The organism is uncultured Parabacteroides sp. (assembly GCF_905196875.1).
Classification (GTDB): domain Bacteria; phylum Bacteroidota; class Bacteroidia; order Bacteroidales; family Tannerellaceae; genus Parabacteroides.
In genome coordinates this window covers 57,672-115,342 of record NZ_CAJJWO010000005.1, presented here as the reverse complement: position 1 = coordinate 115,342, position 57,671 = coordinate 57,672, and the positions used below count along the sequence as shown (strand labels likewise).

The window sequence follows — 57,671 nt, the reverse complement described above, 5'->3', positions numbered from 1 at the left end:
AGTATCGTAATGATCGAACCGGAGACGGGAGAAGTACTTTGTATGGTCTCTTCTCCTAATTATGATCCGAGCTTGTTGGTCGGACGCCAGAGAGGAAAGAATCATAAAATTTTGGAAGAAGACCCTCGAACACCGCTTATCGACCGTTCCATAACCGGGTTTTATCCTCCCGGTTCAACATTTAAACCTACACAGGGATTGATTTTTCTGCAGGAAGGAGTCATTACCCCTGAAACAATGTATACCTGTGCTCATGGATATACTTATCGGGGAGGAAAGCCGGCCTGTCACGGGCATCCTTCTCCTTTGAGCTTGGTTCCGGCTTTGGCGACTTCTTGTAACTCTTATTTTTGCTGGGGCTTGCATGATATGTTGGATAGCCGTCGCCGGTATCCGACTGTTCAGGAAGCATTTGAGGTTTGGAAGAATCACTTGGTTTCGATGGGATACGGTTATCCGCTCGGTATCGACTTACCGGGGGAGAAAAGAGGATATATACCGAATAGCAAAGTATACGATAAGGTATATAAAGGCCGTTGGAATTCAAGCACTGTTATTTCTATAGCGATCGGTCAGGGGGAAGTTTCAGCGACTCCTTTACAGATATGTAATCTGGCTGCTACGATTGCTAACCGCGGATATTTTATTACGCCTCATGTCGTAAAGGAAGTACAGGATACTCCTTTGGATACGCTTTATACGAACAGGCGTTACCCGACAGTAGACTCAAAATATTATGATGTAATAGCAGAGGGTATGCGTAATGCCGTACTGGGGGGGACTTGTTGGAGAGCTGCTATACCTGGCATAGAAGTATGCGGTAAGACTGGAACTGCAGAGAATCCTCATGGAAAGGATCACTCGGCTTTTATCGGTTTTGCACCTTATAAAAATCCGAAAGTAGCGATTTGTGTTTATGTACAAAACGGAGGTTTTGGGGCCGCTTTCGGTGTGCCGATCGGGAAACTGATGATGGAACTTTATCTGAAAGGAGAAATATCTCAGGAAGACAAAGCGTTGGAAGAACAAATAAGTAATATGGTAGTAGCATCCGATAGGATATATTCTTTAATGGAACGTGGGTTATAGAAAAACAGAAATATGGAAAACAGTCGACTGGTTCACCATCTTGCTTTATATATTGATGGTTATTGCCGGTTGGTTCACTATTTGCGGTGCGAGCTTTGAGTTCGACAGTGTCGGATTGTTTGATATAAGTGGCCGTCCAGGCTCCCAGTTGATGTGGATCGGGATATGTATGGCTGTTGTTTTTATCATACTCATGCTGGAAAGCGACTTTTTTGATGTCTTTGCTTACCTGATCTATGCAGCCATTATTGTATTGTTGATAGCGACGATATTTTTGGCACCTGATATCAAGGGGTCTCATTCCTGGCTGAAATTCGGGAGCTTCCGTATACAGCCTGCTGAATTTGCAAAATTCGCTACAGCACTGGCTGTGGCCAAGTTTATGAATTCCTATGGTTTTAAATTGACGACTCCGAAGAATTTCGGAATAACTCTTTTAATCATCTTCTTACCGATGATCTGTATTATTTTGCAGAAGGAGACAGGTTCCGCCCTGGTGTATCTGGCCTTTTTCCTGATGCTGTATCGTGAAGGAATGTCCGGATATATATTATTATCGGGAGTCTGTGCAGTGATCTTCTTTGTTACAACCATGAAGTTCTCGGAAGTTGTCCTCGGAGCTACGCAGATGGGAGAGCTGATCGTGTCATCCATCATCCTGTTTATTACATATATTTTGGTGACGGTAGTTCGCCGGGACAGGACGGCCTTGCTCGTGATGTTGAGCGGTACGGCGATAGCCTATCTGGGAGGATATATCGTGTCGTTATTCGTTCCTGTCAATTTTGCCTGGATAGCTATGGGCCTGGTAGGGCTGGTAGTTATCTATCTTATCTATTTGTCTGTGAGGAACTGGGTATGGCATTATGCTTTGATAGCTAGCTTTGCCTTGGGATCATTGGCCTTTATGTACTCGGTAGATTATGTTTTCGATAATATACTGGAACCGCATCAACAGATACGTATAAAAGTCTCTTTGGGGCTGGAAGATGATCCGAGCGGTGCCGGATATAATGTCAATCAATCGAAGATCGCTATCGGTTCGGGGGGATTGACCGGCAAAGGATTCCTTAATGGGACGCAGACAAAATTAAAGTATGTGCCGGAACAGGATACTGACTTTATCTTTTGTACAGTCGGAGAGGAGCAGGGCTTTATTGGTTCTACAGCCGTATTGATCTTGTTCGGTATATTTATTATCCGGTTAATTATGCTTTCCGAAAGACAGAATAGTACATTTAACCGGGTCTATGGATACAGCGTAGCCTCCATCTTTATTTTTCACCTGGCTATTAATGTGGGCATGGTGACCGGGTTGACTCCGGTAATAGGTATTCCACTGCCATTCTTCAGCTATGGAGGTTCTTCTTTGCTTGGGTTTACGATTCTGTTATTTATCTTTCTCCGTCTGGATGCTTCCCGGAGAGAACGATGATTATTTAGCCTTCTCTACACGGAAACCTATTTCCTGGATTCCTGTCAATGTATTATCGCGCATTCCCTGGCGGAAGCTGAAGGTGTACATTCCCGGATGTTCGAATGTATAGTTCTCCCGTATGGGAAAACTGGACTGAAATAAAGAAATACCATGTCCGTACCACTTCCCGAACTCGTCAGCCAATACGCATTCTATAGTGTCTTGTTTAAGCGGGCCGATTGGTTGTTCTTCGTTACAGAATAACCAAAGGTTCTGATAAGGATACATATTATTATTACGAACCTCGAGCGTTAGATTGTAGGGGCTGGAAATGTCGTCTACCTGAAAAGAAAAATAGTATTCCTTATCCTTCTCCCACGCTGTATTGTCAATGGCCTGGTACTGGTCGTACAAGGCCTGTTGATCGCAGGAGAAGCATAAGAATGTAAATAGAACGACAATGAGTCCTTTAAGCTTCGGGCTTGTTTTCCGGTTTATTTGCCGGTTTAGCTGGTTGCTGAGGTCTGTCATTATTCGCAGGCTTGTCATTATTACCTTTAGGCTTTTGTTTGTTTCTGTTATTCCGGTTGTTATTATTGTTGTTGCGGTTGTTGTTTCCGTTATTGTTGTTGTTACCAGAATTCCTGTTGTTGTCGTTGCCGGGTTGCTTTTCTCCATTTCCAGGACGATTGTTTGCCGGCCGGGCATTTACTATCGGTTTGTTATTTCCGTTTTCATTATTGGCTGGGGCATTGTTATTGGCCGGAGCGTTGTTATTGCTGCCACCTCCGTTATTTCCCGACGGACGTTTTTTCTTCTTTTTCTTAACAGAATCGAAACGGGTAACACTATCCTGACCGAGAATATCCTGTGCATCGCGTTTAGGCGGTTGCGGTTTCGTGTCGGCTTCCAATGTAACGGGCTTACTTCCTTTCTTATTCATGTTGATCACATCGAATGCACGGTCGGCTGATATGGTAATCAGGTTTGCTGCAAACGACTTATCTGTAGAATATGTGATCTCACGTTTAAAAATATCTGTTTTGAAATGATAGTAGTTGTTGTCTTTCGTTTCCAGAACGATCTCTCTGGAGGGTAAACGTTTCTGTGCTTCCACGTAAGCATCCACTTCATAGTTGATGCAACATTTCAATTTGGCACATTGGCCGGCCAATTTTTGAGGGTTCATGGATATATCCTGATAGCGGGCAGCCCCGGTTGCAACGGATACGAAACTTGTCATCCAGCTGGAACAGCATAGTTCACGTCCGCACGGGCCGATACCTCCAATACGTCCGGCTTCCTGGCGGGCTCCGATCTGCTTCATTTCAATACGGACGCGGAAAGCTTCTGCCAGTACTTTGATCAGTTGGCGGAAGTCAACACGTTCGTCGGCAATATAATAGAAGATCGCTTTGTTACCGTCTCCCTGGTATTCTACGTCGCCGATCTTCATATTTAATCCCAAGTCGGCAGCGATCTGGCGCGAACGGATCATAGTGGCATGCTCCTTGCCTTTTGCCTCTTCGTATTTTTCTATATCGGTCGGTTTAGCTTTGCGATAGACTTTTTTAGGCTCATAACCTTCGCCGGTACGTACATTGTTCTTTTTCATTTGAAGAAGGACAAGTTTTCCGGTAAGGGTAACTGTTCCTATGTCATGTCCGGGACTGGCCTCGACAGCTACCATATCTCCTTTTTCCAAAGGTATTTTAGAACTGTTCAGGAAATATCCTTTACGGGTATTCTTGAATTGTACTTCTACGTAATCGGTCGCATTCTCCGCATCGGGTACATCGCAAAGCCAATCGTAGGTATTCAGTTTATTATTTTGTATTTTGCTGCATCCTTTTTTCCCCATGCAGCAACCACCTGTATTTAGTTTGAAATCCATTGTCTGGTAATATATATGTATTTATAGTGTCTACAATTACGCAAAAATAGTCAAATATTCTCAGAGAATGAATAAGGTATAGTGAAAAAACAAGAATAGCGGAAATGTAAAAAGCCCCCAAACTGTATTACTACCGTTTGAAGGCCTTTAATTATAGATATAGTAACAGTTTATTTTACTAAGCCGTGACTTTTAAATACTCTGTGGATCGCTTCGAGTGCCTTATCCAGTTGCTCTTTTGTATGAGTGGCCATCAAAGAGAAGCGGATTAGTGTATCTTCCGGGGCAACAGCCGGTGAAACAACCGGGTTTACGAAGATACCGGCTTCGAATAATTCCTTAACGATAAGGAATGTCAGGTCGTTGTTACGAATGAACAACGGGATGATCGGAGTTGACGTATGTCCGATTTCACAACCCATATTCCGGAAACCGTCTAACGCGTAATGCGTCAGGTCCCAAAGATGTTCGATACGTTCCGGTTCGCTCAACATAATATCAAGTGCGGCACCTGCTGCAGCTGTAGCGGCCGGCGTGTTACTGGCACTGAAAATGTATGAACGTGAATTGTGACGGAGGTAGTTGATTGTATCTTTATCTGAAGCGATAAATCCACCGATAGAAGCCAGTGATTTACTGAATGTGCCCATGATCAGGTCTACGTCGTCGGTAACACCGAAGTGGTTACATGTTCCGCGTCCGTGATCTCCCAGAACTCCTAAACCGTGTGCTTCGTCTACCATGATGCTGGCATTATACTTTTTAGCTAAAGCGACGATTTCAGGAAGCTTGGCTACATCACCTTCCATACTGAATACACCATCGATAACGATCAGTTTCACTTTATCCGGTTCGCACTTTTGAAGTTGCTTTTCCAGTGAATCCATATCGTTATGTTTATATTTCAACTTGGTTGAGAAGGAAAGACGATGGCCTTCGATAATAGAGGCATGGTCTAATTCATCCCATAGGATGTAATCTTCACGTCCTGTCAGACAGGATACTACTCCCAGGTTGACCTGGAAACCTGTAGAATACACAATTGCGTCTTCTTTTCCGACAAATTCAGCCAGACGTTTCTCTAATTGAATATGGATGTCGAGTGTACCATTCAGGAAACGCGAACCTGCGCAACCTGTGCCATATTTCTTGATCGCTTCAATTGCAGCTTCTTTTACTTTAGGATGGTTGGTTAATCCTAAATAAGCGTTAGAGCCAAACATCAAGACTTTTTTGCCGCTGATCATTACCTCAGTGTCCTGATCGCTTTCGATCATTCTGAAATAAGGGTAAATTCCTGCAGCCATTGCTTTTTGAGGAGCATCGTACTTTGCTAGTTTCTCTTGTAAAAGTTTCATATTATTATTGAAGAGAATGATTTTCTCGCTTATTAAAATTCTATTCAAAGAATTGCCGGTTTGTCGCATACATATTCACCTATGTTTCGGCAAATCCAGCCGCAAAAGTAGTAAAAAAATAACTTATAGTTGCCTTAATGCTTTAAAAGTTTTACAAAAGCATTATTTTTGTCCCTTCAATCTTTATAAACAGTTAGGATGGACGGGAAAAGAATAAAGTTGCAGGCTATAATAAATCCTATATCCGGAGTAGGTTCGAAGAGAAAGATACCCAGAATGATAGAGCAGATGTGCGAGAAAGGCAACTGTTTGCTGGATATCTCATTTACCGAATACCGGGGGCATGCAAGTGAGTTGACGAAAAAAGCGATCGATGAGGGGGCAAATTGCATTATAGCAGTAGGTGGCGATGGAACGGTGAATGAAATAGCCCGTTCTATGATCCATTCTGATGCAGTGTTAGGGATTGTTCCGAAAGGATCAGGTAACGGACTGGCTCGCGAGTTACATATACCGATGGATGCTAAACGGGCACTAGACCTGATTATCAAAGGACATGTTTCTACAATCGATTGTTGCAAAGCCAACAACCAGGTATTCTTCTGTACTTGCGGAGTCGGTTTTGATGCCGCTGTAAGCCAGAAGTTTGCAGAAGAAAAACGTCGTGGATCTCTGACCTATATAAAGAATACTGTAGAAGAATATCTAAGCTATAAACCGGAGCCTTATGAATTACTGGTGGATAACCAAACGATCAAAGAAAAGGCTTTTCTGGTGGCATGTGCCAATGCATCTCAGTACGGGAACAACGCATTTATTGCTCCTCATGCCAATATTCAGGACGGAAGAATGGATTTGACCATTCTGTCTCCCTTTACACCATTGGATATAGCGCCCTTGGCAATTCAGCTTTTCACAAAGCAGATCGACCGCAACAGTAAGATCAAGACGTTGAAAGCTCAGCAAGTTACAATTATCCGGCAGAATCCGGGGGTTATGCATTTGGATGGTGAACCGGTGATGGCCGATAGCCGCATCGATATTTCTGTCATTCCACAATCCTTGCATGTTATAACTCCCGAAGTGGTTTCTTTTACGAAGGAAGTACATAACTTGTTTGGTGAGGTGACCCGTTTCTTTGATAAAAGATTACCTTACATTTTCAGATAGAACTCTTTGGTGAGTGCAATATATTCCGGGGTATACTGATGGCGGGCTTCTTCAATAATCAGTGTATCCCGTTTTTTTATGTTTTCTTCTGTCGCTGACAATTCTATCAGCAATCGCTTGGGTTGTGCTCCGGGAACAGGGATTACATCTGTTTGCCTGTAAATATATAAATGGTTTATGGATGCGAGTTCCCTGACTTCATCCAGTTGTTCATGGGGTAATACCAATGAGATTCGTCCTGTAGGAGATAACAAGGTCCGAACTTCCCGGATCAGGTCCGGAAGTTGTAATGTATCGGTATGCCGGGCAACCGTACGTTTATTATCCGGACATTTTAGTGAATTTATAAAGTAAGGAGGGTTGGATACGATCAAATCATATCTCATCTCTGGATTTGACATTATAAAATCAGTACATGAAGAATGCATCACTTTTATTCTTTCGGCAAAAGGAGAGGCTATTATATTTTCCGTCGCTTGTATGTATGCATCTTTATCGATATCGATCGCATCGATTTGTGCCGAACTCCGTTGGGCCAGCATTAAAGCGATAATTCCGGTTCCGGTTCCTATATCCAGTATGCTTTTGCATTGGGTGGTTTCAGCCCAGGCTCCCAGCAATACGGCATCGGTTCCGACCTTCATTGCGCATTTATCATGATAAATTGTAAATTTTTTGAATCGGAAATAAGGATTTGCCATATAATATTTATAATGTGAAGTGCAAAAGTAGTTAGAATTGACTGAAAAAGCTGTAACTTTGGCACGTTTATTGTATTAATACATACAATTGATAGGGAAGTAAATATGATGAAAGAAAGAATGAAGAGGTTTACTGAAGAGTCGTACGACGATTTAGATGATAATATTGGTATTGTAATGCCTATCCTGACAGAATGTGATGTGGATGAGGATTTTACAGAGGGTATAGAAAAAGTCGGCAATGAAATACCTATTCTTCCGTTGAGGAATATGGTTCTTTTTCCCGGAGTGGCTATGCCGGTTATTGTTGGTCGTCCGAAATCTATGCGTCTGATAAAAGAGGCTGTTCATAAGAAAGCGCTGATCGGTGTGGTATGTCAGAAAGAGATGAATACGGAAGATCCTGGTTTTGAGGATCTGTATACTACTGGTGTGATTGCTGATATCGTGCGCGTTCTGGAAATGCCGGATGGTACGACAACCGTGATCCTGCAGGGGAAAAAACGTTTCGCCTTGGAATCTTTAAAAGAGACAGAACCTTATCTGAAAGGTAAAATATCTTTGTTGGAGGATAAAATGCCGAAAAAGTCAGATCGTGAGTTCGAAGCTCTGATCTCCACAATTAAAGATCTTACCATAAAAATGCTGGGGGCTTTGAATGAGCCGCCACGTGATCTGATATTTTCCATAAAGAATAATAAGAATGTTCTTTACCTGATTAATTTTTCATGTAGTAATATTCCCAGTGGATCGGCTGAGAAACAGGAACTCCTGTTGATCGGTGACTTGAAAGATCGTGCATATCGTTTGTTGTTTATCCTGAATCGTGAATATCAGCTGGTAGAACTTAAAGCATCTATCCAGATGAAGACGCATGAAGATATCAATCAGCAGCAGAAGGAATATTTCCTCCAGCAACAGATCAAGACGATCCAGGAAGAACTGGGTGGAAATATAAACGATCTCGAAATAAAAGAATTGCGTGAAAAGGCTGCCCGTAAAAAATGGCCGGCAGCTGTAGCTGAAATATTTGAAAAGGAAGTTCGTAAGCTGGAACGCCTGCATCCGCAGTCTCCTGATTTTTCTATACAGACACAATATGTACAGACAATAATCAACCTGCCGTGGAATGAATACAGCAAGGATAACTTTAATCTGGCTCATGCCCAGAAAGTTCTTGATCGCGATCATTACGGTTTGGAAAAGGTGAAAGAGCGTATTATAGAACATTTGGCTGTCTTGAAGTTGAAAGGGGATATGAAATCGCCTATTATCTGTTTATACGGACCTCCGGGAGTTGGTAAAACTTCTTTAGGTAAATCTGTTGCAGAAGCTTTACATCGTAAATATGTGCGTATTTCGTTGGGCGGCTTGCATGATGAAGCTGAAATACGTGGTCATCGCCGTACTTATATCGGTGCGATGGGCGGGCGTATTATCCAGAATATTCAGAAGGCGGGAAGTTCGAATCCTGTGTTTATCCTGGATGAAATAGATAAGGTGACGAATGACTTTAAAGGCGATCCAGCATCTGCATTGCTAGAGGTGCTCGACCCGGAACAGAATTCAGCTTTTCACGACAACTATCTGGATATTGACTATGATCTGAGTAAGGTTATGTTTATCGCTACTGCCAATAACCTGAATACGATTTCCCAGCCCTTGCTGGATCGTATGGAATTGATCGAAGTAAGCGGTTATATTCTGGAGGAGAAAGTGGAAATTGCTGCCCGTCACCTGGTGCCTAAGCAGCTGGAAGCTCATGGTCTGAGTAAAGGAAAGGTGAAGTTGCCTAAAAAGACTTTACAGGTCATTATCGAATCGTATACCCGCGAGAGTGGTGTGCGTGAACTGGATAAGAAAATAGCTAAGATCATGCGTAAGCTAGCTCGTAAAGTGGCTTCCGACGAGGCGATCCCGTCACAGATCAAACCGGAAGATCTCCATGAATATCTGGGACAAATCGAATATAGCCGGGATAAATATCAAGGTAACGAATATGCCGGTGTTGTTACAGGATTAGCCTGGACTGCAGTAGGAGGGGAGATTCTGTTTGTGGAATCGAGCCTGAGCCGTGGTAAAGGTTCTAAGTTAACTTTGACAGGTAATTTGGGAGAGGTAATGAAAGAATCTGCCATGTTGGCACTTGAATTTATTCATGCTCATGCCTCTTTATTTGATATTAACGAAGAATTATTTGAAAATTGGAATGTACATATTCATGTACCTGAAGGGGCTATACCGAAGGACGGACCTAGTGCAGGTGTGACGATGGTGACTTCTCTTGTGTCTGCATTTACCCAGCGTAAAGTGAAAAAGAACCTGGCAATGACAGGGGAAATAACGCTTCGTGGCAAAGTTCTTCCGGTAGGTGGTATCAAAGAAAAGATTCTGGCTGCTAAACGGGCTGGTATCAAAGAATTGATCTTATGTAAAGAGAATCAGAAAGATATCAATGAGATCAAAGCGGAATATGTGAAAGGTCTGACTTTTCACTATGTGGAGGATATTCGTCAGGTAATAGATCTTGCCTTGTTGAAAGAAAAGGTGGATAATCCGTTGTTTTGATAATACATTATGATATAAAAAAAGCGATGCATTTAATTAAGCATCGCTTTTTTTATGCTGATTTATTTTTATTCGGCTTTTTCTTCAGCGCTTGTTTCTTCTTCCACTTTCACGTCTTCTGCTGTAGGTTCTTCTTCTGGAGTGAAGTCGGTAATCTCGGCTCCGATCAGTATATTATACCATGTCAGCAATTTCTTAATATCGCTTGGATATACTCTTTCGCGGTCGAAATCAGGCAATACTTCAGCAAAATAGTTACGCAGTTCTTTGGTATCGGAAGGAACTGTTACTTTTGCTCCGTTTTCTTTATTTTTTACGCTGGTGAGTACTTCGTGTAAAGGAACTTCCGTCTCGGTTGTATAAATAGCAATATCACCTAACGAGATTACTTTATCTTTTGCATACGCAGGTACTCTTTTCTTATCTGTCAGCGATTCGACAATCAGCATGTTCTTTCCGTGGGAAACCAATTTAAATAATCCCGGTTTTCCCGAAATAGACAAAATAGTCTTCAACATAATACTTCGTTTTCTAATAGTGTTAAACTTTAAAGCTGCAAATGTAGCATAACTATACGATTTAACCGTTACAATCGGAAAGAAAAATATGAAAGAGAATGTGAATTAAATCACTTATTGGGTTGCAGAAGTTCGGAGAGAGCTCAGAAATTTCTCGATCTGAGGCAATAATGCTTGTCGGTTGTCATTATGGATGACATAATCAGACCATTCCTTTTTTGTTTCATCGGGTAATTGGCTATTGATACGGTTTACGATATCTTCTCGGGAGGTGTTGTCGCGTTGTAAAGCTCGTTCGATACGAAGTCCCTGTGGCGCATATACCATTATACTTTTATCTACCATTTTATTAAAGCCGGATTCAAAAAGAATTGCAGATTCTATTGCACAGAGTTCAGACGACTGGCTTTTTGCCCATTCCGTAAAATGACGGTTTACTTCCGGATGTATTATGGCATTAACTTGCTTGAGACGTTCAGGATTTCCGAATATATGTGAAGCTAATAGCTTTTTATTCAATCCTTGTTCTGTATAAAGATCCTCACCGAACAGGTCTATCAACTGTTTTTTGATGATAGGGGATGTGGCTGTAAGTTTCTTACTTTCAGTATCTGCCACGTAGACAGGTATTCCGTATAAGTTGAATAAGGATGCTACAACCGATTTGCCGCTTCCAATTCCTCCGGTTATTCCAATTTTAATCATGAAGATTGTTTTGCTCCAGAATGAATTCTATTTTATCAGGAACAAGTGTCGCGGAATTTACCCAATCCGGTTTTTTTGTCAGGTGAATGGGAAGTGTTCCCAATGCGTTTTGTTCCAGATCTTTAAATGAAAATTTGATCTCAAATGCATTCTCCGATAAATCCTTGAAACGGGATAGCGGGATACTGCATGTTACTTTTGCAATAGCTGGGAAAGTACGCAAGGTGTAATGTGGAGGTAAATCAGTACAGAGTACAGGTATCTCCAGTGTTTTTTCCGTGAATTCTTCGATTGGGATCGTTACAGTAACACTTGTCGGATCATAAGTCGCTTCATCTACTTTTTGTAACTGTATAGTCTTAGTGATCGTTTTATTTCCTTTTTTTATCTCTGTAAATACAGTTTTTGCCTGATTCAATGTGTCCAATACTACATCACTGGCATATACGCTGATATTTGCTGGGGTAATTGTAATATTCCCTGATATGTGAAACCCTGGATTAGTTTGTATTGCTCCATCGAAGATAACAGGTATCTCTTTTTTTATACGTTTACTATAAGATGCATCGATATGTTGCGGTTCGAACCCTGTTAAGGAAGTTGTCGCTAACAGTTGCTTTTGGATATCGCTTTGTATTGTCTTTTTAGCGATAGATAAAGAACCACTCTTCTCCGTTTGGTTTTTCATATTCGCTTCGATCGGGGCAAATGAACGACCGAAGGAATAGTTAAGCAAAACACTTCCTTTATCTTTTACTCTTGCAACAACCTCTTGTGGAGGTGTTTCAGTGAAGGAAACATCCGGAGGAATATTTTTGTATCTGACCGGAATACTGATTTCTATTTCATATTCCTGTTGCAGGCTTTGTAGTAACCAAAAGCCAAAAGCCAGTAGTACGAAAGAGAAAAAGATTAATGCTTCTTTCCATCTTTGACGACGCAGAAAAGCATTAATCTTCATCCGGGCAGACTTGAATGAGTTATTTATTCTATCAAGCTGCGACATATTTATTGTTTCTTATTTTTGCTGTGCGTCTTCTGAAGAAGCAAAGATAGAAGTTTTATCTACACGTATACGAACACCATCTGAAATTTCGATTAGCATATAGGTGTCACCGATTTCTTTGATCTTACCATAGATACCTCCCGCTGTGATTACTTTATCACCTGTTTTTAAAGCTTCACGTGATTTCTGGATCTCTTTTTGCTTTTTTTGTTGCGGACGGATCATGAAAAAATAGAAGATTGCAACAATAACAACCATCATAAGGATACCTGACCACTGTGACTGGCCTCCGGCAGCCTGTAGGAAAATACTAACTAAGTTCATATACTATATTCGTTTATAAGTTTATACCTATTTGACTAGGTACAAATGTAAGTATAATAATTAATCTTTGAGCAATACCTTTTCTTTTTTTAACTCCGATACGATAGAATCTAAAATTCCGTTGATGAAGTTACCACTTTTAGGTGTGCTATAGTATTTTGCAGTATCGATGTATTCGTTTAGTGTTACATTAATAGGAATTGATGGAAAAGTCATAATTTCAGCCAGAGCAACCTGCATGATGATCAGATCCATATTGGCAATACGCTCTGTTTCCCAGTTTTTCATATGTTTGTTGATGCGTTCGCGATATTCGTCACCTTTCAATAATGTCTGACGGAATAGTTTGATAGCAAAAGAATGATCTTCCAGGTCTTTGAACATTGGTAATAATTCCTGCTTGCTTCCGTTCTTTTCCTCAAATTTTTTGATTGTTTTTAAAGTGAACGTCTCAACGATTTCGATATCATCATTCCAGTAGATACTTTTATCTTCCAGGAAATCTTCGATAACTTCGTTTCCACAAATCAGTTTTTTGAATACGCAACGCCAGAATTCCTTATCTGTTTCATAAGAATCATTCTCGTTGTCAATATATTCACTGTATAAATCAGAAGTCAGAATGATGTCGAGTACATTTTTAATGAACTCTTCATCGTTTGCCCAAGATATACCTTGCTCTGCCACATACTTCTGAAGCGCTGTGTTTTCGGCAACCTGAGCCGCGAAGCGATTATCTATCAGACGAGTGTTGGGATTCAACTCCGCATGAGTCGGCATGTACTTGCTTTTTTTAGCGTCAAGTGTCCGCTTCTGTAAATTGGTGACTTCAATAATTAGGAGGAGGAAATAATGATACAAATCATACGATTTCCGTAAGCTGAAAAGCAATTCATTTTCCGCAACTTTGAGGTCACTGTTTCCATTTTGATAGAATGAGTATACTATCTGTAAAACTTTAATGCGGATTAAAATTCTGTTGATCATCGTTTGAAGGAACTACTTGTTATAAATTTAGGCTGCAAAGGTAGTCATTCTTTTGATAAATGAGTTCGGGTTTACTTAATTTTATGTGTGTTAGTTGTTATTTTACAATTTGAAACGTAAAATCATACATTTTGATGCGTTAAAATAGTTGTTGTTTAAAAAAAAATGCACATATTTGAAGCAAGTTATGATAAATGGGTCGGTATTTAACAAAAGTTGGCTATATGGATGAGTCGGTGAAGAAAACACAGGTTGAAGGTGGCGATAAAGAGATTCTGTACTCTAAAGCTATAAAGGCAGGTAAGCGGATTTATTACCTGGATGTGAAGAAGAACTTAAAAGACGATTTGTTTCTGGCTGTAACCGAAAGTAAGAAGGTACAGCCGAAGAATGGAACACAAGTGTCTTTTGAGAAGCATAAGATTTTCCTTTATAAGGAGGATTTTGAAAAGTTTATGGAGGGAATGAATGATGTGATCAATTACATCAAACAGCGTAACTCTGATGGGTTGGACGCTAAGACCCCGGATATGGAGACGAAGGCAGATGATGATTCGGATGATGAAATAAAACTGAATATTGATTTTTGAAGGGGGAAAAAATAATAACGGGCAGTTTCTTAAATAAGAAAAACTGCCCGTTATCTTTTATAGGTATCCTTATCGGTTGCCTATTTTACTTCGGTTTATGCAACCGGATGAATTGCTTCAGTTGGACAAGCGTCTGCACAAGTACCACAATCAGTACACATTTCAGGATCGATATGGTAGATATCGCCTTCTGAGATAGCTCCTACCGGACACTCGTCGATGCAAGTACCGCAAGCAATACAATCTTCACTAATTAAATAAGCCATTTTCTTAAACGTTTAAATTGATAACTATTAGTTGGTGCAAAAATAGAGTTTTATTTGTATTTCTGCAATAAGTTCCTATCTTTTTCGTTATAATTCAAAATTGATTGAGAGTTGAGACGTCTATTATTTCTATTATTGGTCTGTAGCCTTACCTTACCGAGTGTAATGGCGCAAAAAGAGAAGGTTAAGAATCAGCCGTATGCCGATTTGAAATGGCTCCATCTGGGGTTTCATGTCGGATTACATGCGCAGGATTTGTTGTTGACAAATACAGGTGTTACAACTGACGGTGAAACGTGGTTCGCTGAAATACCCAGTTATTCGCCGGGATTTAGTGTCGGAGTAATCGGGGATATGTATCTGAATCCCTATTTTAACCTGCGTTTTGTTCCTACTGTCCATTTTGGGGATAAGAAGTTTCTTTTCCGGGAACAGACGACAGGGGAGGAGTTTACGACTTCCGTTCGCTCTACCATACTAAGTTTTCCGTTGGATGTGAAGTATTCGGCTCTCCGGTTAAATAATTATCGCCCTTACCTGATTGGTGGAGTCTATGGGGCCATGGATCTCGGACGTAAGAAAGGAATGCCGATTTTACTTAAAGGTGCCGATTTCGGGCTGGAGTTCGGTGTCGGGTGCGATATCTATCTGCCATTCTTTAAACTTTGTCCAGAATTGAAGTTTTGCTTCGGATTAGTGGATCTGTTGGCTAAAAACCGTAACGACCTGACTGATCAGGAACTGATCAAATACCCCAATTCATTATCGAAAGCAACCTCCCGTATGGTTGTATTGACGTTTAATTTCGAATAAAGAGTTCTATATAAATGTAGGCTGCAGGAGCTGCCAGCATCAAGCTGTCGAACCGGTCAAGCATACCGCCGTGACCGGGGAGGAGATTACCGGAATCTTTTACTCCTAATGTTCTTTTTAACAGCGACTCGGTCAAATCGCCCCAAGTTCCGAATATAACCACTGTGGCCGATAGTCCTAACCAATTATACCAGCTAATTTCAGGTGCATACCAGGCCAACGCCTGCGATGCCCCCAGTACAACAGCTAATCCGCCAAAGAAGCCTTCCCATGATTTTTTAGGTGATATGCGTTCAAATAATCTCCTTTTACCAATTAGAGAGCCGACCAAGTAAGCTCCTGTGTCGTTCAGCCAAATAAAAATAAAGATAGCCATGACGAACAGTGGAGAGTAAACAATCGTTCTCGCAGTATCGGGCATGGCCGCAATGAAGTTCAACATAGAGAATGTTCCTGCACAATAGATCTGTGCAAAAAAAGTAAAAGCCCAGTTATTGATTGGATTCGGCGCTTTATAATACAGTTCGGCAACTAATGTGTATATAAGGAATAATAGGTAGGGGAGAAAAATGAGTCCATCTGTCAACTGGTTGGTATAAATGAAGGTGGCAGCAAATAAATAGACTCCCCCCAGCGAACCAATAAATCGTTTGATAGAAGCATCCTCATAATGTTTTACAAGACCATAAAACTCCCATAACGTTAATCCGGTGATCAAACTGAATATAACAAGGAAAGAGATTGAATGGTAGCATATAGCTCCGACAAGGATTGTGACGAAGATTATACCCGTAAGTGCTCGTATGATCAGATTTTTCAAAGCCGTATTATTTAGTTCGTTTGTTGATTTATTTTTCGTGCAAAGATAAAGAATAAATCCAAATATAAACAGAGAGGCCAGATAGTATCTTCAATAAAGAACTATCTGGCCTCATTTTATTCCTCAGAGACGAACGGGTCAGGCCATTTTTTCTGCCGTATTGTCACCTGCAGGTGAAACCTGGGTGTTATCTTTGTTGGCAGCAGTCTGTTCCTGTTTGCTGTTGTTCGCTTTTTCCTGTAATTCCAGAATTTCCTGCGAACGGGAAACCCAGGCACGTTTACCGAAGATATGTTCTACATCTTCTGTGTAGATCACTTCCCGTTCGAGTAAAACCTGTGCCAATGCGTGATGTCCTTCCTTGTTTTCAAACAGGATTTTCTTGGCACGTTCATACTGTTCGCTGATGATCTTTTGTACTTCCTGGTCGATCATCCGGGATGTCTCTTCACTGTACGGTTTGGTGAATCCCCAGTCCTGACCGGTTGAATCATAATAATTCAAGTTAGGCAGTTTTTCGCTCATACCGAAGTAAACGACCATTGCATAAGCTTGCTTGGTTACACGTTCCAGGTCGTTGGAAGCTCCGGTTGTTATTTTACCGAGGAAAAATTCATCTGCCGCACGACCGCCCAAAGTTGCGCACATTTCATCCAGCATCTGTTCGCGGGTGGTGATCTGACGTTCTTCCGGCATATACCAAGCTGCTCCCAGAGCTTTGCCTCTGGGGACGATGGTCACTTTTACCAATGGATTGGCATGTTCGAGGAACCAGCTTAATGTAGCATGACCGGCTTCGTGGAAAGCAATACTCTTTCGTTCATCCGCCGTCGTTATCATAGAGCGTTTTTCCAAACCGCCGACGATACGGTCGATAGCGTTCATGAAGTCCTCTTTTTGAACGAACTTCTTGTCGCTACGGGCTGCGATCAATGCAGCTTCATTACAAACATTAGCAATGTCAGCGCCGGAGAATCCCGGAGTCTGGCGGGCCATGAATTCCGCATCCACGCTTTCGTCTATCTTGATCGGGCGTAAATGTACGCCGAATATTTCCTTACGCTCGTTCAGGTCGGGCAATTCCACACTGATCTGACGGTCGAAACGTCCAGCACGAAGTAAGGCTTTATCCAGAATGTCGGCACGGTTGGTTGCTGCCAGGATGATCACCCCACTGTTGGAACCGAAGCCATCCATTTCTGTCAACAACTGGTTTAATGTGTTTTCGCGTTCGTCATTACTGTTCATATTGGCGTTTTTGCCACGGGCACGGCCAACAGCATCGATCTCGTCGATAAATACGATACACGGAGATTTCTCTTTTGCCTGGCGGAATAGGTCGCGAACACGTGATGCACCAACACCGACAAACATCTCAACGAAGTCGGAACCTGAAAGGGAAAAGAACGGAACATCCGCTTCTCCTGCTACAGCTTTGGCTAGTAATGTTTTACCTGTTCCTGGAGGGCCTACCAACAAGGCACCCTTAGGTATTTTACCTCCCAGTTCCGTATATCTTTCCGGGCTTTTAAGAAAGGATACGATTTCTTCTACCTCTTGTTTGGCCTCCGACAATCCTGCTACATCCTTAAATGTTACTTTCCGGTCATTATCTTTGTCGAATAATTGTGCTTTAGCTTTACCTACACTGAAAACTCCACCGGGACCTCCACCTGCACCTCCGGACATTCTCCGCATCAGGAAAATCCATACGGCAATAATGAGGATGATCGGTCCGAATGAAACAAGGAAGTTCCATATAGCATCATCTCCTTCTTCAAAGCGTACCTGGGTGTCAATGTGGTTATCGGTAACCGCTTTGTCGTAAAAATCGGAAAATTTGTCTGCCGATGGTATTTTTACGTATACCTTCGGGTTTGTTCCTAAAGCTGAACTGTCGCTTTTAAATACTAATCCTTTTTGTCCGCTTTTGACTGTCGCCTCAACCATGTTTTTCTTGTTGTAGACAACCATCTTGTCGAATACGTTTTCCTGAGCCAGCTTCTGGAATTCTGTCCATCCCAGTTCTTTTGACGCCGAAGAATCGTTAGTCAGATACAAAGCAATAAGCATCATGAATATTAACCCGTACATCCAGTACAGGTTAAACCGGAACATTTTAGGCTTATTGTTCTTCGGTGTTTTATTAAACATGTCGTTTTTATTTTCCATACTTTGAATTCGATAATATTAATCCGGCCTTAGTCGAGATTCGGAATCTGGGTGACTTTAGCGTCAGACCATAGGTTATCCAGATTATAGAACTCACGTTGTTCCGGTGTAAATATGTGTACAAGAACCGTGCCATAATCCATACCTATCCATAGGGAACTTTGATTGCCGTCGATAGATAGTGGTTTTTCACCTGCATTTCTACGCACAAAGTCCCATACTGAATCGGAAAGGGCTGATACCTGGGTAGGAGTATTTCCTTCGCAGATAACCATGTATTGGCATACTGCCCCAGATAGCTGGGTTAAATCTACGGTTACAATATTTTTGCCTTTTTTTTCTTGTAGACCTTCTACAATTGTTTGTACTAATTCTTTTGTTTGATCCATCTATTTTTTATTGAATAATATTTCGAAGACGCAAATATACTTCTTAAATTTATTATGTACATGCTTTATCTGTTTAATATATGTATAAACCCTGCAATTTCAAAACAGAGAAAAGAAGAAAATGTTTATTTTGATGAAATTTTTTTGCTGAATATTTGCAGATATGAAAAATGTCCGTATCTTTGCACCCGTAATCGAGAAATATATTACTCGGGACAATAAAAACTGTTCTATGGTGTAATGGTAACACGTCAGATTCTGGTCCTGAAATTCCAGGTTCGAGCCCTGGTAGAACAACAAAAGGTTTGAAATTATTTTCAAACCTTTTTTTATGTCTTATTCATTATTTCCTCTGCCCCATTTGAATCCTATACTATTCAGCAATAGGATACGATCATTGTTTAATTTTCCTTTTCTTCTTAGGTGTGCCATTCTCATCCACCAGGAATAGAGGGCTCTTTCTTCCTCTGACGTCGTGGAAGGATATCGTTTGTAGGTGGTGATGAAATCACAAAACTCGGTGTATCTGCCAAACCATATTCTATTTAGCTGTTCTTCTGTACGGCCGTTGCTGGTTACAGTGAGTTCCCATTCAAAACCTAAGTCGGTTAATTTTTTGATCTGTAAAGAAGTCAATTTTCCGGTTTTATCCGTTCCGTTTTTATAGGCTCTCATTTTACTGCACCATTTAGCCAATCTGGTTTCTTCTGAATCTGTGGCGTGGGATGGCCATCTTCCGTTGTGGAGGTAATACTTCTTGACCATGTTGAATGATTCGTTCCAGCTTCTTTTCTTTCTGTTTTTATTCCATTGGAATCCGATGGCATCCAACATTTGAATACGTTCATCACTCAAACGGCCTTGCAAAATGCCGTTTCTAACACTTTTTTGGGTAGTACACCAGTTGTAAAGTTTGTTCTCTTCCGGGTTTGGTGAACCGGGTAGAGGCCAACGTTTCTCATTTTTTACGAAATCCTTCAGTTTATAATAATTATTTTCCCACTGTTCGGTACTTTTTTGCAACTTATCGGCATCTATTCTGTCTACCAGCTCAATAATTTTCTCAGGTAATCTTTCGGGAAAATGATTTCTGAGGTATCTGATTCGAACGATCCATTGTCCCAAAGGCAGTTCTTTCGGGTCTTTGGCAGTGGGTGAAGGCCATTTGTTGTTTTTTTCAAAAAAAGCAATAGTAGAACGATATTTATTATTTCGTTTTTTACTGACTTTATTTGGTTTACGTGTTTTGCGAACTTTGCTTTTTTTATCAATCTTACCTATTGGTTCCATCTAACCTTTTTATTTTATCAATGTTTTTTATATGAATGATCTGAGATGTTTTTCTCAGTTTTCAAAGATATTCAAATATTTGATTTTTAGATATATGTAGTTCATGTTATTTTGTTATTTTGACAAAATGTCATTAAACCTATGCATTCCTTGTACTGTATTAAGACATTCTCCGGATTTTTTAGAATAATCTGTTCCTGACGAGTTGGGATATAGCAGATTGTTGTTGTCAGGTCGTTTGTTGATCACTCTGTCCCTATATTTGAAAATCTTTCGGATGTTTTTTTTGAGTGTTAGTAATATTTTGCTATGACTGAAATATTGTTACTACAAAACGATTCCACTTTTATCACCGATCGGAATAAAATAATCTTTTTTTCTCTTTTATACTCTTGGTATTTTCCTGTTTTATGCCTTTTTCCTGACTATTAAAAAAATCATCCGAATGAATTCCAAAATTCATCTGCATAGTTCATGCCAAACTACCGGATGTTTTCCCTGAAATATACGGAAGAATTAAAAAATCATTCGGATGATTTCTGGTAGCCCCTTTGAAAACCTCGTAAAATTCCCCTTATTTTGTCCGGAAGCAACCAAAACGTCTGTATCCCTGTTAGTAAAAAATCCAAAATCCTGACATTTGGAGAGTAAAAACACGAAAACGATAAATAAATGAAAAGTCGAGAAAAGAAAGGAATTCTGTTGTTGGATCATTATTTCCAGCAACAGATCAGGTATTTGAATGAGAGTGAAAAACGGTTTACGGCAGCCAGCTATCGGAGTACGATGCAGTCGGTTCGCCGTTTTATAGGTGAAAGTTCTGATTGTTTTTATCTGGAGAATGTTACAAGTGAGTGGGTATCCGATTATGTCAGTTATATGCAGGAAACGGACCATCTTTCGGCGGGCAGTGTCAACTGCTATTTTCGTACGCTGCGAGCAGTTTATAATAAAGCCCTGAAACAGTATCGGATCGGGGAGCCGGAGGAGTACCCGTTCAAATCCAACGCAATCGTAGTGCCGCCCACAATCAAGCGGGCATTATCAAAGGAGGATGTTTGTCTGCTGCGTGATGCGGAGCTGACAGGCGAGAAAGCTCGTGCCCGCGATATTTTTATGTTCCTGTTTTATGCCCGGGGAATGTGTTTCGTAGATCTTTTTAATTTGAAGAAAAGCGACTTCTACGGGGGATATATCAATTACAGCCGTAGTAAAACGGATATGCCGCTGCGTGTCAAGATTATTCCGGAGTTACAGGAGTTGGCCGAACGGTATGCAGAAGAAAGCAGTCCGTATCTTTTTCCTTTCCTCCACTACAACCGCTACAAGAGTGAAAAGGAAGTATCCGAACAGAGTGCCCTTCGCCAAGTCAACCGCAACCTGCGTGCAGTGGGTGAAGATCTGAAATTCTTTATCCCGTTAACCACTTACGTGGCACGCCATACTTGGGCAACACTGGTGGAAGCCTGCGGTACGGCAACATCGATCATTAGCCAGGCATTGGGGCATAGCTCGGAGCGGGTGACAAAAACGTATATGAAAGGGATGCCTTCACATCTGATTGATGAAACCAATGAAGATATGTTGAATTCGTTTATTCGCGGAAAATCAATGAAAGGTAAAAAGAAAGGAAAGAGTAAAAATAAAAAATGTCTGATTCCTTGTAAGAATCGGACATCTAATGGTTGTTTAATGATGACCCCATGAAAAACACAGGCTATCTGTCTGCAAATGTACATGTTATTCTACAATAAACAAGGAAAATGTGAAAAAATAAAAAAGACTTTATAATCTAATCCGAATAAAAACAGTTCTCCAATCGCTCAATTTTCTTAAATAGTTCCTCCTTAAATATCTGAAATTCAGCAAATATTCTCTTTCCATTTTTAGATGTCCGATTCTTACAAGGAATCAGACATCTTGTATAGGGAAATAGGAATGAAAAGATCGGAAGAAAGAAAAGAACTCCAGTTGCGAGCCACGTTTTTAGCCTTGTTGCTGCTATCGTTGTCCTTAACATCTAAAGGGCAGCAGGTAGGGATAGGGACGAATGTGTCATGGTGGCTGACTTCTACGCCGAATGCCGAGCTGGAAATAGCTTTATCTAAAAAGCTGACATTGAACCTTTCAGGAAGTTATAACGCGTGGACTTTCTTCCCGGATGAAATGACGTTGCGGCATTATCTGGTGCAGCCTGAAGTGCGTTACTGGCCTTGCAAAAGTTTCGAGGGGCACTTCTTCGGGATACATGGGCATTATGGTCATTATAATATCGGACAGATACCTTTTATCCCCGGACTGAAAGAGTACACCTATCGGGGAGAACTTTACGGGGGAGGCTTTTCGTATGGTTATCATTTTGCCATTGGCGGACGTTGGGGATTGGAATTGTCGCTGGGAGTGGGATATACTTATCTGGAATACAATACATATGTATGTACGGAGTGTGCGGAGCTTGTAGGAAGATACAAACGTCATTTTGTAGGGCCTACTCGACTGGGTGTTTCTTTCATATATATAATACACTGATATGGGGAAGAAAAAAGGTAAATACTGTTTTTGGACTGCTTTATTGTTCTTATTCATCCAGGCTGCCTCATCTCAGACGCGGAGTATCCTTTTTACCCCGCAGAGTATGATGATCCGCGACGACAGTGTCCGTATAGAAATGAAGATCACCATCCGCGGTATCCAACTCCCAACGGAGCGTAGCTTGAGTTTGACGCCTTATCTTTGTAAAAGCAACAAGAATGTTACACTTCCGTCAGTTATCCTCTATGGCCGTCAGCGTTATCGCTTCGACCGGCGCGAAGAATTGATCGATCCGCGCATGTGTCTCGTAAAACCTTATACGCGTCTAGTCGGTCTGAATGAAAAAAAGACTTATACCCTGCAATATAAAGTAAGTCTCCCTTACGCCGGTTGGATGCGTCATGCCTCCCTCTGCCTGCGACAAACAGGCAAGGATTGTTGCACAGAAACCAGACTTTCCGATAATGTTTTAACCGAAGACATACATCTTCCCGATCCTTGTATCGGAGAGATAGGGAAAGGAGGCGAGCCATGAAATTTATAAATCTCTTGTCCCTGTTCTTTCTGGTTCTTACCGGTTGTAACATTGACGGCGAACTGGCAGAGTGTCCGTATAATGTCAAATTGGAATACTGGTACACAACCAATAGTATGCAAAGCGAATTACCATTCTACATTTATACGTTTCGTGAATATCTCTTTGATGAGCATGGCCTTCTTTGTGATATAATCAATCGTTCGGCAAAAATGAGTACAACTAGTACATTTAGTCTGCCGCCGGGTAAGTATACATTGCTAACCTGGGCAAATATAGACTCATTAAGCCAAGCGAATAAAATAGAAATTGGGAAAACATATCTTTCGGAAATGTGCCTGTTGACAGATACGGAAGCAGATACAGAGCCTTTGTTTTATAGTTATCATCCATTTACGGTCGAAAGTATCGGCTTTACCCGAAGTCGTATCGACTTATTACATTGTCATTTAAAGCTAGGAGTAACAGTAAAATGGAAGGAAACACCACCTGTTAACAGTGGAAATTTTCGCATGACACTCTCTGGGCTTTCTCCCATTTACAGTTTCCAACCAGAATATATGGAAAAGAACCAGGCAGGGAAAAATGTTCATATACCTGGACGACCGGACAAGGTAACGAAAGTCAGACATGAAACAAGAGCGAAAATGGATATTTCCCATGAAATCAATGGCTGCTTTGTCACCTACCGTTTACACAATAACGATCATCCGATATTTTGCCTTTGGGCGGCAGATAAAGCGATTACGCGCGAGATCGATCTGTATAAATATTTCCATACAATGCATATCGATCTGGATTACAATCTTTGTCAAGAGTTTAATCTCCTGATGGAAATAGATAAAGATGGTAATGTGAATGTTTCGGCCGCAATAAGCGGTGACTGGATAGACGGAGGTACAATTGGTACGGAGAGCTGAAAAAATAGTTGGGGCAAAATAACGCAGCAAACAGACTGCAAAATATAAACATTTTAATTTAAAAGTTATGAGAAACAAGTATTTATTGCTGATGGCAGCAGGTTTTCTGCTCACATCCTGTAATGAAAACGGGGAATTGCCGGGGTCTGATGCTCCTGCAAACGCTGAAGGTCAACGAATATCTTTTGTTTTTCCCGGGACCTCGCAAGGGATAGTGCCCTACACGAAAGCGATAGCTAGTGAGGCGGAAAACAAACTGGAAACACTGGATATTTATGTGTTTGGAGAGGATACATTGAGTTCCAAAACACCAAAATCAATGGTGTTGGAAGAGATATTCCGTAGTGGTGGTGGCGGAACAGAAGAAAATAGTTTTGATCTTTCTGCTACAGGTGAGAATAAAACGGCAACAATCTCTATTACCCAAGGAGAACGAAAATCATTTTATTTTGTGGCAAACGGCCGTAGTCATCAGTCGCTGAGTGAAATCCGTCTGCATGAAACAGATACGGTGGCATTTCGAAAACTAATGACTAATAAACAGACTGACTTGTTAGGTTGTCCGGTTCTGATGAGTGCGATATGTGATACAACTATGTCTACGGTAAAAGGTCGTATCAAAGTATCGTTGATACGTCGGGTGGCACGTTTCGATATATCGAACGATGCAGTGGCAACCGGTTTTGTTATTCAGAAAGTCGGTTTGGAAAATGTCCCGGAAGAAGGTCCCGTTTTTCCGGAAACACCGTTCAGTACATCCCGTTATGCGAAGTTGCCTGTCATTGATTTTAGCAGCTTGGAAAATTCGAATGCAGGTGAAACAAATAGTGTGTTTTATCTCTATCCGTTGGATTCGACTGAAATGCATAAAAGTGAAGTAAAATTGACATTGATCGGGAAAAGTACGGATGGGGCTGTGCAGGTCGTTCAGGTTCCGATGTTGAATTATGAGAACAAACAACCGATCACGATAAATCCGAACAATCGTTATAAAGTAGTTGTGGAAGAGCGTGGTTTGGGAACGTTGGTAGCAACGTTGAGTGTACAGGAATGGCAGATAGCCGATACTTTAAATGTCGCCCCTGATTTGGGAACGATTGTTTTGAAGTATGAACCGAAAGAGGAAGATGCTCCAGTGGAGGGTGAAGAGGTAGCAGATCCTACTCCGAAAGCAGATATTGCTTTTGAAAATAATACTCTTACAGTAGGTGCGGCAACGATAGCAGAGGCTATTCGTATAGATGTGGAATCAGGAAGCGAATGGGAACTTGTAACAGATACTTCGGTAGACTGGCTTACGGTGGAGAAGAAAAAAACAGAAAGTACAACAGATAATCCAGATGTGGTAGATTATATCGCTATAACAACAACTAAAGATAACCTGAGTCAAAATATGCGTGAAACAATTGTTATGGTTCAAAATGTGGTTCGTCCTTCCATTCGCCAACCGTTGGTGGTTCGTCAGAAAGGCGCAACTGCTGCGGAAAACCATATCGACATTACTGCGGATTTTAAATGGATGGCAGGGATTTCTTTCAGCAATAATATTCTGAATGTTCCGGGGTTGAAATCGAATGCAGAAGATGATGAAACGTTTAGTATAGCCTTGAATATCTCAGCTTCGGGTACAGGATGGGAAATAGCCAACAGTTCTGTACTGAATGATTGGGTAAAAGCCCAAAAGAGCGATGATGTATTGACCTTGATGATTAATCAGAATACTACAAAAGATACACCAAGAGAACAAAAAATAGAATTGAAAATAACGAATACTGAAATCACTCGCTCTTTTACAGTTAATCAGGCTGCTCCCGATTATGGGACAATCCGTTTGAGTTGTGATGATATGGATGCAACTGGTAACGTTACAGTTCCGGTAGCTGGTTTTACAGATGCACCGGCAGGTGATGAATCACACAGAAATATGCGTAAAATTTCAGTAGCAGCAAATACTGCCTGGGAATGTATCATTACCTATAATGGAAATCCGGATGATCTTACAGATACAACGACTGCGACGGATTGGTTGAATGGCTCTTCCACTACTCCCGTTCTAACTCCGGGAACCTATAATGGTAATGTCTATATCAAAGCCGCAGCTAATGGAACTACAAGTAGACGTTCAGCAACGGTAACGATCGTGAATAAAAAAGATAATTATGTCTCTCAGTCGATCACCTTTATACAGGAGGCTGGGCAAATAGAATAAAAATAAACGGAAAGGAATAAAATATGAAATACAATATAATACTGTTATCATTGCTTTTAACTGGTTTTCTGGTATCATGCAATGAAGAGGAAGTAAACCGTAATACGGATTATGTGGAACCAGGGTATGGTAAACTTACTTTGACAATGGATTTACCGTTGAATACTGGGACGAAAGCGGAAGGAGATGTGCTGACTGACGTTTCTTTCCCTAGTGAAAAAGAAATCAGTAGTGTCGCCTTTTTTGTACATACGGAAGCAGACGAACAGGGTGCCGGAACATTTGGTAAATATTTCAGTACAGAAGAAGTGGGTGCCGCTGAAGGACTGAACGAGCCTTTGATTGCTATTCCTGATCAGGCAGGCAAGTACAAGGCTTCTATCCGCCATCGCAGTGATGGCTGGAAAAATCCCGAAGTGGTCGTGATAGCTAATTATGAAGCAAATGAGTTGACTGATGTTTTAAAGGCTGTTACAACCTGGGAAGAACTTCAACAGGTAACGACCTTGGCAGGACAAAATAAGAATGCAACAGCACCATTACTTATGTATGCTGGACAAGTCATAAAATCATGGGAGTCGACGGCAATGATGAGTGGTGGCGGTTCGGTAATAGAGACTTTTACAATGGAACGTTTGGTTTCACGCATTGATATTCGCAACTATGCTTATGATCCTGATAATGCAGAAAAGAATTTTGATTTGAAATCAGCCCGCTTAGTCCGTCCGCGAATTGGCGTATCTTTGGTTCCCGACCAGAAAGAAACTGTAATTATGTCTACAGATATTTTTCCGTTCGGAAGTAAAGTGGAATTAGTGGAAGAAGAGGGTTATGCTACCTACCAGAAAATAGACAGTATATATACTTATGAAAATGCGAATGACGATCCGGCAACAGCTACGGCTATTCAGATAGAGGGAACATTAGGAGGTGTTACAATTACTAAACTTGTCGATTTCAAAAAAATAGATGTAGCCGGTACGCCGATCCCGTTAGCTCGTAATCATCGATATCAGATCAATATCAACCCGGCTCCCGACAGGGTAGATGTTAATTTTGATGTTGTTGTGGCTGATTGGAACGAAGGAGAAGAGATACGTGTAAAGCCTTCTTTTCCGAAAGCTGAATTTAATATCACATCAGAGGAAACGGCTTTAACAAAGGCGGGTATGGTCTGGAACGGGACGAAAAACATAATAGATATAACCAATGCAACAGAAGAAGCGACCTTTACATTTACCACAACAGGAAATACGGAGACAGAACCAGAAGTGAAATTTTTGTATGATAAAAGTGGACTTTCGGTAGGTGGAATTGATAAACCTACAATTAATCGTGTTCCTGCAATTGCTGATGATAAACCAATTGTAACAACTTCGTATACGGTAACAATCCCTTATCAGGCAACGACTAAAGTTCCTGTCGATATTGTTTTGAATATTCATAATTCGAATAATAAAAGCGTTGGGGATACGATAATTATCCGAAGTTTACCAAATTATGAAGGAACGACTGCTAAACCTGTTTTGATGAAGGATGGAAGGTATTGGGCTCCGGTGAATGTGGGAGCGACTAGTATTCCAACTTCAGTTCCGACCACGGGTAACATAACTGGTACCTGTGGAAATTTATTCCAGTGGGGGCGTAAAGATGGTGTGCCTAATACGGCTAATGCTGACGAAATGACTAATAGTACATACTCCGGAAATTCCTATCCAACTAAGAATGACTTAGATAATTTTGATACGTGGAAAAATAAATGTATTATTTCAAAGTCTACAAGTCCTAATATGCAGAACAATTGGTTGTTAATAAAGGGTGCAAATACTGACAATCCTTCTGGTAATGAGATGGATAACTCTGAGTATAAATGGGCAAATCAATTGTGGAATACAGGAACTGAAAATGCTCCGGAAAAAACAAAATATGACCCTTGTCCTAAAGGTTGGCGTGTACCCACATTTACTGAATGGAAAGCTATTATGGGAAATGGTCAGTCGGGAAATAATTTCTTAAAAATGCAGGGGAAAAATACTAACGAATGGTTAATCTTACCATTGGCTGCCCGTCGTGGAATTACTAATGAGGGTAAACCAATTCAAGAATACCAGGGGAGAGAAGGTTTTTATTATTCATCTACTCCTAAAGGCAATTCTATACATGTATGGGGTGTTGATGTTAAATCTACAACTATGACAGATCGTTATGATAATCGGGTAAATAGTTTTACAGTTCGCTGTATCCAAAATGATGGTACTGAACCTGAATAAATTGATAAACAATGAATAAACAGGAATTGACTGTAAGGATATCCGAAAAGATGGATATTCCTCAGTTGGAAGCATTACGCTTTATTCATGCAATGTTGGAAACGGTCTCCGAAGAGTTAGGTAGGGATGGTACATTGCTTTTGCAAGGATTCGGAACTTTCACTCCTTGGAAGCAGGTGGCGCGTGTAGGGCGCAACCCTAAAACAGGAGTTTCCTGCCTGATCCCGCCACGCATCAGTGTAAAGTTCAAACCCGGCAAGCATCTGCTGGATAAGTTGAACGGAGGCGGGTAGCGGTATTATCCGGTTCCGGTTTCAATCCTCATATCACCGGCTGTCCTTTCTCTCTTTTAAGGAGAGACGGGCAGCCGGTTTTGTTTTTCAGCGCCGGCCGGGCGTGGTATCGGAGAGCCAAACCTTATCTCTCCGATAGCATGTATCATGAAAAAACTATTAACACAGATGCAGTTGCTATTCGGCAACGCACCAACGCCTGCGTCGTTTAACGCCAAGTTACAAACCCTCGAAGAAGCCGCCCGTCAGGAATATCGCCTCAACCTCTGCCACCTGGCATTCGGCTATTACGACTCGCTTCCCAAGCCCTTCTGCAAATTCATCGACGCCTACTTCAAACACGATCGCGAACTCTACGTCGATTACCTTATCCATCACACCCCTTTGGGGCACTTACGTTATTCGCTTCAAAATCCCGACCTTTTCCTTCCCATGCTATACGTCATCGAAAACGCCGACCGCAAAGGCCGTCCCAAATATCACCATCAGGCCTCTAGCCTCCTTCTCGCCTTCAACTTCCCCTACAAACTCGAAACCTTCGACAACTACCTCTGCCACTCCCAACCCGACTCCAGCGATCTGCGGGAGTTTCTTTTTTTGATGGGGAAGATAAAGGTAGGAGGGGAGTATTAAAACTTATGTCTATAAGCTTGTTGAATGTGAAATAATGATTATCTTTGTACCAGATAAATTGATCATTAAAAATAAATGAATTATGGCCAAACCTATTAAAGAAACTCCGGTGTTATTTGGAAAAGATGCAGAGCGTTTTATTCAATCGATTGAAGAAGTAAAACCTGCATCTGCGGAAGAAAAGAAGCGCGTAAAGGATGCTTATGAAAAACTGAAACGAATAGCAACCTTTATGATGTGAACAATATGAAACTCGCGAAGTTAGAAGAACTCACAGAAATAAAACCGTTTGACTGTGGTGACGCAGATTTAAACGGTTTTCTTTTTGAAGATGCATTGTATTACAAGGATCAAATGATAGCCAATACTTTTATTCTGGAAGATGAAAATGAGACAATTGCTTATTTTAGCCTTCTCAATGATAAAATTACTCAGACAACAATCTCTAAAAATTTATGGCGTAAACTTAGACAAGCTTTCCCTCACAGGAAGCATTTAGGTAGTTATCCGGCTGTAAAAGTAGGACGCTTGGCCGTTTCGCGGAATCATAAAAAAGAAGGTTGGGGTACAGAGTTGATATCGGCTATTAAGCAAATGCTGATTAATAATCAATCTATTTCAGCCAATCGATTTCTTACGGTAGATGCTTATCTGGATGCAGTTCCGTTTTATGAGAAGAATGGCTTTAAACGACTGATTAATGAAACGGAGGACGATACACTTCCGATGTATTATGATCTGAAAGAATTAGTTAGCTAAAAGACAAAACTCTTTTGATTATAGTTCCCGTCCCGCCTGCCCTTTATATTGGGTGCAGTCGGGACGTTTTGTATTTTAACGCTAAAAGGCTTTAAAATACTTCCCTTTTATTTTCCTGAATTTGATCGGACAAATATTGCTTTTCTTTTTAATGTGTTTGATTAATAGTGTTTTAACTCGTGTTTTTCAGGAATTTATCCGTTTCTGCTGCCCCTACCTTTGTACCATACTCGAATAAAGGGTATGTAATTATTCAACATCTAAAATTTATAAGGTATGGCATTAATATTTAAGAAAGTGCAGAGAACGATCAAGTTCGGGGACGATAAGGACAAAGTGAAAACGTATGCAGTGGCAAAGGCCTCGGGGTATTGTGATATGGCGAAGTTATGCGAACTGATATCCAACCGTTCTGCGATGTCGAGTGCAGATGTGAAAGCGGTTCTCGATTCGCTGAACTGGGCTATGGGATTGGAACTTCGCTCCGGTAGTATCGTGCAGGTAGGCGAATTTGGCAACTTCCGTTTGTCGGTAAGATCGAACGGAACGGAAAACAAGGATGATTTCAATGCTTCCTGTATCAAAAAGGCCCGTATTGTTTTCTCTCCGGGCTCGAGTTTGCGCTGGTCGAACCAGATCACGAAGTTTGAGGAAGAAACGGAACCTGTGAAAAAAGAAAATGGTGCAGGAGATGATGACGACGATCGTCCTGTGATCGAATGAAACGGTTAACCGTTCAGTTAGTTATGGCAATCCTGCTCGTTGTGGGCGGGATTGTCCTACTCTTTTCCGGTTTTTGGGTAGCCCCTGCCGGAGAGATCCATAACAGTATCCTTGTCGCTTTTGGCGAGATCAGCACATTTGCCGGAGCCTTGTTCGGCGTAGATTATTCATACAAGATAAAACAAGCAAAAGATGAAAAAGAACATTAGTAGAGATTTTTCCTGGGAAGAAATGACTTACAGCAGCATTGCAATAATAAACGGCCTGAGAAATGACCCGCCCGACGAAGTTCGTGAAGCGATTCGTGAATTAGTAAAATGTCTCCTTCAACCGCTCCGCATTGCTTACAACAAACCGATCGTTGTTACCAGCGGCTATCGCAGTCCGGAAGTGAACCGCTTGGCAGGTGGTGTCCGTTCGAGCCAGCATGTCAAGGGGGAGGCGGCTGACTGTTATGTACCGGATATTTATTTCCTACTGGATACGTTGAAAAATAGCGGCCTGCCTTTCGATCAGGCAATCCTTTACCGAAAAAAACATTTTCTTCATTTATCGTATCGGGTGAATGGCAAACAGAGACGTCAGATATTATACAGATAAAATCAATAAAAAATCCCCAGCAGCAAATAACCTGAACGAGGTATTTACCGTTGGGGATTGAGTATTGTTTTTAGATATCCTTAATTCTGCTCTTTCAGAATCACGTCATGCGCACCACCTTCGACGATACTTGTAGAAGAAACCAACGTAATCTTGGCATTCTTCTGTAACTCCGGTATGGTGACGGCACCGCAACTGCACATGGTTGCTTTGATCTTGCCTAATGTCAGATTCAGATTGTCTTTCATCTTGCCGGCATACGGAACATAGCTGTCTACTCCTTCTTCAAATTTAAGTGAGGCGCTTCCTCCCATGTCGTAACGCTGCCAGTTCTGGGCGCGGTTTGAACCTTCTCCCCAATATTCTTTTACAAAATTGTTGCCGATGCGCAGCTTCTTTGTCGGAGATTCATCGAAACGGGCAAAATAACGGCCCATCATCAGGAAGTCGGCACCCATTGCCAAGGCAAGTACCATGTGGTAATCGTGTACCAGACCGCCGTCGCTGCAAATAGGAATATAGATACCTGTCTGTTCTTTATATTCATCACGAGCCATCGCTACATCGATCAGAGCAGTGGCCTGTCCACGTCCGATACCTTTCTGTTCGCGGGTGATACAGATAGAACCGCCACCGATACCCACTTTGATGAAGTCGGCTCCGGCTTTGACCAGATAAAGGAAACCTTCTCGGTCTACCACATTTCCAGCTCCTACCTTTACTTTGTCTCCATATTCTTTCTTGATCCACTGCAATGTTTCGTATTGCCATTCGGAATATCCGTCGGAAGAGTCGATACATAATACATCGACACCGGCTTCAACCAATGCCGGGACACGTTCCATGTAGTCGCGGCTGTTGATACCGGCACCGACCAGCAACTTCTTGTCGGCTCCCGAAATTTCGTTCGGGTTCTCGCGATGGTTGTCATAATCTTTGCGAAATACAAAATAAGCCAGCTTCTGGTCTTTGTCTATAATAGGCAACGTATTTAATTTATGATCCCAGATGATCTGGTTGGCTTCTTTCAGCGAGATACCGAGTTCACCGACGATCAATTTGGAGAAAGGAGTCATGAACTCTTTTACTTTTGTAGCGGGATCGTCTTTTTCTGCGCGGTAGTCGCGGCTGGTGACAAGTCCCAGCAGTTTACCATTAGGCGTTCCGTCGTCGGTAACTCCGATTGTGGAATGTTCTGTTTTACTGACGAGGGCGATTACATCGGCCAGTGTATTTTCTGGTGTCAGGTTTGAATCACTGATTACAAATCCGGCCTTAAATTTTTTCACTCTGCGTACCATGTCTGCCTGGCTGGTGATAGGCTGTGATCCGAAAATAAATGAAAGTCCTCCGTTGCGTGCCAACTCGATAGCCAGTTCAGGTCCGGATACCGATTGCATGATAGCCGAAACAAACGGGATATTTAATTCGATAGAGGACTTTTCGTTGACATTATGTTTCACAAGTGCTGTTTTCAGTGAAACGTTTGAAGGTACGCACTGTTTAGTGGTCAAGCCGGGAATAAGCAGGTATTCTCCGAAGGTTCTAGATACATCGTTTAAGTAAACTGCCATATGATTAATATTTACTGGATGAATTTTGTACAAAAGTACTGAATTCTCTTCAGATATGTTTTTATTTAGGAGCATTTTTCATACTATTTAAAAGGATACTGTCCTGGGGGATATGCGAACCGGAACTTTTTCAATGAGTAATATGTTATATAAATGAATTAAAGAGGAGGAATTATTTATGAAAATGGTAGTAGACAAGGCGAACTCTCGCGGATATGCAAACCATGGATGGCTTAAAACTCATCATACATTTAGTTTTGCTAATTATTATAATCCCCAAAGGGTACATTTTGGCAAACTACGCGTCCTAAATGACGATACGGTAGCTCCAAGCGAAGGTTTTGATACTCACCCGCATAAAAATATGGAAGTAATCTCTATTCCGCTGAATGGCTATTTGCGGCATGGCGACAGTATAAAGAACAGTAAAACTATCACTCCGGGCTATCTTCAGGTGATGAGTGCCGGAACAGGTATTTTTCATAGTGAGTTCAACGACAGTGCTGAACAACAGCTTGAATTTCTGCAGATCTGGGTTTTTCCACGTGAAGAAAATACGGCTCCGAAGTATAATAACTATGATATACGTCCGCTATTGAAAAAGAATGAATTGTCGCTGGTACTTTCGCCGGATGGTGAAACGCCTGCTGCGATCAATCAGGATGCCTGGTTTTCGATAGGAGAACTGGATGCCGGACAGATTAAAGAATATAAGTTCCATCGTCAAGGTATGGGAGTATATCTTTTTGTCATTGAAGGAGAAGTAGAAGTAAGTAATACAGTTCTTTCCAGACGCGATGGTGCTGGTTTTTATGATACGGACAGCATTACCATAGAGGTGTTGAAAGATGCGAAGATTTTGCTAATGGAAGTTCCGATGCAGTAATTGCATCAGGTTAATAATTAAAAAGGTTCCGGTTATCTGACCGGAACCTTTTTTCATGAAAGCTGTTTTTAATAACTTCTGTCTGATAAGAAATCAATCATTCGCAGAATAGCACGGCTGCATGCCGGGCAAAAAGGAGCGTAATCGCGCATCATGCAATGATCCATCGGTCGATAGATTCCTTTCGAAATATAACCACCTCCTTCAAATACGCCGGCTTTATCTTTATGTGCATCATCCAGCGGTGTCGGGATCGGAGTGTTAGCGGGCAGTAAATCTTTCCATTTGCCTTCAAAATCAACTAGCGTCGTAATGTTAGGCTCCCAGGGCTCATATTTCAAATTGTAAAAATCCTGATAAGCCACTTCAGAAGAAAAATATTCGTCAGCCAGTCCTGCAAAGCTATGTCCAAACTCATGGACGAATACATGTTGTGTACGTTCATTATCAGCTGTGCCGATTGCATAGAAATTATACATACCGCCACCACCGTAAGTATTGGTATTAACCAGAATAAATATGGCATCACACGGGACATTCCACACTGCATCGCGGATTGATTTCATATCAGGGGTGGTCAGATAACGGTCTACACCGAAAGTGTAATAACCGGAGTTCAATGCCGTATTTTTATATATACCTTTTCCCGAAGTGTCGGTTCCTGCATCTTCAGAAACCAGATTAACCGCCCAGATATTGAAATCTTCCCGGCGTGTCGTATAAGGAGGTGTATTGAAGAGGGATTCTGTAAATTTTTTTGCATCGGCGACAAACTTTTCCTGATCGGCAGCCGTATATCCTTCTGCAATAAATACCAGGTCCACTTTTTCACTGGAATCCCCTTTGTATTGGACCTGAGTCACTTTGTTATCTTTCAGTCTACCGCGGTCAATAAAAATATTGGTCGGGTCGATATCCATTTTAAGCAGTGAATGAAACTGCATATCGGCTTTGTCTCGGGCGGCTATCTCAACAACAACTGTCGTTTTAGGATAGGGAACTGAAATGCTGTTTGTCCATGATTGAGTTTCCGTTTTAGCCTGCTCAGTGGTTCGCCATTCTTCAAATAACGTATTGAAACCCCTCGAATAGATCAGGTCGTTACTGTTTTTATCATATATATTTACATAATAACCGCCATAGTTGAACTTGTCGATCAGGTTTTTCACAGGGCCTCCCCATACAGGTTCTTCACGTAATTGCTGTATGGCAGCAGCCTGGAATTCGGAGTTTCCACTTAAAGCGAAGTCTATCCGGAGACTTTTTTTATTGAAGTATTTATTAAAATCGCTCTGTGCAAGGCAACTAAGGCTGCAAAGGGTGGCAATTAGAAATAAGGAAATCTTTGTTCTCATATTTTCGTGTTTTATTAGGTGTTCTTTGTACGCACAAATATAATGTATTTTGTAGATTTGTGGTTCTAAAATGTTGTAATATGTTTGCAGAAATAAGAAGAAAAGACAGAATACTGGATAATGAATCTGCTGTCCGGTTATTAGAGACGGGAGAATATGGTTTTCTGGCGATGGCTGGAGCGAATGGTTTTGGTTATGGAATACCGATTAGCTACGTAATGGACCCTGAAGGACATATCTATTTTCATTGCGCACCGGAGGGATATAAATTGGAATGTATCAGGCAGAATCCGAAAGTCAGTTTTTGTGTGGTAGGCAATACTCGGGTTATTCCAAGGCAATTCAGTACAACTTATGAGTCGGTAATTGCTTTTGGAACGATTTATACTGATCTGCCGGATGATGAAAGATTGTATGCTTTGCGTCTGCTTGCGAAAAAGTATTCGCCGGAATACAACACAATAGGTGAAAAATATATAGCCGGTTCTTTCGGGCGGACTAATGTTTTACGATTGGATGTTGAACATATTTCCGGTAAATGTAAGCGAATCAAAGAATAAGGATGGATATAATTTATAATGAAATAGATATTATCTATAACATTGATGGTTTTTAGGAAGAAAAGTAAAAGTTTCCTGTATAAGTAGTCTTTGAATTATAAAGTTTGATTTACTTTGCAATTATATATAAAAAGGCTACGATGGAAAATATAATAGTTAAACAGCAATTGTTGACAAATTTCTTCACTTACCATCCTCAGGGAGGGGCTTTGTACGATAGTAACGGGCAACTGGTCGCTTTGAACAAAGCTATAAGTGAAAAATTAGCTGTTACTGAAATGTCAGATTTTCTTTTCACCAATTTGTTTGAAACAAATTACTTGTCGGAAGTGCAGAAAAGATATTTACGAAACGGAAGTGTTGTTAGCCATACTTTGCCTATTGGATTTTCAATAATCCCGGGAATCAATGCGAATAACGAAATTATTGGATATACATTGCTCCTGACTGATCTGGACCCAACTGAACAGGAAAAAGAGAATCAGATTCTGGCAGGTAAACTGATAGAAAGCCGCACGATGATGGAGCTAGCATTGAAGAATAGCCACATTGCTACTTATTCATTTAATTTTCATCTGTTCCAAACCTGTGATAAAGAGCATTGTAATCATTGTTTTCAGTTTTATGGAGCCAATAATTCTCTGCTCGATAGGAATAAATATATTTGTCGCGCTTTATCGAACCTGCGCCATCCGGATGACAGGGGCGACTTCTTCCTTCTGTTTAATGAGATCAGAAGTAAAAAACTACCGGAGTTTGCTGTAAATTTTCGTTTAAAGAACGACGAAGGGAAATACCGACATTATGAGGTTATAGCCAAACCACTGGAATATGATTCCAATGGGAATGCTAATCTGATTGTTGGTTGTATGATCGATAATCAGAAATATGTCGACTATGAACAATCGTTGATTGATGCAAAGGAAAAAGCGGAGAATGCAGATCAACTGAAATCAACTTTCCTGGCCAATATGACTCATGAGATCCGTACTCCGCTAAATGCAATAGTAGGTTTTTCCGATTTGCTGTCGATCGAGACAGACCCAGAGTTGAGGGATACCTACATCAGCCTGATAAAATCAAATAATGAGTTATTACTCCGGTTGATAAACGATGTATTGGATATTTCCAAAATAGAGTCGGGTATGGTGGCTTTTGCTTATACGGATGTTTATCTCCCTTCTGCAATGAAAGATATGTATTGTGTAATGCAATTGCGGATGCCTGAAAATGTAGAATTGATCTTGGATCCTTGTCCGGAGATTACATTCAGGACGGATAAAAGTCGTCTGATACAGGTGTTGGGAAATCTACTTACCAATGCAATAAAACATACTATGCATGGCTCCATACGGTTTGGTTACAAACGGGTGGATGATTGTCTGTACTTTTATGTATCTGATACCGGACGGGGAATACCAGAGAACGAACTGGAACATATTTTTGGCCGTTTTGTCCAGCTGAAAGGAAGCCAGAACGGTATCGGGTTAGGGTTGGCTATCTGTAAAGGCTTGGTAAATAAGATGGGAGGAGATATCTCCGTATCTTCCAGGTTGGGTGAAGGTTCCACCTTTCAATTTACGCTACCTTTGCCTAATGTTCTTTCATAAAGTCAGTAGGAGATTTCCCGTATTGCTTTTGGAAACAGGTAGAGAAATAGGCCGGGGAAGAGAAACCTGTCTGGAATGCAATCTCATTTATACGGCTTTCTCCCGTTAGCATCAGTTCTGCGGCTTTTTTCAGTCGGGTTATCCGGATAAACTCAACAGGCGTTAAACCGGACAAACCTTTTACTTTCCGGTACAGGCTGGAAGTACTCATGCCCATCTCCGATGCCAGCATTTCAACACTTAAAGCCTCGTTGGCTATATTTTCTTCCAAATAACTGTTGAATTTCCGGAGGAATATATCGTCAACCGTCGATACTGCCAGCGTGGCAGCCGGAACGGAAGGTGTTTCACGATATGTTTGAGTGAGCATCTCCCGGCTTTTAAGCAAGTTCTGGACCTGAGCTGTCAGCAATTCTATGGAAAACGGTTTCTCCATATAGGCATCTGCACCGTTGTTCAAACCTTTCAACCGTGACTGGAGGTTGTGTTGGGCTGTTAATAGGATGAACGGGATATGGCTGAAGTTTACGTCGTTTTTCACAACATTGCAAAGTTCGAAACCGTCCATTACAGGCATCATCACATCGCTGATGATCAGGTTTACCGTATTTTCTTTTAAAATGTTGACTGCTTCTTTGCCATTGGCTGCTTCGAGTACCCGGTAAGTTGCAGACAATTCTTTTGCAATGAACTGGCGCATATCTGTTTGGTCTTCCACTATCAATACGACAGACTTTTCGGTATTCTCCTTCTCTATATTCTGATCGGACGATTCTTCCGTATTTCTTTCATGTACCAGTTGATAACAATCTTCCTGTTCTTCGGGTAAGGTGAGGCAGAATTGATTTTTTCCATCCGTTGTTTGCTGATAGGCGAGGGTTCCTTTATGAAATTCGGTCAGCGAGCGAGCCAGGGATAATCCGATACCACTGCCTTGCTGGTTTTCTGTTTCTTTTAGTCGGTAGAACGGGTTGAATATGTTTTCCTTTTCGCTGTCGGGAATCAGGTGTCCGTCGTTGATGACAGTAATAGAGAATTCTTTTTTCTCTTCCTGTATCTGCATTTGCAGGGAGATCTGCCGGTCCGAATATTTTATGGCATTCGTCAGCAGGTTATTTACGATCTTAGAAAAGGCTTCCCGGTCTATGTAAGCGAAAAACGGACCTTCCGGAATATCACAAATAAATAATTTTCTTTCTTTTTCAATCACCGGGAAGAAGGGTTGCAGAAGTGTATTCAGCCATAATGTCACATCGGTCTTTACATAATTCAGCTTAAACCCGCGGCTTTCAGTCTTTCGGAAATCGAGTAACTGGTTACTCAGATTAAGCAATTGTTGGGTATTTTTCTCAATGATACGTAAGTTCTCCTGGGTAGACGGAGTGCCGTCACCGGAGCGGAGTATTTTTTCCAGAGGAGCTTTTATCAGCGTAAGCGGTGTGCGTATTTCATGTGTAATGAAGGTAAAGAACTGTATTTTTGCATCATATAGCTCTTTTTCCTTTTTACTCTCGAACAAATCCTGGTTGATGCGATGCTTTTCTTCCAGCTTGGCTTTTTTATAATTATAAAACAGGACAATAAGAATGCAGATAATCACAGCATAAAAGAAGAACGCCCATCCGGTAGCCCAGAACGGTGGGGTAACAATGATATGCAGTACCTGTTCGTTATCCTGCCAGATCCCGCTGCTGTTGGTGGATCTTACTTTGAATGTATATTCACCTGGAGAAAGATTAGCAAAAGTAACATCTTTATTTTGATTCATATAGATCCAATCCTTGTCTACTCCTTCCAGTTTATACGAATAGCGGATGGCATCCGGCGATGTATAGCTGAGTGCTATATACGACAGGGTAAAGGTAGATCCGTCATACGGTAATTTGAGTGTTTCCACATTCTCGATGGAAGGGGAAGTGAAATCATGCCGCCTCTCTTCATTGTCGGGAACGTTAATTGCTGTGATGTATACCGGCGGTGTGAAAGTGTCTTCCCTGAACTGCGACGGGTTGAACGACAGCATACCGTTTATCGTTCCCATATAAATGGTGCCGTCCGGAGCCTGATAAGAGGAACTATAGTTGAATTGTGTTTCGTGCAGTCCGTCCGTATAGGTGAAGGTACGCATTACATATGTGTCGGGATTGAAACGGACCAGGCCATTGGCTGTCGATAACCAGAAGAAATGTTCCTTATCTTCCACTATCCGGTAAATAATATTACTGGGTAAGCCGTTTTCAGTAGTGATACGATTGAACGACTGGGTTTCCGGGCTGAAGAGGGAGAGGCCGTTTACTGTGGTTACCCAGATCCGTCCTTTTGAGTCCTCGAATACGGAAGTGGCATTATTGCTCCCGATACTTTGCGATTTGTTCGGAGCGGCGGTATAATGTTCGACTGTATTTGTTTCACGTATATAATGATAGATACCGTTGGCCGTTGCCGCCCATATATCGCCGTTGCTGTCTTCGTAGATTTGCCGGATCAGGGCATAAATATTATTCCAGCGGCTGAAGGTTTCCGTCCGGCTGTTGTAGGTCATGATGCCGCTACCCGTACCGATCAGGAACTCGTCGTTGCGGGTTTTATAGAAACAGAGGATAAAGTTGTCGTTGAGAGGATGATCGGTACTTTCACGTGAATAATGTTTGATGATTTTCCCAGAAGGAATGTCCAGAACATCGATCCCTTTATTATAAGTGCGACCCATAAGCGGTTGCCATCGGCCAGTAATCCGTGAATATTGGTGGCCGATAAAGGATGCTGCGGATTGTTATAGGAATAGTTGGTGATCTGTCCGGTGGACGGATTATAGCAGTTGATCCCGTTGTCTTCGGTTCCCAGCCACAGGTTGCCGTATTGATCCGGTACGATTTCGCGGATGGCGTTGCCCGGTAGCTGGGGATGCGTCTTTCCTCCGATGAAATGATTGAAACGGGTATATTCCTTCGGTAGATAGCTGATGCCACCGAAAAAAGAGCCGGCCCACATACCCCCCTCACGATCCTTGGTGATCGAATAGATGGCATTGTCGGCAATGGTATATTCGTTGGTCAGCGATTTACGCAGGTTTATCACTTCGCGACTCAATACGTTATATATATAGATACCCGATTCGGAGGCAATCCAATATGTACTGTTGTTGTAAGGAGTAATGGCGCGAACCTGTATGTCCGGGATGATAGTAGTGACGGATTGATCCTGGTAATTGTAAAGCAGGAGACCTGCCAGGTTTGTTCCGACAAGTATGCCCAGCTCCGGTACTTGACGGATAGCCTGTATACTGATCTGCTTACCGATCTGTTGCTCGGTAAGCAGTTCGGTTTTTAAGAAAGCATCGCTTTCCGTCTTGTAGGTATATAAAGCTTGTCCGTTAGAGAAGAGAGGTTCTCCTTCATTGGTCAGTGTGATGAGGTTTGGATAAAAATTCTTTTCTGCCGGATAAACGCGGGTACTACTGTCTGTAGGATTATACCGTACGATACGGTTATGCCGGATGAACCATAATTGTTGGTTTTTGTCTTCGGTAACGGCAGAGAATGATTCCGGTTCGTTTTGGGCGGAAGAGAGGTGAAAAGGATGAAAAGTATCTGTTTTGTGATCATAGTAACAGGTGCCGGCAGAAGTACAGATCCATATTCTTTCATCTGAACTCTCGAAGAGGAAATTCAGATGGTCGCCCGGTAGGCTGTTCGGGTTATACGAATTATGGCGGTATACCTTAAAGGTATGTCCGTCGAAACGGTTTAACCCGTCTTCGGTGCCGAACCACATGAAGCCTCTTTTATCCTGCAAGGAGCAGTAGACCGTATTATGTGATAATCCCTGCTTATTATTATAGTGCCTGAAATGCAGTTCCTCTGCCAGACCACCTAAAGGACGTAGCAGCGATAGCAGGGTTATGATAAGAAGAGGTATTTGTTTCATATAATTTGAATTTGCAGGAAATTCATATTCCAATAATTGTCAATATGGAGACAAATATAAGGACAAAACAATTAAATTTTTGCCAGTATAGGGGATATTTGAGCGTTGTTCGTCTGCAATTTCCCTATTTTCAGAAAAAAGTAGGATTGTATAGAGATTTTTTGATTTTTTGTTCGAAAAAGTGGAAGTGCACCGGAATAATCTTATTTTTTCACTCAAAAAATAAGATTGTACGGCTGCAATTTCATTTTTAGGACGAAAAAATAAGATTGCACGGAAACTCTGCTATTTTTTTGATGAAAAATACGATTGCACCGAAACATTGAGAGTTTTAAGTATCTCAAAATGTACCTTTCAAACCCTTTGCACGATTATTGAAAGATTCTGAATGATTATTGAAAGCCTCTCTCTCAGGAATATAATTACTTTGCCGACAGAATAACAAACGAAATTTCAAAGTAGTAACTTTAAATACAAGTAGCATGAAGAAGACCTTTTTAGTATGTTGCGCTTTGGCCCTGACACTGGGTGCACAAGCACAGTGGAAGCCTGTCGGAGATAAGATCAAGACAAAATGGGCTGAACAAATCAATCCGAAAAACGTATTACCCGAATACCCGCGTCCGCAATTGGAACGTACCGACTGGGTAAACCTGAACGGTGAATGGGAGTATGCCATCAAACCTCGTGGCGGAGCAGAACCGGCAGCTTTCGATGGAAATATCCTTGTTCCTTTCGCTGTGGAGTCCTCTTTGTCGGGAGTTCAGAAGGAAGTAGGAGAAAATAATGAATTATGGTACAAACGGACATTCACTGTTCCGGCTAACTGGAAGAATAAGGATGTTGTCCTTAACTTCGGTGCGGTAGACTGGAAGACAGATGTGTTTGTTAATGATATCCTGATCGGTTCTCATCAGGGAGGTTTCACTCCGTTCTCATTCAATATCACTCCTTATCTGACAGGTAAGAACAATCAGAAACTGGTGGTTCGCGTTTGGGACCCGAGTGATAAAGGATACCAGCCGCGCGGCAAGCAGACTTCGAATCCTGAAGGAATCTGGTATACTCCGGTGACAGGAATCTGGCAAACAGTATGGCTCGAACCGGTAGCAACTAATCATATTACTTCTGTTAAATCGATTCCGAACATCGATAACGGAACAGTGAACGTAACAGTCGGAACTTCAGTTCCATGTTGCAACACGTCTATTGTAGAAGTTAAGTTGATGGATAAAGGCCAGGTGGTAGCTTCTGCCAAAGGTTTGCAGGGTAAAGAACTTCGTTTAGCTGTTCAGAACCCGACGCTTTGGGATACTTCCAATCCTTATTTGTATGATATGAAAGTATCGTTGATCAACGACGGCAAAGTATTGGACGATGTAAAATCATATACTGCTTTCCGTAAAATCTCAAGCAAAAGAGACGCAAACGGCGTTATGCGTATGCAGTTGAACAATAAGAATCTGTTCCAGTATGGTCCTCTGGATCAAGGTTGGTGGCCTGACGGATTATATACAGCTCCTACCGATGAAGCTCTGTTGTATGATATCGTTAAAACAAAAGACTGGGGATTCAATATGATCCGCAAACACGTGAAAGTCGAACCTGCACGCTGGTATTATCATTGCGATAAAGAAGGTATCCTCGTTTGGCAGGATATGCCGAGCGGTGACATGGGTAACCAATGGGCTCCTCATACTTATAACGGAGGAACGGATAAAAATCGTTCTGCAGAATCTGTGGCAAACTATTACCAGGAATGGAAAGAGATCATGGATATGTGTATTTCCTATCCTTCTATCGTTGTCTGGGTTCCTTTCAACGAAGCATGGGGACAGTTCGATACTGAAAAAGTGGCTGAATGGACAAAGAACTACGATCCTTCACGTCTGGTGAACCCGGCCAGTGGTGGTAACCACCGTGCTTGCGGCGATATCCTCGACTTGCATAACTATCCGGGACCGAACATGTTCCTGTATGATCCGCAGCGTGTAACTGTATTAGGTGAATACGGAGGTATCGGTCTGCCGTTGGAAAACCATTTGTGGTGGAACAAACGTAACTGGGGATATGTACAGTTCAAGAACAGCGATGAGGTAACTGCCGAATATGTAAAATATGCCAACGATTTGAAGGGCATGGTCGACCGTGGTTTCTCCGCCGCCGTCTACACCCAGACCACCGATGTGGAAGGTGAAGTAAACGGCCTCATGACTTACGACCGTAAAGAAATAAAGATCAATGAAGCAGCTGTAAAGAAAGCAAATCAGGCTGTAATAGACCAATTATCTAAGTAGAAAGAAGTCCCTATACCTGGCAAAATCAGGTATAGGGATAATCTTTTGTAGAATAAAAATAATTAAATGACGACCTGCTTTCTTACGTATTTAGAGTTCATCAGTCTGAAAGCGCCCATATAATCCATGCTAAAAGAAATAATGTCGCCAACTTTATATTTAGCCGGATTATTCCCCAGATCGACAATCAGCATGTCTGAACTGGCTCCGGTGCAGGAAATTGATGTATCTTCAGGAAATATATGTGCATATTCAACGTCAAGTAAACCGAGATCCAGAATAGCCCGAATGGTTGTTTTACCTTTGTCCTCTTCGCTGTATTCTGGAGTATTCCCTTCGAGATTATTGCCCAACAGTCCTTCGGGAACAATGGGTTTTTCTTCAAGTTCGATAATCTCCGTGTGAAGAGAAAATACATCCTGCTTCATCTCCAGTAGAGGGCTACTGTGATAAACATCAGTGCCAAAGAATAAAGTTTCGCCTATCCTGAAATGATTGATTCCATCAGGAAGTGTGTTTTCAAGCAACAGTGGAATTGTAACTGAAGACCCTCCTGATACATAAGGTATCTTTTTCTGATATTTAGCGGCTATAAGTTCGCGGTACAATGCTAATTGATTGAGCTTGTCATGATCAGGCAGTACTCCCGAAAGACAAGCAAAATTAGTACCCAGACCAACGACTTCAATGTATGGCAATGTGATTGCCTTTTCATAGAGCTTTAATAATTCATTCCTTAATACCCCTTCCCTTAGCTCACCTAGTTCAACCATAATGATGACTTTGTGCACTTTTCCATTAAGAGAAGCTTCTTTCGATAATTTTTTTAAAGTGGCAAATTCTGTATTAAAACTTATATCGGCATATTGTACTACTTCTTTGACGGCCAATGAAGCAGGAGGTTTGATATAAACAGTTTCAACGGAAGGATCTATTTTCTTTATAGCCTTGATATTTGTCATTCTGGAATCACAGAATTGTTTTATGCCAAGGCGCATCGTCTCTTTCAGGAAAACCATATCACCGCATAAAAGCTTTGATACGACTGACCATTGGATATTATGATTTTTGAACAATGTGTCCAGATAATCGTAATTATGCTTTAAGCTTTGTCTGTTTAGTGTGATGTATGCCATTCCTACTCCTTTCTTGATAAACGCATCTCAATGTATTTATTCTTAAATCCTATGCTGTTATACATATGAATGGCAGGGTTGACAGGATCTACATGGAGTGCAACGTCACCTTCTACCTGCTTCAATACCGCTGACAAAAGCTGTTTTCCAAAACCGTGTCCTCGATATTTATGATGAATGGCAATATAAACTAAAATATTTTCAGGAATGTAGTCTTCCATTCCCGTGCTATTAACAACTGCTGCACCTATTATCTGATTTGAATCGGACATCACGGCTACAACTCCTTTCTGATTGCCATTAGTACACTTCATCGCATGACAAATGGCTTTTGTTATGTCATTACACGAATCGCCATATTGTTCAAGTTCATTGTGAAGAAATTCAGCTATCATTGGGATTTCATCAGGCTTGAGGACTCTGTTTGGGTTAAAATACTCGACTTTCATTACTTTTTGAATTTAAATAGATTAATACACGTTGTTAAAAAGTATCGATATTACATTTTAACAAACTTAAATTTGAGTGATTAGAGAAACAGGAAAAGATAAAACAAACAGTACATGCAGTACAAATCAATAATAAAGAAGGAGAAAAATCAGATAGTGAAGTCAAATGAAGACAAATAGATTTCTCATAGAGATCCTGAATCTCTGTTGATTTTGTAAAAATACCGTCCTTTATTAATGAAAGCAAATAAATAAAAATCATTTTAGATACGTTAACAATGGTTTGGAAACTGAACAAACGAACATATCCCATATTAAATCATATTTTTTTTAGAATACGTTATTAATGGGCAGTTGGATTCTATCTTGTGTAAATCAATTATAATCTGTACATTTGCCGGATAAAAGAATATGATAATGAAATATAATACAGAAGAAAAGAAATTGGTGATGCCCGAATACGGACGCAATATCCAGAACATGGTAGACTATTGTGTTGCAATCGAGGACAGAGAGGAACGGAAACGTTGTGCCAATACGATAATCAACATTATGGGAAACATGTTTCCCCACCTGCGTGATGTGAACGATTTCAAACACATTTTGTGGGATCACCTGGCTATCATGGCCGACTTTAAGCTGGATATCGATTATCCTTACGAGATCGTAAAGAAGGAAAACCTATATGCCCGTCCGCCGCGCATCCCTTACAACAATAACCGTATCCGTTACCGTCACTACGGAAAGACATTGGAGCTGATGATCCGTAAGGCAACCGAACTGGAAGCAGGTGTTGAAAAGGATCAGCTAATCAAGCTGTTGGCTACCCAGATGAAGAAATCGTTCCTTACCTGGAACAAAGAATCAGTCGATGACCGCAAGATATTCAAAGACCTTGACGAAATGTCGGAAGGTTCGATCGTATTGAATGAAGAAGAACATAAACTGACCGAAAGCCGCGATATCCTCGCCCGGAATAATAATAATAACACCAAAAAGAATTATCCCCGTAAAAGCCGATGAGTTCATTTGTTATAGAAGGTGGATATAAACTGTCAGGGGAGATTACTCCGCAAGGTGCCAAGAACGAAGCGCTCGAGGTAATCTGCGCTGTTTTGTTGACTCCGGAGAAAGTAACCATCCATAATGTACCGGATATCCTTGACGTGAATAACCTGATACAGCTTCTTCGCGATATGCAAGTGAAAGTAGACCATCCGGCTACCGGAACGTATACTTTCCAGGCAGATGCAGTTGACCTGGATTATCTGAATACGGATGAATTCATCCGTAAGAGCGGTTCGTTGCGTGGTTCGGTTATGATCGTCGGTCCGTTGGTTGCCCGTTTTGGCAAGGCATTGATCCCGAAACCCGGAGGCGATAAGATCGGCCGCCGCCGCCTGGATACCCATTTTGTCGGTATTCAAAAGTTGGGTGCCTGCTTTCGCTACGATGCCGAACGTCAGCTCTACGAGATAGAAGCCAAACGTCTGAAAGGTGCCTATATGCTTTTGGATGAAGCCTCAGTAACGGGTACCGCCAATATCCTGATGGCCGCCGTACTGGCCGAAGGAACAACCACCATCTATAATGCCGCCTGCGAACCCTACCTGCAACAGTTATCTTCCATGCTTAACCGTATGGGAGCCGATATTTCAGGCGTAGGCTCAAATTTATTGACTATTAAAGGTGTCGACTCGCTCGGCGGAACCGTTCATACCATTCTTCCCGACATGATCGAAGTCGGCAGTTTCATCGGTATGGCCGCTATGACCGGATCCGACATCACCATAAAGAATACCGGATATGATAAGTTGGGAATTATCCCCGAGTCATTCCGCCGGCTGGGTATCACCGTCGAGCAGATCGGCGACGATATCCATATCCCCACTCACGACTCGTACGAAATAGATACTTTTATCGATGGCTCTATCATGACCATTGCCGATGCACCCTGGCCGGGACTGACTCCTGACTTATTGAGTGTATTCCTCGTAGTGGCTACGCAGGCTGTAGGGAGTGTGCTGATCCATCAGAAGATGTTCGAAAGCCGCCTGTTCTTTGTCGACAAGTTGATCGACATGGGGGCACAGATCATCCTTTGCGATCCTCACCGGGCTACGGTTATCGGATTGGGTAACCGCTTCAGGTTGCGCGGTTCCAATATGGTGTCTCCGGATATACGTGCCGGAATCGCCTTGTTGATCGCCGCCATGAGTGCGGAAGGTACCAGCCATATCCACAATATCGACCAGATAGACCGTGGATATCAGAATATCGATATACGTTTGAATAACATAGGAGCCCGTATCACGCGGCTTTGATATTCCCTGTTATGATAAAAAAAGAAGAAGTTTTTAAGATCGGAGTGTTTGCCAAACCCCACGGCATTAAAGGAGAAATCTCGCTGGTGACGAACAGTGACGTGTTCGATGAAGCGGAAGACCCTTGCGTGATCTGTGAAATAGATGGTATCCTGGTGCCGTTCTTTGTAGAAGAATACCGGTATAAGACCGATACGGTCATCCTGTTGAAACTGGAAAATGTGAACGACGAGAAAGCCGCCCGCGAGTTTACCAACCGGGAAGTATTCTTCCTGCTGGATGCCGTCGATGAAGATGATCTGGTTGGTGATATGACATGGGACAGCTTTATCGGTTACACCGTCATCGACGAACATCACGGTGAGCTCGGTAAAATAACCGATGTAGACGAAACGACGATCAACGTTCTTTTGCAGATCGACCATAACGGAGAAGAACTGCTCCTTCCGGCCGCAGAAGAACTGATTACCTCTGCAGATCATGATAACAAAACGCTTCAGGTTTCTGTGCCCGAAGGTTTGCTTGATTTATAAAAACGTTAATTAGAGTAAACAATGCCCGTGTCGATACGGTTTTTGTTACTTTTGCGTTTTAACATAAAAACATGGCACGAAAACAACGAAAGAACAATAAGAAATCATTCTGGCACCGGATTCGGTTTAAATACAAGCTGTCTTTTTTCAACGAAACGACGCTCGAAGAAGTATGGTCTTTCCGTTTGTCGCAATTATCCGCTTTTCTGACACTTGCCTTGTTTGCTTTCTTCCTGATTGCTGTAACCGCCCTGATCATTATCAAGACACCGATACGTAACTATCTGCCGGGGTATCTGGATGTGGAAATACGTAAGGAGATCATGCAGAATGCTCTGCGGGCCGATTCGCTGGAACGGATGATCTCTATCCAGTCTCTTTATCTGGAAAACGTGGCCGGTATCCTGTCGGGAACCATCGAGCTCGATTCCATTCGTCAGATAGATTCACTGGCACATGTGGATGCCAACTATGAAATTCCCCGTACCAAATCGGAAGAGAAATTTGTAAAGAACTTTGAAGAAGAAGAAAAGTATAATCTGACGGTATTGAACCCCAATCCGGTTCCTACCGACGGGGTCTTTTTCTATAAGCCGGTGAACGGTGTCGTGTCTTCGCATTATGAAGCGGATACCCGCCATTTCGGGGTAGACCTGGTGGCAGCGCCAAAAGAAAGCGTTCTGGCAACGTTGGACGGAACGGTGGTTTTCACCGGCTTCGATCCGAATTTCGGAAATGTGATTCAGTTGCAGCACAAAAACGGTTTCCTGTCCGTTTATAAACATAATGAATTATTACTGAAGGAGATTGGTGACCATGTGGTTGCCGGTGAAGCAATCGCTTTAGTCGGTAATACAGGGAAATTGTCTACCGGCCCGCATCTTCATTTCGAGTTGTGGTATAAAGGTAATCCGGTCAATCCTGAAGAATACATAGCATTTTAAGTATCCATGAAAAGAAGTTTAGCCATATTAGGTTCTACCGGTTCTATCGGGACACAAGCGTTGGAGGTGATCAGCGAACATGCTGACTTGTTCGACGTTTATGCCCTGACAGCCAATAACCAGGTAGATTTACTGATCAACCAGGCACGTAAATATATGCCCGAGGTGGTAGTCATCGCCAACGAACAGAAATACCCCGAATTGAAGGAGGCGCTCGAGGACTTACCTATAAAGGTTTGGGCCGGTTCGGATGCGATTGCCCAGGTAGTGCAGTCGGAACCGATCGACATGGTACTGACTGCCATGGTAGGATATTCCGGCCTGAAGCCGACGATTGCAGCCATTAAGGCTGGTAAAGCGATTGCGTTGGCCAATAAAGAAACATTGGTGGTGGCAGGTGAGTTGGTCACTTCGCTGGCCACAGAATATAAAGTGCCGGTTTTACCCGTCGACTCTGAACATTCGGCTATTTTCCAGTGTTTAGCAGGAGAGTGGGAGAATCCGGTCGAAAAGATATTGCTTACCGCATCCGGCGGCCCGTTCCGTACAAAGACGATGGAAGAGTTGGCTGTGGTGACCAAGGCGCAGGCCCTGAAACATCCGAACTGGACGATGGGAGCAAAGGTAACGATCGATTCAGCCTCTATGATGAATAAAGGGTTTGAAATGATCGAAGCGAAATGGCTGTTCGGTGTGACCCCCGAACAGATACAGGTTGTGGTGCATCCGCAGTCTGTTATCCATTCGATGGTGCAATTCGAGGATGGTGCCGTCATGGCACAGCTGGGTATCCCGGATATGAAGCTGCCTATCAGTTACGCCTTTTCTTATCCGAAGCGGTTGACGAGCAAAGCGCCGCGCCTGGATTTCAATCAATATTCCACTCTGACGTTCGAGGAGCCCGACATGACACGTTTCCGCAATCTTGCCTTTGCATTCGATGCGATCCGCAAGGGAGGAAATATGCCTTGCATACTGAATGCGGCGAACGAGATAGTGGTAGCCGCCTTTCTGCGTGATGCAATCGGTTTCCTGCAAATGAGCGATGTGATTGAAAAGACAATGGAAAAGGTTTCCTTCATCACTGCTCCCACGTATGAAGACTATGTGGCGACCGATGCGGAAGCGCGCCGGATCGCGACGGCTGTTATGGAGACAATCGGCAGATAGGATACAGAACAAATATATGAGTAAAAAGAAATAAATTAATACAGACAAACAATAGATGGAGACATTTTTAATTAAGGCGTTACAGCTCATCTTGAGCTTATCGATATTAGTCCTTGTCCACGAGTTCGGGCACTTTATCTTTGCCCGTATCTTTAAGGTCCGGGTTGAGAAGTTCTACCTTTTCTTCGACGCGTGGTTTGCACTCTTCAGGTTTAAACCGAAGAATAGCGAAACGGAATATGGCATCGGCTGGTTGCCGTTGGGTGGTTATTGCAAGATTTCCGGGATGATCGATGAGAGCATGGATAAAGAGCAGATGGCTCAGCCTGCCAAACCGTATGAATTCCGTTCTAAGCCTGCCGGTCAGCGTTTAATGATCATGACTGCGGGTGTTTTATTCAACTTCCTGTTGGCTTTGTTTATCTATTCGATGGTGCTTTACACCTGGGGTGAGACGTATCTGCCGCTGAAGAATATAACACACGGTATGTATTACAGCGAAACGATGAAAGATGTCGGTTTCCAGGATGGAGACGTTCTTCTGTATGCTGACGCTGAACCATTGGATCGTCTGGATGAGTTTTCTTTACGTCAGGTTGTAGAGGCACAAAATGTAACGGTTTTGCGTAATGGCGTTGAGACTGTGATCCCGATGCCGGACGATATGATGCAACGTATGATGCGTAACAAAGACGGTTTTGTAGATGCAAACAATTTCCCGATACCGATGGTGGTAAGGGAACTCCCTGACGCTGATTCGCCGGCCCGGGATGCCGGTTTGCAGCCCAACGACAGTATCGTTTCGATCAACGGTGTGATTACACCGACTTATTATGACGCATCGAAGTTGTTGGCTGATAATAAAGGGAAGGAAATAGAAGTCGGTTTCTACCGTAACGGTCAGGAAATGTCTTTACCGGTTCATACGAATGCAGAAGGTAAACTGGGTATCTATGCCAAGACTCCGTTGGATTTCTACCAGACGCAGACTATTAGATATGGCTTCTTCGAGTCGTTTCCTGCAGGTATCCGTTTAGGAGTGAATACTCTAAAAGGATATGTAAATGATATGAAGTATGTCTTTACAAAAGAAGGAGCCTCCAGTTTAGGTGGTTTCGGTACGATCGGCGGTATGTTCCCTGCAACCTGGGATTGGAAAGTGTTCTGGCAACGTACAGCATTCCTTTCAATCATCCTTGCCTTTATGAATATATTACCTATTCCGGCATTGGACGGCGGACATGTGATGTTTCTGCTCTATGAAGTGATCGCCCGCCGCAAGCCGAGCGACAAGTTTCTGGAATATGCACAGATCACAGGTATGTTCCTCTTGTTCGCTTTGCTTATCTATGCAAATGGTAACGATATATTCCGTCTTATTTTCAAGTAAGTAATATTTAAAATATAAAAACTCCCGGTATCCTACTGATACCGGGAGTTTTTTATTTATGGAAACTGATAGTAACTTATTTTGCTAACGTTTCGTTGATAGAATCAAGGATTTTCTTTGAATTAGCATCGGCAGCATTGATTGCTAGCGCTTGTTCCAGATATTCTTTAGCCTTTTTCATCTGTACGTCTGCTTTGTCCTTTTCTGCTTCGTATTTTGCAGGATCGGTAGCTGCTGCCAGGATCTTTGCACCTTCGTTGTAATACATAGCTCCTAAGCTGTAAAGGGCATTTCCCTTATACTTTGCATTGCTGACGATCAAAACATCTTTAAACAGCTCTTCTGCATCGGCAACCTTACCGGCTTTCTGTGCAGCTTGTGCCTGCTTCATACAATATCCGTAAAGCAATTTTTCCAGATTTGCGTCGCCCGGTTTAACCTTCAGGCCTGCTTCGACAGTTGCGGTAAATTCGACCGGTTTATTGAGGTTACGTAATGACATTGCTTTACCTGTATAGGCATCGTCAACGTTTTTATTCTTCTGAATGGCCAGGTCGTAATATTTTACGGCATCTTCATATTTCTTGGCCTGGAAAGCTGCATAACCGCAATTGAAAACGCGGTCGGCGTCTTCGTTGTTCGTCTGTTTAAGGAACGCGTCGTACTTTGTAAAAGCTTCTGCATAGTTTTTCGCTTTTAAAGCTGCATCCCCTTCATCACGCAGTTTATCAGCGTCTTGAGCAAATAAATTTCCAATACTTAGGCAAAAAGCCAATAGCAAAACAATTTTCTTCATGGTTGTTAAACGATTTAATTTTAATTATATGATGCGCTAAGTTAGTAACCATGATATAAGTATCAAAGCAATTTTACATCTTTTTAGAATTATAAGGGAAAGAGAAATCTTTCGTTCGGTAAGAAAAAACAGATTATACGAGCCTTGTAACTGAAGGATTTCGTATAATCTGCCTATTTGCTTTACTATAATACAGTCGGATAACAAGGTAATCCGAAAGCTTCGGCAACAGCCGGATAGACGATTTGGCCTTCAACAATATTCAATCCGAGGAACAGGCTTTTATCTTCTTTACAGGCCGTTTTCCATCCTTTGTCCGCCAGTTTCAGGACATAGGGTAGCGTGGCATTCGTTAATGCCAGTGTGGAAGTCTGCGGAACGGCTCCCGGAATGTTGGCTACACAATAATGAACGATGTTGTCGACAGTGTAAATCGGATCGGCATGCGTGGTCGGGTGCGAAGTCTCGAAGCAACCGCCCTGGTCGATAGCTACGTCTACCAATACGCTGCCGGGGTTCATCAGCGACAGCATATCTCTGGTCACCAGATGAGGAGCCTTTGCTCCGGGGATCAGCACGGCGCCGATCACGAGGTCGGTGGCGGGAAGTTCCGTTTCTATGTTATGGGTAGACGAATAAAGCGTTTTCACGTTTGCCGGCATGATCTCGTCAAGATAGCGCAGACGGGGCAGGGAGATGTCGGCAATGGTGACGTCGGCACCCATTCCGGCAGCCATCAATGCGGCATTATGTCCGACGATACCGCCACCCAGCACCAATACGCGGGCAGGTTTCACTCCCGGCACGCCACCCAGCAGGATGCCTTTGCCACCTTGAGGTTTTTCGAGGAAGCGGGCGCCTTCCTGTATCGACATGCGGCCTGCCACTTCGCTCATGGGGATGAGCAGGGGAAGGGTGTGGTCTCTGTTTTCTACCGTTTCGTAGGCCAGGCAGACGGAACCACTGTCCATCATGGCGAGGGTCAGCTTCTCGTCCGAGGCAAAGTGGAAGTAAGTGAATACCAGTTGCCCTTTCTGCACGAGAGGATATTCGGCTGCAATAGGTTCTTTTACCTTTACGATCATTTCTGCAATCTGATAGACGTCGTTAATCGACGGGAGAATCTGTGCTCCTGCTTTCTCGTAGGCTGCATCAGGAAAACCACTGTTTTCACCCGCAGTATGCTGCACATATACGGTGTGTCCTCTTTTTACCAACTCTTTGGCTCCGGCAGGCGTAAGCGCTACCCGGTTCTCATTGTTTTTGATTTCTTTGGGAATTCCGATGATCATAATGTTATTGTTTAATAGTTATTATGCTGCAATGTACGGAAAAATCTGACTTTATGCTGCTAAAGAATGCTTTTTATTACTTTTTGACAAAAGAAGTAAGTGCGTAACAGATCTGTTCGATGGTTCGGCGGATATTTCGGTAGGCGTAGTCGGGCTGCATCGCCTTTTCAAGGGAAATGGGAGTCGGATGTATGGGAAAGATGGCGGACAGACCGGCTTCCCGTAATTCCTTGTCTGCCGTAATATCCAATTGTCCGGCGATAGCGATCACGGGGATATGTTGAGAGGCGGCTGTACGGGCAATGCCGATGGGGACTTTACCGAATAAGGTCTGCCGGTCTATCTTTCCTTCTCCGGTGATCACCAGATCCGCTCCACGGATAATCTCATCGAAATGGAGATAGTCCATAATAAGTTCGATACCGGAAGATATATTGGCTTGCAGAAAAGCCACGCATCCGCCTCCCATGCCACCGCCGGCTCCTGCTCCGGGCAGGAGGCCGATATCTTTCCCGGTCGTTTCGAGAATAAGACCGGCCAAGTGTTTCATACCTTTATCCAGTATCTCTATTTGTTCTTCATCGCCTCCTTTTTGCGGACCGAATATATGGGCCGCCCCCTGCGAGCCGTAAAAGGGATTGGTTACATCGGTCGCTATGTGGAAAGTGCAATCCTGCAATTCTGCCAGTTGATATCGTGTATCTATCGACCGGATGGCAGAAAGACTTTTTCCTCCTTTTTCCACTTCATTTCCGGTTTCGTCGGTAAATCGAACTCCCAATGCCTGCATCATACCTATTCCGGCATCGTTCGTGGCACTGCCGCCTACACCGATAATGAAGTTACGGCAGCCTCTCTTGATCGCATCGGCTATCATTTCGCCTGTTCCATAGGTTGTTGTATGCATGATATTGCCCGGTTTCTGAGGGATCAGGGAGAGTCCGCCGGCAGCCGACATTTCGATGATTGCCGTCTGGCCGTCTCCTGTCATACCGTAACTGGCCCGGATCGGTTGCATCAAAGGGTTGTGTACCGGTAGGGTTATTATTGTACCATGAGTGGCATCTACCAGTGCTTCTACGGTTCCTTCGCCGCCATCGGCTACAGGAACTTTAATCACTTCGCATCCGGGCAGGGCACTCAGTATCCCTTCTTCTACAGCCTCCGCGATGGAGGAGGAGGAAAGGCATCCCTTAAAAGAGTCCACGGCAATAACTATTTTCATTTCCTGTTCGTTTGAGGGGGTAAAGATACAAAAAAGGGCAGCTTTTTTACGGCTGCCCTTTCCTTTTCTGTTATCCTGTCAGGTATTATAAACCTTGTCCATGACAGTTTTTGTACTTCTTACCGCTTCCGCAAGGACAAAGATCGTTACGGCCTACTCGTTTTTCGGCACGAACCGGTTCTTGTCTGGGTTGTTGCGGGGCGCGTTCTTCCGGATCATTGTTTCCGCTGATATCCGTTTTCTCCGTACGGTAACGGCTCATGTCCTGACGCTGTTCAGGAGCGGCCTGTCTTACTTCGATACGCTGACGTTCGGCAGCTGCTGCGGCAGCCTGTTGTTGAGCCATCGCCTGTTTCTGTTCTTCAGTCGGTTCTTCGCGAACAGGGATCTGACCGCGCATCAGGATAGAGGCGGTCTTACGGTTCATCGTGTCGACCATCATCTTGAACAGGTTGTATGATTCCAACTTGTAGATCAACAACGGGTCTTTGTTTTCGTAGCTTGCATTCTGAACGGAATGACGCAGTTCGTCCATTTCACGCAGGTGTTCTTTCCATGCTTCATCGATAGTATGCAGAACGATCGATTTCTGGAATGCTTTCGTGATCGCTTTACTTTCTGTTTCGTATGCCTCTTTCAGGTTACATGAAACGTTGTACATGCGTTTTCCGTCTGTTACCGGGATCATGATATTTTCGTACATTGCTCCCTGGTGTTCGTAGACCTGCTTGATAACCGGGTTGGCTACCTGGGTCATACGTTCCATGCGGCGTTTGAATGTCTGCAAAGCCGTGTCGAACAGTTTGTCTGCCAACTGGGAAGCTTTCATACTCTTGAATTCTTCTTCGGTGAACGGACTTTCGATGGCGAATGTCTTGAACAATTCCAGTTTGAATCCTTCATAGTCCAGACCGTCCGAATGCTGCTCGGCGATTGCGTTGGAAGTATCGTAGATCGTGTTCAATACGTCCAGACCGATACGTTCTCCCATCAGGGCGTGACGGCGGCGGGTGTAGATCACGTTACGTTGTGAGTTCATTACGTCGTCGTATTCCAGCAAACGTTTACGGATACCGAAGTTGTTTTCTTCCACCTTCTTCTGTGCACGTTCGACAGATTTGCTCAGCATATTGTGTTCCAGTACTTCACCTTCCTTGAAGCCCAGTTTGTCCATCAGTCCGGCAATCTTATCGGAAGCGAATAGACGCATCAGGTTATCTTCCAATGATACGTAGAATACGGAAGAACCCGGGTCACCCTGACGTCCTGCACGACCACGCAGCTGGCGGTCTACACGACGGCTTTCGTGACGTTCCGTACCGAGGATAGCCAAACCGCCTGCGGCTTTCACTTCGGCCGATAGCTTGATGTCGGTACCACGACCGGCCATGTTGGTTGCGATGGTAACTGTTCCGCTCTGACCTGCCAATGATACGATCTCGGCCTCACGCTGGTGTAACTTCGCATTCAATACGTTATGTTTGATCTTACGCAAGGTAAGCATACGGCTTAACAATTCGGAGATTTCGACAGAGGTCGTACCTACCAGTACCGGGCGTCCGGCTTCGACCAATGCACTGATCTCTTCGATAACAGCGGCGTACTTTTCGCGTTTGGTCTTGTAGATACGGTCGTTCATATCGTTACGGGCGATCGGACGGTTGGTCGGGATTACCACTACATCCAGTTTATAGATATCCCAGAACTCGCCTGCTTCCGTTTCGGCTGTACCGGTCATACCCGACAGCTTGTGATACATACGGAAATAGTTCTGGAGAGTGATAGTTGCGAATGTCTGCGTGGCAGCTTCAACCTTAACACCTTCCTTGGCCTCGATAGCCTGGTGTAAACCGTCTGAGTAACGACGACCATCCATGATACGTCCGGTCTGTTCGTCGACGATCATAACCTTGTTATCCATCACTACGTATTCATCGTCTTTTTCAAACAATGTATAGGCTTTCAACAACTGGTTGATCGTATGTACGCGTTCGCTCTTTACGGAATAGTTGGCAAGGATTTCGTCTTTCTTAGCCTGCTTTTCTTCTTCTGTGCCCTGGAAGTTTTCCAACTGTGACAGTTCGGAAGTGATATCCGGCAATACGAAGAAGGTAGTGTCATCCGAGTTACCAGTCAGCAAGTCGATACCTTTATCAGACAGTTCGATGCTGTTGTTTTTTTCGTCGATCACGAAATACAGTTCGTCGGTTGCTTCGTGCATGTGACGCATGTTTTCAGACATGAAGTATTCTTCAGTCTTCAACATCTGGGCTTTTACACCCTGTTCGCTCAGGAATTTGATCAGCGCTTTGTTACGCGGATATCCCTTGAATGAACGATATAATTGGATAGATCCTTCTTCTACTTCTTTCGGGTCGCTGCTGGCCATCTTTTTCTTGGCTTCGATCAGCAATTTTGAACACAGGTCTTTCTGTGCGTTTACAACCACTTCCACGTTCGGACGGAACTGCTCGAATAATTGTTCTTCGCCACGGGGGATCGGACCGGAAATGATTAACGGAGTACGGGCATCATCGATCAATACGGAGTCGACCTCATCGACGATGGCGTAGTTATGTTTGCGTTGTACCAGGTCGTTCGGGCTGATCGCCATATTATCACGCAGGTAGTCGAAACCGAATTCGTTGTTTG

At 42.6% G+C, this 57,671-nt stretch carries 52 protein-coding genes, 1 tRNA gene and 1 pseudogene (2 of these 54 cut by a window edge); 30 read left to right on the top strand and 24 right to left on the bottom strand.

Annotated elements, in window-relative coordinates; genetic code table 11:
• Positions 1 to 1,089 carry the 3' portion of a penicillin-binding protein 2 gene (gene mrdA, locus QZ076_RS03395; protein WP_293710362.1) on the top strand. 789 nt of this gene lie to the left of the window's left edge, so 1,089 of the gene's 1,878 nt are visible here — the last part of the coding sequence; its start codon lies beyond the left edge, outside the window; it ends in the stop codon at positions 1,087 to 1,089.
• Entirely contained in the window at positions 1,079 to 2,524 is a 1,446-nt protein-coding gene (rodA, locus tag QZ076_RS03390) for a rod shape-determining protein RodA (RefSeq protein WP_293710360.1), read from the top strand. Before mrdA ends, rodA begins: the two co-directional genes overlap by 11 nt.
• On the opposite strand, the gene QZ076_RS03385 is transcribed toward rodA, so the two are convergent.
• From QZ076_RS03385 to QZ076_RS03375, 3 genes are all read right to left on the bottom strand, one after another.
• On the bottom strand, positions 2,525 to 3,037 hold the full coding sequence (locus QZ076_RS03385) for a gliding motility lipoprotein GldH (protein WP_293710358.1): 513 nt from the start codon (positions 3,035 to 3,037) through the stop codon (positions 2,525 to 2,527). It lies immediately after the preceding gene.
• Positions 2,976 to 4,400 (bottom strand): regulatory iron-sulfur-containing complex subunit RicT, encoded by a 1,425-nt coding sequence (gene ricT, locus QZ076_RS03380; protein ID WP_293710356.1) that lies wholly within the window; start codon positions 4,398 to 4,400, stop codon positions 2,976 to 2,978. Before ricT ends, QZ076_RS03385 begins: the two co-directional genes overlap by 62 nt.
• A gap of 170 nt (positions 4,401 to 4,570) precedes the next feature.
• Positions 4,571 to 5,758 (bottom strand): pyridoxal phosphate-dependent aminotransferase family protein, encoded by a 1,188-nt coding sequence (locus QZ076_RS03375; RefSeq protein ID WP_075556500.1) that lies wholly within the window; start codon positions 5,756 to 5,758, stop codon positions 4,571 to 4,573.
• A gap of 198 nt (positions 5,759 to 5,956) precedes the next feature.
• Between QZ076_RS03375 and QZ076_RS03370 the strand changes: the two genes are divergently transcribed.
• A complete protein-coding gene (locus tag QZ076_RS03370) occupies positions 5,957 to 6,928 on the top strand; it encodes a diacylglycerol kinase family protein (RefSeq protein ID WP_293710354.1) in 972 nt (323 codons plus the stop codon).
• On the opposite strand, the gene QZ076_RS03365 is transcribed toward QZ076_RS03370, so the two are convergent.
• On the bottom strand, positions 6,913 to 7,629 hold the full coding sequence (locus QZ076_RS03365; protein ID WP_293710352.1) for a methyltransferase: 717 nt from the start codon (positions 7,627 to 7,629) through the stop codon (positions 6,913 to 6,915). The genes QZ076_RS03370 and QZ076_RS03365 overlap by 16 nt on opposite strands.
• A 105-nt stretch (positions 7,630 to 7,734) precedes the next feature.
• Here QZ076_RS03365 and lon point away from each other — a divergent pair.
• A pseudogene (gene lon / locus QZ076_RS03360) lies at positions 7,735 to 10,194 on the top strand (endopeptidase La); the annotation flags it as partial.
• A gap of 71 nt (positions 10,195 to 10,265) precedes the next feature.
• Here the strand turns inward: lon and QZ076_RS03355 are convergent.
• From QZ076_RS03355 to nusB, 5 genes are all read right to left on the bottom strand, one after another.
• Entirely contained in the window at positions 10,266 to 10,715 is a 450-nt protein-coding gene (locus QZ076_RS03355; protein WP_293710351.1) for a DUF5606 domain-containing protein, read from the bottom strand.
• A 114-nt stretch (positions 10,716 to 10,829) separates the two neighbouring features.
• Positions 10,830 to 11,420, bottom strand: a complete 591-nt coding sequence (coaE, locus tag QZ076_RS03350; RefSeq protein WP_293710350.1) for a dephospho-CoA kinase — start codon at positions 11,418 to 11,420, stop codon at positions 10,830 to 10,832.
• Entirely contained in the window at positions 11,413 to 12,426 is a 1,014-nt protein-coding gene (locus tag QZ076_RS03345; RefSeq protein ID WP_293710349.1) for a YbbR-like domain-containing protein, read from the bottom strand. The genes coaE and QZ076_RS03345 overlap by 8 nt, the downstream gene beginning before the upstream one ends.
• A gap of 12 nt (positions 12,427 to 12,438) precedes the next feature.
• Complete coding sequence (gene yajC, locus QZ076_RS03340) at positions 12,439 to 12,750, bottom strand: preprotein translocase subunit YajC (protein ID WP_075556507.1); 312 nt, start codon at positions 12,748 to 12,750, stop codon at positions 12,439 to 12,441.
• A 60-nt stretch (positions 12,751 to 12,810) separates the two neighbouring features.
• The gene (gene nusB / locus QZ076_RS03335) at positions 12,811 to 13,737 is read right to left on the bottom strand and encodes a transcription antitermination factor NusB (protein WP_293710348.1); all 927 of its coding nucleotides are present in this window, start codon (positions 13,735 to 13,737) and stop codon (positions 12,811 to 12,813) included.
• Between the two features lie 224 nt (positions 13,738 to 13,961).
• Between nusB and QZ076_RS03330 the strand changes: the two genes are divergently transcribed.
• The gene (locus QZ076_RS03330) at positions 13,962 to 14,327 is read left to right on the top strand and encodes a DUF3276 family protein (protein ID WP_293710346.1); all 366 of its coding nucleotides are present in this window, start codon (positions 13,962 to 13,964) and stop codon (positions 14,325 to 14,327) included.
• Between the two features lie 95 nt (positions 14,328 to 14,422).
• Here the strand turns inward: QZ076_RS03330 and QZ076_RS03325 are convergent, their stop codons facing one another.
• Positions 14,423 to 14,593 (bottom strand): 4Fe-4S binding protein, encoded by a 171-nt coding sequence (locus QZ076_RS03325; RefSeq protein WP_007658993.1) that lies wholly within the window; start codon positions 14,591 to 14,593, stop codon positions 14,423 to 14,425.
• Between the two features lie 111 nt (positions 14,594 to 14,704).
• On the opposite strand from QZ076_RS03325, the gene QZ076_RS03320 reads away from it, so the two are divergent.
• Positions 14,705 to 15,406 carry a porin family protein gene (locus tag QZ076_RS03320; protein WP_293710344.1) on the top strand — a complete coding sequence of 234 codons (702 nt, stop codon included), beginning with the start codon at positions 14,705 to 14,707 and terminating at the stop codon, positions 15,404 to 15,406.
• Here QZ076_RS03320 and QZ076_RS03315 read toward each other — a convergent pair.
• From QZ076_RS03315 to rsfS, 3 genes are all read right to left on the bottom strand, one after another.
• The gene (locus QZ076_RS03315) at positions 15,393 to 16,226 is read right to left on the bottom strand and encodes a phosphatidate cytidylyltransferase (RefSeq protein ID WP_293710342.1); all 834 of its coding nucleotides are present in this window, start codon (positions 16,224 to 16,226) and stop codon (positions 15,393 to 15,395) included. The two genes, QZ076_RS03320 and QZ076_RS03315, sit on opposite strands and share 14 nt — an antisense overlap.
• A gap of 138 nt (positions 16,227 to 16,364) precedes the next feature.
• Positions 16,365 to 18,398 (bottom strand): ATP-dependent zinc metalloprotease FtsH, encoded by a 2,034-nt coding sequence (ftsH, locus tag QZ076_RS03310; RefSeq protein WP_293710339.1) that lies wholly within the window; start codon positions 18,396 to 18,398, stop codon positions 16,365 to 16,367.
• Positions 18,399 to 18,427: 29 nt separating this feature from the next.
• The gene (gene rsfS, locus QZ076_RS03305) at positions 18,428 to 18,787 is read right to left on the bottom strand and encodes a ribosome silencing factor (RefSeq protein ID WP_293710337.1); all 360 of its coding nucleotides are present in this window, start codon (positions 18,785 to 18,787) and stop codon (positions 18,428 to 18,430) included.
• A gap of 226 nt (positions 18,788 to 19,013) precedes the next feature.
• On the opposite strand from rsfS, the gene QZ076_RS03300 reads away from it, so the two are divergent.
• A tRNA-Gln gene (locus tag QZ076_RS03300) sits at positions 19,014 to 19,084 on the top strand.
• 39 nt (positions 19,085 to 19,123) lie between these two features.
• Here the strand turns inward: QZ076_RS03300 and QZ076_RS03295 are convergent.
• A complete protein-coding gene (locus tag QZ076_RS03295; RefSeq protein WP_293710335.1) occupies positions 19,124 to 20,077 on the bottom strand; it encodes a helicase associated domain-containing protein in 954 nt (317 codons plus the stop codon).
• A 672-nt stretch (positions 20,078 to 20,749) separates the two neighbouring features.
• Between QZ076_RS03295 and QZ076_RS03290 the strand changes: the two genes are divergently transcribed.
• The 13 genes from QZ076_RS03290 to QZ076_RS03230 all read left to right on the top strand — a co-directional run bounded on the left by QZ076_RS03290 (position 20,750) and on the right by QZ076_RS03230 (position 31,551).
• Positions 20,750 to 21,784 carry a site-specific integrase gene (locus tag QZ076_RS03290; RefSeq protein WP_293710334.1) on the top strand — a complete coding sequence of 345 codons (1,035 nt, stop codon included), beginning with the start codon at positions 20,750 to 20,752 and terminating at the stop codon, positions 21,782 to 21,784.
• 231 nt (positions 21,785 to 22,015) lie between these two features.
• Positions 22,016 to 22,606, top strand: a complete 591-nt coding sequence (locus QZ076_RS03285; RefSeq protein ID WP_293710333.1) for a DUF3575 domain-containing protein — start codon at positions 22,016 to 22,018, stop codon at positions 22,604 to 22,606.
• 1 nt (position 22,607) lies between these two features.
• Complete coding sequence (locus tag QZ076_RS03280; protein ID WP_293710331.1) at positions 22,608 to 23,144, top strand: DUF3868 domain-containing protein; 537 nt, start codon at positions 22,608 to 22,610, stop codon at positions 23,142 to 23,144.
• Entirely contained in the window at positions 23,141 to 24,064 is a 924-nt protein-coding gene (locus QZ076_RS03275; protein ID WP_293710329.1) for a FimB/Mfa2 family fimbrial subunit, read from the top strand. Before QZ076_RS03280 ends, QZ076_RS03275 begins: the two co-directional genes overlap by 4 nt.
• Before the next feature lie 67 nt (positions 24,065 to 24,131).
• A complete protein-coding gene (locus QZ076_RS03270) occupies positions 24,132 to 26,273 on the top strand; it encodes a BACON domain-containing carbohydrate-binding protein (RefSeq protein ID WP_293710327.1) in 2,142 nt (713 codons plus the stop codon).
• Between the two features lie 23 nt (positions 26,274 to 26,296).
• Positions 26,297 to 28,543, top strand: a complete 2,247-nt coding sequence (locus QZ076_RS03265; protein ID WP_293710326.1) for an FISUMP domain-containing protein — start codon at positions 26,297 to 26,299, stop codon at positions 28,541 to 28,543.
• Between the two features lie 11 nt (positions 28,544 to 28,554).
• On the top strand, positions 28,555 to 28,836 hold the full coding sequence (locus QZ076_RS03260) for an HU family DNA-binding protein (RefSeq protein ID WP_293710324.1): 282 nt from the start codon (positions 28,555 to 28,557) through the stop codon (positions 28,834 to 28,836).
• A gap of 147 nt (positions 28,837 to 28,983) precedes the next feature.
• Positions 28,984 to 29,469, top strand: coding sequence for a hypothetical protein (locus tag QZ076_RS03255; RefSeq protein WP_293710323.1), 486 nt, complete (start codon positions 28,984 to 28,986; stop codon positions 29,467 to 29,469).
• 82 nt (positions 29,470 to 29,551) lie between these two features.
• Positions 29,552 to 29,710 (top strand): hypothetical protein, encoded by a 159-nt coding sequence (locus QZ076_RS03250; RefSeq protein ID WP_293710321.1) that lies wholly within the window; start codon positions 29,552 to 29,554, stop codon positions 29,708 to 29,710.
• Between the two features lie 5 nt (positions 29,711 to 29,715).
• On the top strand, positions 29,716 to 30,228 hold the full coding sequence (locus QZ076_RS03245; protein ID WP_293710319.1) for a GNAT family N-acetyltransferase: 513 nt from the start codon (positions 29,716 to 29,718) through the stop codon (positions 30,226 to 30,228).
• 276 nt (positions 30,229 to 30,504) lie between these two features.
• Positions 30,505 to 30,951 carry an HU family DNA-binding protein gene (locus tag QZ076_RS03240; RefSeq protein WP_293710317.1) on the top strand — a complete coding sequence of 149 codons (447 nt, stop codon included), beginning with the start codon at positions 30,505 to 30,507 and terminating at the stop codon, positions 30,949 to 30,951.
• A complete protein-coding gene (locus tag QZ076_RS03235) occupies positions 30,948 to 31,160 on the top strand; it encodes a hypothetical protein (protein ID WP_293710315.1) in 213 nt (70 codons plus the stop codon). The genes QZ076_RS03240 and QZ076_RS03235 overlap by 4 nt, the downstream gene beginning before the upstream one ends.
• Positions 31,144 to 31,551 carry a D-Ala-D-Ala carboxypeptidase family metallohydrolase gene (locus QZ076_RS03230; RefSeq protein ID WP_293710313.1) on the top strand — a complete coding sequence of 136 codons (408 nt, stop codon included), beginning with the start codon at positions 31,144 to 31,146 and terminating at the stop codon, positions 31,549 to 31,551. The genes QZ076_RS03235 and QZ076_RS03230 overlap by 17 nt, the downstream gene beginning before the upstream one ends.
• Before the next feature lie 80 nt (positions 31,552 to 31,631).
• On the opposite strand, the gene QZ076_RS03225 is transcribed toward QZ076_RS03230, so the two are convergent.
• Positions 31,632 to 33,125 carry an IMP dehydrogenase gene (locus QZ076_RS03225; RefSeq protein WP_293710311.1) on the bottom strand — a complete coding sequence of 498 codons (1,494 nt, stop codon included), beginning with the start codon at positions 33,123 to 33,125 and terminating at the stop codon, positions 31,632 to 31,634.
• Positions 33,126 to 33,303: 178 nt separating this feature from the next.
• On the opposite strand from QZ076_RS03225, the gene QZ076_RS03220 reads away from it, so the two are divergent.
• The gene (locus QZ076_RS03220) at positions 33,304 to 34,011 is read left to right on the top strand and encodes a pirin family protein (RefSeq protein WP_293710308.1); all 708 of its coding nucleotides are present in this window, start codon (positions 33,304 to 33,306) and stop codon (positions 34,009 to 34,011) included.
• 68 nt (positions 34,012 to 34,079) lie between these two features.
• Here QZ076_RS03220 and QZ076_RS03215 read toward each other — a convergent pair whose 3' ends face one another.
• Complete coding sequence (locus tag QZ076_RS03215; RefSeq protein ID WP_293710306.1) at positions 34,080 to 35,366, bottom strand: M64 family metallopeptidase; 1,287 nt, start codon at positions 35,364 to 35,366, stop codon at positions 34,080 to 34,082.
• A gap of 80 nt (positions 35,367 to 35,446) precedes the next feature.
• On the opposite strand from QZ076_RS03215, the gene QZ076_RS03210 reads away from it, so the two are divergent.
• Together QZ076_RS03210 and QZ076_RS03205 are read left to right on the top strand one after the other, a co-directional pair.
• Positions 35,447 to 35,926: a pyridoxamine 5'-phosphate oxidase family protein gene (locus QZ076_RS03210; RefSeq protein WP_293710304.1), complete on the top strand. Its 480-nt coding sequence runs from the start codon at positions 35,447 to 35,449 to the stop codon at positions 35,924 to 35,926.
• Between the two features lie 140 nt (positions 35,927 to 36,066).
• Positions 36,067 to 37,536 (top strand): PAS domain-containing sensor histidine kinase, encoded by a 1,470-nt coding sequence (locus tag QZ076_RS03205; protein WP_293710302.1) that lies wholly within the window; start codon positions 36,067 to 36,069, stop codon positions 37,534 to 37,536.
• Here the strand turns inward: QZ076_RS03205 and QZ076_RS03200 are convergent.
• Both QZ076_RS03200 and QZ076_RS03195 read right to left on the bottom strand, forming a co-directional pair.
• Entirely contained in the window at positions 37,520 to 40,078 is a 2,559-nt protein-coding gene (locus QZ076_RS03200; RefSeq protein WP_293710408.1) for a hybrid sensor histidine kinase/response regulator transcription factor, read from the bottom strand. The genes QZ076_RS03205 and QZ076_RS03200 overlap by 17 nt on opposite strands.
• Before the next feature lie 20 nt (positions 40,079 to 40,098).
• Positions 40,099 to 41,463, bottom strand: a complete 1,365-nt coding sequence (locus tag QZ076_RS03195; RefSeq protein ID WP_293710300.1) for a two-component regulator propeller domain-containing protein — start codon at positions 41,461 to 41,463, stop codon at positions 40,099 to 40,101.
• 482 nt (positions 41,464 to 41,945) lie between these two features.
• Between QZ076_RS03195 and QZ076_RS03190 the strand changes: the two genes are divergently transcribed.
• Positions 41,946 to 43,760 (top strand): sugar-binding domain-containing protein, encoded by a 1,815-nt coding sequence (locus QZ076_RS03190; protein ID WP_293710298.1) that lies wholly within the window; start codon positions 41,946 to 41,948, stop codon positions 43,758 to 43,760.
• 62 nt (positions 43,761 to 43,822) lie between these two features.
• Here the strand turns inward: QZ076_RS03190 and QZ076_RS03185 are convergent, their stop codons facing one another.
• Positions 43,823 to 44,896, bottom strand: coding sequence for an alanine racemase (locus tag QZ076_RS03185; protein WP_293710297.1), 1,074 nt, complete (start codon positions 44,894 to 44,896; stop codon positions 43,823 to 43,825).
• A gap of 2 nt (positions 44,897 to 44,898) precedes the next feature.
• A complete protein-coding gene (locus QZ076_RS03180; RefSeq protein WP_293710296.1) occupies positions 44,899 to 45,345 on the bottom strand; it encodes a GNAT family N-acetyltransferase in 447 nt (148 codons plus the stop codon).
• A gap of 417 nt (positions 45,346 to 45,762) precedes the next feature.
• On the opposite strand from QZ076_RS03180, the gene QZ076_RS03175 reads away from it, so the two are divergent.
• The 6 genes from QZ076_RS03175 (at position 45,763) to rseP (ending at position 51,706) form a co-directional block, all read left to right on the top strand.
• Positions 45,763 to 46,368 (top strand): DUF4290 domain-containing protein, encoded by a 606-nt coding sequence (locus QZ076_RS03175; RefSeq protein WP_129735352.1) that lies wholly within the window; start codon positions 45,763 to 45,765, stop codon positions 46,366 to 46,368.
• Entirely contained in the window at positions 46,365 to 47,669 is a 1,305-nt protein-coding gene (murA, locus tag QZ076_RS03170) for a UDP-N-acetylglucosamine 1-carboxyvinyltransferase (RefSeq protein WP_293710293.1), read from the top strand. Before QZ076_RS03175 ends, murA begins: the two co-directional genes overlap by 4 nt.
• A gap of 11 nt (positions 47,670 to 47,680) precedes the next feature.
• Entirely contained in the window at positions 47,681 to 48,202 is a 522-nt protein-coding gene (gene rimM, locus QZ076_RS03165) for a ribosome maturation factor RimM (protein ID WP_293710291.1), read from the top strand.
• 71 nt (positions 48,203 to 48,273) lie between these two features.
• Positions 48,274 to 49,146, top strand: coding sequence for a M23 family metallopeptidase (locus tag QZ076_RS03160; protein WP_293710289.1), 873 nt, complete (start codon positions 48,274 to 48,276; stop codon positions 49,144 to 49,146).
• 6 nt (positions 49,147 to 49,152) lie between these two features.
• On the top strand, positions 49,153 to 50,316 hold the full coding sequence (locus QZ076_RS03155; RefSeq protein WP_293710287.1) for a 1-deoxy-D-xylulose-5-phosphate reductoisomerase: 1,164 nt from the start codon (positions 49,153 to 49,155) through the stop codon (positions 50,314 to 50,316).
• Positions 50,317 to 50,371: 55 nt separating this feature from the next.
• Positions 50,372 to 51,706 (top strand): RIP metalloprotease RseP, encoded by a 1,335-nt coding sequence (gene rseP / locus QZ076_RS03150; RefSeq protein WP_293710285.1) that lies wholly within the window; start codon positions 50,372 to 50,374, stop codon positions 51,704 to 51,706.
• A gap of 76 nt (positions 51,707 to 51,782) precedes the next feature.
• Here the strand turns inward: rseP and QZ076_RS03145 are convergent, their stop codons facing one another.
• From QZ076_RS03145 to secA, 4 genes are all read right to left on the bottom strand, one after another.
• A complete protein-coding gene (locus QZ076_RS03145; RefSeq protein ID WP_293710283.1) occupies positions 51,783 to 52,502 on the bottom strand; it encodes a hypothetical protein in 720 nt (239 codons plus the stop codon).
• Between the two features lie 185 nt (positions 52,503 to 52,687).
• Positions 52,688 to 53,794 carry an alanine dehydrogenase gene (ald, locus tag QZ076_RS03140; protein WP_293710281.1) on the bottom strand — a complete coding sequence of 369 codons (1,107 nt, stop codon included), beginning with the start codon at positions 53,792 to 53,794 and terminating at the stop codon, positions 52,688 to 52,690.
• Between the two features lie 76 nt (positions 53,795 to 53,870).
• Entirely contained in the window at positions 53,871 to 55,019 is a 1,149-nt protein-coding gene (locus tag QZ076_RS03135) for a glycerate kinase (RefSeq protein ID WP_293710279.1), read from the bottom strand.
• Positions 55,020 to 55,104: 85 nt separating this feature from the next.
• Positions 55,105 to 57,671, bottom strand: partial view of a preprotein translocase subunit SecA gene (gene secA, locus QZ076_RS03130; RefSeq protein WP_293710278.1) — the 3' portion only. Its footprint extends 799 nt past the window's final position; 2,567 of the gene's 3,366 nt are visible here — the last part of the coding sequence; the start codon falls outside the window, past its right edge — the gene reads right to left on this strand; its stop codon occupies positions 55,105 to 55,107.

Bases quoted from the DNA above. Each gene is read 5' to 3' on its own strand.
- QZ076_RS03255 (WP_293710323.1), top strand. From the start codon at position 28,984: ATGAAAAAACTATTAACACAGATGCAGTTGCTATTCGGCAACGCACCA.
- QZ076_RS03240 (WP_293710317.1), top strand. From the start codon at position 30,505: ATGGCATTAATATTTAAGAAAGTGCAGAGAACGATCAAGTTCGGGGAC.
- ricT (WP_293710356.1), bottom strand. From the start codon at position 4,400: ATGGATTTCAAACTAAATACAGGTGGTTGCTGCATGGGGAAAAAAGGA.
- QZ076_RS03200 (WP_293710408.1), bottom strand. From the start codon at position 40,078: ATGACCTACAACAGCCGGACGGAAACCTTCAGCCGCTGGAATAATATT.
- QZ076_RS03275 (WP_293710329.1), top strand. From the start codon at position 23,141: ATGAAATTTATAAATCTCTTGTCCCTGTTCTTTCTGGTTCTTACCGGT.
- QZ076_RS03365 (WP_293710352.1), bottom strand. From the start codon at position 7,629: ATGGCAAATCCTTATTTCCGATTCAAAAAATTTACAATTTATCATGAT.
- QZ076_RS03205 (WP_293710302.1), top strand. From the start codon at position 36,067: ATGGAAAATATAATAGTTAAACAGCAATTGTTGACAAATTTCTTCACT.
- QZ076_RS03345 (WP_293710349.1), bottom strand. From the start codon at position 12,426: ATGTCGCAGCTTGATAGAATAAATAACTCATTCAAGTCTGCCCGGATG.
- ftsH (WP_293710339.1), bottom strand. From the start codon at position 18,398: ATGGAAAATAAAAACGACATGTTTAATAAAACACCGAAGAACAATAAG.
- QZ076_RS03225 (WP_293710311.1), bottom strand. From the start codon at position 33,125: ATGGCAGTTTACTTAAACGATGTATCTAGAACCTTCGGAGAATACCTG.
- QZ076_RS03260 (WP_293710324.1), top strand. From the start codon at position 28,555: ATGAATAAACAGGAATTGACTGTAAGGATATCCGAAAAGATGGATATT.
- murA (WP_293710293.1), top strand. From the start codon at position 46,365: ATGAGTTCATTTGTTATAGAAGGTGGATATAAACTGTCAGGGGAGATT.
- QZ076_RS03265 (WP_293710326.1), top strand. From the start codon at position 26,297: ATGAAATACAATATAATACTGTTATCATTGCTTTTAACTGGTTTTCTG.
- QZ076_RS03385 (WP_293710358.1), bottom strand. From the start codon at position 3,037: ATGACAGACCTCAGCAACCAGCTAAACCGGCAAATAAACCGGAAAACA.
- QZ076_RS03195 (WP_293710300.1), bottom strand. From the start codon at position 41,463: ATGAAACAAATACCTCTTCTTATCATAACCCTGCTATCGCTGCTACGT.
- QZ076_RS03190 (WP_293710298.1), top strand. From the start codon at position 41,946: ATGAAGAAGACCTTTTTAGTATGTTGCGCTTTGGCCCTGACACTGGGT.
- rimM (WP_293710291.1), top strand. From the start codon at position 47,681: ATGATAAAAAAAGAAGAAGTTTTTAAGATCGGAGTGTTTGCCAAACCC.
- QZ076_RS03280 (WP_293710331.1), top strand. From the start codon at position 22,608: ATGGGGAAGAAAAAAGGTAAATACTGTTTTTGGACTGCTTTATTGTTC.
- QZ076_RS03375 (WP_075556500.1), bottom strand. From the start codon at position 5,758: ATGAAACTTTTACAAGAGAAACTAGCAAAGTACGATGCTCCTCAAAAA.
- QZ076_RS03220 (WP_293710308.1), top strand. From the start codon at position 33,304: ATGAAAATGGTAGTAGACAAGGCGAACTCTCGCGGATATGCAAACCAT.
- QZ076_RS03370 (WP_293710354.1), top strand. From the start codon at position 5,957: ATGGACGGGAAAAGAATAAAGTTGCAGGCTATAATAAATCCTATATCC.
- QZ076_RS03250 (WP_293710321.1), top strand. From the start codon at position 29,552: ATGGCCAAACCTATTAAAGAAACTCCGGTGTTATTTGGAAAAGATGCA.
- QZ076_RS03285 (WP_293710333.1), top strand. From the start codon at position 22,016: ATGAAAAGATCGGAAGAAAGAAAAGAACTCCAGTTGCGAGCCACGTTT.
- QZ076_RS03230 (WP_293710313.1), top strand. From the start codon at position 31,144: ATGAAAAAGAACATTAGTAGAGATTTTTCCTGGGAAGAAATGACTTAC.
- QZ076_RS03355 (WP_293710351.1), bottom strand. From the start codon at position 10,715: ATGTTGAAGACTATTTTGTCTATTTCGGGAAAACCGGGATTATTTAAA.
- QZ076_RS03325 (WP_007658993.1), bottom strand. From the start codon at position 14,593: ATGGCTTATTTAATTAGTGAAGATTGTATTGCTTGCGGTACTTGCATC.
- yajC (WP_075556507.1), bottom strand. From the start codon at position 12,750: ATGAACTTAGTTAGTATTTTCCTACAGGCTGCCGGAGGCCAGTCACAG.
- ald (WP_293710281.1), bottom strand. From the start codon at position 53,794: ATGATCATCGGAATTCCCAAAGAAATCAAAAACAATGAGAACCGGGTA.
- rseP (WP_293710285.1), top strand. From the start codon at position 50,372: ATGGAGACATTTTTAATTAAGGCGTTACAGCTCATCTTGAGCTTATCG.
- QZ076_RS03235 (WP_293710315.1), top strand. From the start codon at position 30,948: ATGAAACGGTTAACCGTTCAGTTAGTTATGGCAATCCTGCTCGTTGTG.
- QZ076_RS03185 (WP_293710297.1), bottom strand. From the start codon at position 44,896: ATGGCATACATCACACTAAACAGACAAAGCTTAAAGCATAATTACGAT.
- QZ076_RS03180 (WP_293710296.1), bottom strand. From the start codon at position 45,345: ATGAAAGTCGAGTATTTTAACCCAAACAGAGTCCTCAAGCCTGATGAA.
- coaE (WP_293710350.1), bottom strand. From the start codon at position 11,420: ATGATTAAAATTGGAATAACCGGAGGAATTGGAAGCGGCAAATCGGTT.
- QZ076_RS03295 (WP_293710335.1), bottom strand. From the start codon at position 20,077: ATGGAACCAATAGGTAAGATTGATAAAAAAAGCAAAGTTCGCAAAACA.
- QZ076_RS03290 (WP_293710334.1), top strand. From the start codon at position 20,750: ATGAAAAGTCGAGAAAAGAAAGGAATTCTGTTGTTGGATCATTATTTC.
- QZ076_RS03215 (WP_293710306.1), bottom strand. From the start codon at position 35,366: ATGAGAACAAAGATTTCCTTATTTCTAATTGCCACCCTTTGCAGCCTT.
- rsfS (WP_293710337.1), bottom strand. From the start codon at position 18,787: ATGGATCAAACAAAAGAATTAGTACAAACAATTGTAGAAGGTCTACAA.
- QZ076_RS03175 (WP_129735352.1), top strand. From the start codon at position 45,763: ATGAAATATAATACAGAAGAAAAGAAATTGGTGATGCCCGAATACGGA.
- QZ076_RS03135 (WP_293710279.1), bottom strand. From the start codon at position 55,019: ATGAAAATAGTTATTGCCGTGGACTCTTTTAAGGGATGCCTTTCCTCC.
- QZ076_RS03160 (WP_293710289.1), top strand. From the start codon at position 48,274: ATGGCACGAAAACAACGAAAGAACAATAAGAAATCATTCTGGCACCGG.
- QZ076_RS03145 (WP_293710283.1), bottom strand. From the start codon at position 52,502: ATGAAGAAAATTGTTTTGCTATTGGCTTTTTGCCTAAGTATTGGAAAT.
- QZ076_RS03270 (WP_293710327.1), top strand. From the start codon at position 24,132: ATGAGAAACAAGTATTTATTGCTGATGGCAGCAGGTTTTCTGCTCACA.
- QZ076_RS03330 (WP_293710346.1), top strand. From the start codon at position 13,962: ATGGATGAGTCGGTGAAGAAAACACAGGTTGAAGGTGGCGATAAAGAG.
- QZ076_RS03155 (WP_293710287.1), top strand. From the start codon at position 49,153: ATGAAAAGAAGTTTAGCCATATTAGGTTCTACCGGTTCTATCGGGACA.
- nusB (WP_293710348.1), bottom strand. From the start codon at position 13,737: ATGATCAACAGAATTTTAATCCGCATTAAAGTTTTACAGATAGTATAC.
- QZ076_RS03210 (WP_293710304.1), top strand. From the start codon at position 35,447: ATGTTTGCAGAAATAAGAAGAAAAGACAGAATACTGGATAATGAATCT.
- QZ076_RS03245 (WP_293710319.1), top strand. From the start codon at position 29,716: ATGAAACTCGCGAAGTTAGAAGAACTCACAGAAATAAAACCGTTTGAC.